This window comes from Bacillus sp. JJ675, from assembly GCF_036963165.1.
Taxonomy (GTDB): domain Bacteria; phylum Bacillota; class Bacilli; order Bacillales; family Bacillaceae; genus Bacillus; species Bacillus glycinifermentans.
In genome coordinates this window covers 1-57191 of sequence record NZ_JBALMR010000096.1, presented here as the reverse complement: position 1 = coordinate 57191, position 57191 = coordinate 1, and the positions used below count along the sequence as shown (strand labels likewise).

Below are 57191 nucleotides of genomic sequence, written 5' to 3'. Positions count from 1 at the left end.
TTTTGATCGCGGCGGCCGTTTTAATCGCCTTGCTTATTGTTTTTGAAAAAGGGTTTCCGGCGCTTACGAAAAAAGACGTGTTTGTGCTAGTGATGCAGTCGTTTACCGGCGTTTTTCTGTTCAGCGTCTGCATGCTTTACGGCGTCAAGCTGACGACGGGGAGGGAGAGCGGGATGATTACGAGCACGACGCCGATGGCTGCCGGGATTTTGGCTTTTTTTCTATTGAAAGAACGAATCGAAAAGCGGATGGCGATTGGAATCGTGCTCGCTGTCATGGGCGTGATGACGATCAATCTGTTTGGAGCTGACGCGGCAGGAAGCCCGCACGCTTTGATCGGGAATCTATTAATCGCAGCTGCTGTGGTTGGCGAGGCGATGTTTACGCTTTTGGCAAAACTGTTGTCCCCGCATATTTCGGCTTTGGCGATTGCACGTTTGTGTCGCTGTTCGGGTTTTTGTTTTTTCTTCCTTTTGCCGTCATCGAAGCGCTGTCTTTCGATTTCACAGCACCGGGTTTTCTTGATTGGTCATACGTGCTTTATTATGCGCTGATCGTCACGGTGCTTGCCTTTTACTTGTGGTACAGCGGTGTGGCGAAGGTTTCCGCCGGCATTTCCGGGATTTTCACGTCGGTATTGCCCGTTTCCGCCGTCGTCTTATCCGGCATCGTTCTGAAGGAGCAATTTACCATGATCCACCTGATCGGAATCACGCTTGTGATCGCCGGGATATTTGTCACCGTGGTTGTGAAAGAGGACGGCCAAAATCTCGCATCCTAGCAGATTTCCAAAAAAATGTCGCAAATTTAATGCATCAATTTGATGAAATCGCCAAGCCCTGCGGTATAATAGATTTTGTGAATGAAATGGAAAGAGAGTGGTTACATTATGGGCCGTAAATGGAACAATATAAAAGAAAAGAAAGCGTCTAAGGATGCGAATACGAGCCGGATATACGCCAAATTCGGACGTGAAATATATGTGGCGGCAAAGCAGGGCGAACCGGATCCCGAATTAAACCAGGCGCTGAAGTTCGTGCTTGAGCGCGCCAAAACATACAATGTCCCGAAAGCGATTATTGAGCGGGCGATCGAAAAAGCGAAGGGCGGCTCTGAGGAAAATTACGACGAGCTGCGCTATGAAGGCTTCGGTCCGAACGGAGCGATGGTGATCGTTGACGCGTTGACAAACAACGTCAACCGCACGGCTGCTGATGTGCGCTCCACATTTGGCAAAAATGGCGGAAACATGGGTGTGAGCGGATCTGTCGCATACATGTTTGACCCGACGGCTGTCATCGGCTTTGAAGGCAAAACGGCGGATGAAACGCTTGAATTGTTGATGGAAGCCGACATCGATGTCCGCGACATCATCGAAGAAGACGACGCCGTGATCGTCTACGCCGAGCCTGATCAATTCCACGCCGTGCAGGAAGCGCTGCAAAACGCCGGAATCTCCGAGTTCACGGTCGCAGAGCTGACAATGCTCGCGCAAAACGAAGTAACGCTTCCCGAGGATGCTCAGGCTCAATTTGAAAAGCTGATCGATGCTCTGGAAGATTTGGAGGATGTTCAGCAAGTTTATCATAATGTCGATTTAGGAGAGTAATCCTCATCACCACCCGTGATTGAAATCATGGGTGGTTTTTTGCAAAAAAGCCCCATTGTACATAACTGCTGAATGGGGAATATACTATTCTACGTCTTTTAATAATGCTTCAATTTTATCAAGACGCTGCTTGATCTCCTTTATTTCCTCGCTTTCAAGTTTGAATTTCTCTTCAGCCAGTTTACCGTTCCTTAAATACCTTTTGACAACCTTGGTTAAGGCAACGATACCCACGATGACAAGCGCAGCCATTACTGCATAATATATAGGTATTAAAATTGTGATGATATCAACGGCTCCCATCTTTATTCTCCTTACATTCTGTAGATTTTTGTTTTGCTAATTTCTCAATCAAATCATTATCAATCGTAAAGGAAAATTCCTTTAGATAATAATACTTTAGAGCTTTACCATCTGATGAAACTTTCATTTCACTAAATATAACTCCTGCCTCCTCAAGTTTGGTTAAATGTAAATAAAGTAATGTCCTATTGATTCCTAACTTGCGTGCAAGCTCGCTAACATAGCAACCTCCTTTTAATAAGATGGTTAAAATCTGTAAACGAAATGGATTTCCAAGGGCCTTTGCAATTAAGATTAATTGGTTTGGTTCATTTATTTTATTCATATGTAACAATAATTTAACACATGTGCATCTAAAAAAAAGGTGTTTTTTCAAAAAAATGATTTGTTTGTTAAATTGTGTGAATTTTGAGAGAGATTATATATGATAATATTAACATTAGTTGAATAGACTTCCAGTTAAATACACCCAATAAATTTACTTTATTTGGAGAGTGATTGGAATGAAGAGATCTTTAGCCTTATTATTTTCCTTTTTGTTAGTATTCCCTACTGCCTTAGGGACTGCTAGTGCAAAGGAAAAAACACAAGATTTAAGTTTGGAAGAAAAAATTTTTGAAATTGATGAAAGCGATTTATCAACTCAAGTTAAAAAACAAGAGTTTATCCAAGCTTTAGAGGATGCAACTCATGCGGAGAAGACTGAATATCTTGAAAAAGTAGGGAAACGAGTACAAAATACTTTAAATGAAGTTGATGTTGAATTAGGTGAAAATCAAGAAATAGATTTAGGCATGGGAACGACTATTGAATTAGAATCTTCTGATGTTGTTGAGGCACCTGAAGATGAATTCGTAAAGACTTCTGGATACGATTTTTCAAAGGGAAACATACTCCAAAAAAAATACGGTGCTAGAAGATTTACATGCAGGGTTAGTGTGAAATCACTTGGTATCACATTAGGATCTCTCGTGCTGCGAAATCACTATACGGTAGGGAGTTTTGGGTTGAAAATGAGGTATGCATCCGATAATGGTACATCTGGAACAGATCCTTTAATGATTATCACTAGTTCTTCTACATCGGTTCCTGATGGTAAAGCTGTAAAAGTAGGGCATGATATGAATGCAAGAGGTTCGTATAAATGGAAACTGGGGATTTCAGGTATATATAAATCTTTCACATCAGAAATATACAGTACAATCAAGTTAAGTAAGCTAAATAAGAAAAAGAAATTTGCTGTCGTTTATCAAAATTACAAATTTACTGAGTGATAGCCCTGTAAAAAAATATAATTTGTTCGTTAGATTAAATTTCGACAGCTTAAACGCTGTCATTTTTCGTTTGAAGTAAAAAGAGTCATTTCCTATTTTTTTTCTTTCTTGCTACATCTCAGCCTTTGTTGTTTTTCGAAGATGTTAGTTAGTTATATTTTATTCATTAAGATTGCTTACGGCACTCTGTATTTATTTTTAGAGTGCCCCGACAATTTTAAGACATTTGATTATACCCCTGTTTAAATGAATGATCGCACTTGGATTTGAACCTTAGGAGGTGTGAATCAGCTATGTGTAGCTTCGAGAAATAACTTGTCTTTGTACAAAAAGCTAGGACAGGGGGGGATTCTGCAAAAAGCAGACCGCACAAAAAATCGGTCTGCTTTAATCTTTATACAAACTGCAGCAACTGCATCAAAATCGGCACAACAAACATAAACAAAATCGTACTTGTCGCAACGGTGTTTGTCGCAAAGTCGACATCGCCGCCTGCTTCTGCGGCGAGCATCGGGGTGACGGTCGGCGTCGCTGTAGCCGATTGGACGATTAATGTTTGCTTCAGCAGCGATGACAGCGGGATCGGCAGAAGCAGCAAAAACAGCACGAGCGGCGAAATGATGAAGCGCCCGAGTAAAACGCCGATTGTATCTTTGTCAAAGCGGATGCTTTTCAGCCCGGATTTGTTAAGGACGATCCCGATAAAAATCAATGACAGCGGCGTGACCAGGTTGCCGACGTATGTCAGCGCAGAATTCGCGAACTCAGGCACCGGAATTTGGAACCATAGAAACACAATTGAAATCAGAAAGCCCAGGAGCGGAGGCGGCAAAAGCTTCGAAATCAGCTTTTTGAACGTTATTTTTTGCGTGCTGTGCGCTTCGTCTTTGCTGTCTTTGGCGATTAAAAAGGCTCCCAGCGACCAGAGCGAAATCGTATTAATAATATAGTAGACAAGGAAATAAGGAAGGCTTTTTTCGCCGAACAACGCGATGTTCAGCGGCAAACCGATGAAAATCGCATTCGCGTTGACAAAAGAAGCTCTGAACGTTCCGATTCTGCCTTTTCTCGTCCGCAATGCTTTTGATAGTAAAAAGGCAATGATATAGGAAATGATGACCCCGCACAGAGGCCAGATTAAGCTGGAGGATAAATCGATCAGTTTTTCTTTCGTGAAAAACTTTAAGACGGATACAAAGATAGAGCAGGGCAGCGCTATTTTTGTAATCAGGTTTGAAATGCTTTTGTTGAATCCTTCCACAAACCAGCCCTTCTCATTCAAAATATACCCTAATGCAATTAATAACAAAATGATAATGACGCTTGAAATCGATGTCCAAATGTTCATGTGCATTCCTTCTTTTCTTTATTTATGGAAATGAAATATTCCCTGCGTAAAATAATAGTTCAGCCGGGAGAACACTCACAAATACGGTTTATTTATAGGCCGATAAGAAAGATTTATCAGTACGCCGTATAGCCTGACGGGGCGGGCCGTATTAGTTTTATTTATTATCGTATAAAAATTATATAGGGGTTTTTGGCCGGGCGCCGGGTCTACAATAGCAGCGTACCGAAAATGGAATAAGGAGTTGATGGTTGTGGCTGAGGGAAGCGGTCCTGAAAGAAAAGCCCGGCAGCTGGCGTTTAAGCCGATTCCGTTTCTCATTTCTATCATTGTTGGAACGGTGCTTTGGTTTTTACACTATCCGCAAGGCATTTCTCTTCAGGGCGGCCATGTGCTGGCATTGTTCCTCGCAACGATTCTTGGCTGCATATTGAATGCGGCTCCGCTCGGACTTTATGCATTTATTGATTTGATCATTTTAACAGTGACGCATACGGTGAGCGGTGAAGTTGCTTTTTCAGGCTATAGTGACAGCACGATTTGGTTGATTGTGGCGGCATATTGTGCGGCCGTCGGATTTACGAAGACAGGACTCGGATTAAGGATTGCTTATCTGTTCGTCAAACTGTTCGGCAAACGGACATTGACGTTAGGATATGCCCTTGTGTTATGCGAATTGGTGATATCGCCCGCCATTCCTAGTAATACGGCGCGGGGGGCGGGAATCATTTTTCCGATTATCCAGCAGCTGGCGAAATCGTACGGTTCTGATCCGAAGCTCGGCACATCGCGAAAGATTGGCTCTTTCCTTGTGATTTTAGGATTCCACGCTAATCTGCTGACATCGGCTATATTTCTGACGGCGATTTCGACGAGCCCGATCGCGGTGTCATTGGCGGACAAACTCGGTGTCCACATTTCGTGGGGGCAATGGGCGTTGGCCGGGTTGTTGCCGGCGGTTGTCTCATTAGTCGTGATCCCGCTGTTCATCTATCTGGTCTATAAACCGGAAATTACGAAAATGCCCGAAGCACCGGCGATGGCGCAAAAGGAACTGGAGAAAATGGGTCCGGTCAAACGCTCGGAAATCTACATGCTGATTTCTTTTCTCGTCATGATTTTATTGTGGATTTTCGGAAATGCGCTCGGCGTCTCCACAACGATTGCGGCCTTTATCGGGGTCACGATGCTCGTCTTCTTTGGCGTTATTAAATGGTCTGATATTCCGGAACAGAAGAGCGCCTGGAACCTGCTCGTCTGGCTCGGACCGCTGTTGATGATGGGAGCTCAGCTCAATCGCTTCGGCGTTATCAAATGGTTCAGCAACGCTGTAGGCGCGGAGGTCCATGGTTTGTCATGGGGCGTCGCTTTCGTTGTGTTAGGTTTGATCTACTATTACAGTCATTATTTCTTTACGAGCCTGATCATTCACGTCAATGCGTTCTATACGCCGTTTTTGGCGATTTTGATCGGCATGGGCGCTCCGCCTGTCGCATCCGCATTGTATTTGGCTTTCCTGACGGCGCTGTGCGCGCAGCCGACCAATTACGGAACGCTGGCAGGACCGCTTTATTTCAGTTCTGAGTATGTTTCCTCAAAAGCGTGGTTCAGCCTCGGCTTCGCCGTATCCGCTTTGACGTTTGCGATTTGGACAGGCCTTGGCATGCTTTGGTGGCACATGATCGGAATCATGTAAATATAAAAAAGAGAGAAGGAAATAGTATGTCAAATATTGGTATTTTAACGAACCCATTATTGAATAAAGGAACCGTATTTAAACAAGAAGAACGTGATGCATTAGGGCTGAACGGTTTGATTCCGCCCGTCGTTCAAACGATTGACGAACAGGAGCGGCAAGTTTACAGCCAATATCAAAAAAAGGGAACTCGTCTTGAGCAAAGAATCTTTTTAATGGATATTTACAAAACAAACCGGACGCTTTTTTACTATACGATGGAAAAGCACCTTGTCGAATTTATGCCGGTCGTCTATGATCCTGTCGTAGCTGAGGCGATTGAGGAATACAGCGATCGTTTTGTTTCCCCGGATGCCGTCTATTTGTCAATCCATGATCAGGACAATATGAAAGCGGCGCTTGAAAGCTTTGCCGGCGGACGGGATATTCGGTTAATCGTTGTGACAGACAGCGAAGGGATTTTAGGGATGGGCGACTGCGGCATCAACGGAGTTGAAATCGCAACCGGGAAATTAGCCGTCTACACGGCGGCTGCGGGCATTAATCCGAACCAGGTTCTCCCCGTAGTCCTTGATGTCGGGACGAATAACAAAGAGCTGTTGGACAATCCTCATTACCTGGGAAATAAACACGAACGGGTGAGAGGCGAGGCTTATGACCAATTTATCGACAAATTTGTGAAAGAAGTCACAAATTCATTCCCGAAAGCATTGCTTCACTGGGAAGATTTCGGCCGTGCGAACGCAGCCAAGATTCTCGAAACATATCAATCAGACATCTGCACGATCAACGACGATATTCAGGGAACGGGGATCGTCATTTTAGCGGTTCTCTTAGGTTCGATGAAAGTGTCAAACATCCCGTTAAATAAACAAAAGGTGCTGATTTTCGGGGCAGGGACGGCTGGTGTCGGAATCGCCAATCAAATTCTGGAAGAGATGCTGCGGACGGAGGACATCACTGTAGAAGAAGCGAAAAAACGGTTTTATTTAGTCGATAAACAAGGATTATTGACGGATGACATGCCGGATCTCACGAACGGCCAACAAAAATTCGCACGTCCTCATGGCGAAATGAACGGCAAGCAGTATAAAGATTTACAAGACATTATCGCCTTCGTGAAACCGACTGTTTTGGTCGGGACATCAACTACGCCGGGGGCATTTACTGAAGGTGCGATCAAAGAAATGGCGAAACACGTCGAGCGTCCGGCGATCTTCCCGATCTCAAATCTGACGAAGCTGATCGAGGCACAAGCAGCCGACGTTATCAAATGGACGGACGGCAAAGCCCTGGTATGTACTGGAATTCCGTCTGATGATGTCGAATACAATGGCGTCACCTATCAGATCGGGCAAGGCAACAATGCGCTGATGTATCCTGGACTTGGCCTCGGAATCATCGCCGCCGAAGCGAAAATCGTCACGCAAAACATGCTGTCAGCCGCGGCGCGGGCCGTCGGCGATTTGGTCAATCCGCAAGTTGAAGGAGCGGCCATTTTGCCTCCGGTCGCCGAGATGAGAAAAGTCTCAAAAATCGTCGCTGAAGCCGTTGTGAATCAGGCGGTTGAAGACGGAGTCAATCAAAAAGAAATCACACATGCCGAAGAAGAAGTCAGCCGTTTAATATGGGAGCCGGGATATTAACAAAACTGTCACTTGTAAGCATTCCGGAAGAGAGGCTATCATTTACAAATGATAGCCTTTTAACAAAGGAGACACCTGTGATATGAACTTAAAAGATTTAGAGTATTTTCAGACGCTTTGCTATACGAGAAGTTTTACAAAGACCGCAGAAGCCCTCTATGTGTCACAGCCATCCGTGACCTTTGCGATTCACCGCCTCGAAGATGAGCTCGGCGTGAAGCTGTTCGAGATCAATAAGTCGCACCGCTCCGTCGAATTGACGATTGCCGGCCAATTTTTGCAGAAAAAAGCCGGGCATATTTTAACAGAAGTCGAAAACACCGTCAGGGAAATCAGAGAGTTTAACCACCCGACGATACGCCTCGGGCTGCCGCCGATCATCGGAGGCTACTACGCCGCTGATATCATGAAGCAGATCGATGATAAAGGGCTTTTGCCTTTCATTAATTTGGTAATGCACCTCCAGGCAGCATAGATTCAGCGGCCGCAGCAACATTAACTTTCAGGAAGTAGAGCATGAAAAGATGCTCTTGCTCGGCCAATCGTTCGTACACCGCACGGCCTTTCAGTACTTTTCAAAAAAATACCGGATCAAGCCGAAGGTCGTTTATCAAACGGATAAAATCCAGACGCTGAAAGCTTTGATCGCCGTCGACTGCGGGATCAGCCTGTTAAGCAGAATGGTCGTTTCAGACGCGGAAGACATCGCGATGGTTCCTCTTGATGAAGAGGTCATCCCTTATTTTTACGTATCGATTTGCTTTAATAAAAACCATACGCTGAGCGAAGAAGAAAAATCAATTATCGAACTGTTTCAAGCCCACGAAAAAGAGGCGTGCGAAGCGCACAAGGATTTTACCGAAATCGCCCGGTAAAATCTTTTTTATGTCAAAAAAACGGCGGGTACCTGAATTTTCTTGAAAGTCAGCCGATACATATGATGTAGTCTAACTTTTCCCAAAACTGTTTGATAGGAGATGGCCTAACAATGTTTCAAATTACCGATCTCAACCGCCAATACATCGGAGGGGAGTGGAGAGACGGCCAAAGCGAGAGCGTCTTGGCAGATCTGAACCCCTATACACAAAAAACGATCGCCTCTTTTCACAAAGCGACGCCGGATGACATCGATCAGGCCTATAAGGCGGCAGTGAAAGCGAAAAAAGAATGGGACCGCGTCGGCCCATATGAGAAACGGGCGATTTTGGAAAAAGCGGCCGCCTATATTGAGGAACATAAAGAAGCGATTGTGTTTCTCATTATGGAAGAGCTGGGCGGGACAAGGCTGAAAGCGGCTTTTGAAATCGATCTTGTCATCAATATGATCAAAGAAGCGGCCGGTTTTCCGCTCAAGATGGAAGGAAGAATTCTGCCTTCCCCTGTCGATGGAAAAGAAAATCGCCTGTACCGGATTCCGGCTGGCGTCGTCGGGGTGATCAGCCCTTTCAATTTTCCGTTCTTTTTATCTGTCAAATCGGTTGCTCCGGCGCTAGGCGCGGGAAACGGCGTAGTGCTGAAGCCGCATGAGGAAACGCCGATCTGCGGCGGAACCTTGATTGCAAAAATATTTGAAGAAGCAGGGCTTCCGAAGGGGCTTTTAAACGTTGTTGTTACGGACATCGAAGAGATCGGAGACAGCTTTGTTGAACACCCGATCCCAAGGATCATCTCGTTTACGGGTTCGACAAAGGTGGGAAGCTACATCGGCCAGCTTGCGGTCAAGCACTTTAAAAAACCGCTGCTTGAGCTTGGCGGCAACAGCGCGCTGATCGTTCTGGAGGATGCCGATTTGGAATATGCGGTCAATGCCGCGGCATTCAGCCGCTTCACCCATCAGGGGCAAATCTGCATGTCGGCCAACCGGATTCTCGTTCAAAAAGAGGTGTATCCGGCCTTTTTGAAATTATTTTATCAAAAGGTGTCAGCTCTTAAGACGGGAGATCCGATGGACCCGGATACGATTATCGGCCCTGTCATTAATGAACGCCAGGCGGAAAGTCTGCGCAAGGCCGTAGAAAAAGGAATCGAAGAAGGCGCGGTTGCGCTGATCAAAGGCGAAATTAAAGGCAATCTCGTCGAACCGACGATTTTAACAGATGTAAAGCCGGGCATGGCGATTGCGCGGGAAGAGCTGTTCGGGCCGGTCGTCTGTGTCATGCCGTTTCAAACGGAAGAGGAAGCCATCAGAATTGCGAATGACACACCGTTCGGGTTAAGCGGAGCTGTTCATACGGGGAATGTGGAACGCGGCGTGGAGCTCGCCAAACAGATCGAAACGGGAATGATCCATGTCAATGACACCACGATCAACGACGAGCCGCACATCGCTTTCGGCGGAGAAAAACAGTCAGGCCTCGGAAGGCTGAACGGAGAATGGAGCCTTGATGAGTTTACGACATTGAAGTGGATCTCTGTCCAGCATCAAAAAAGGGTTTTTCCATATTAAAAGGAGGTTTACAACATGAACGAAGCAGTACAGACAGAAATCCATCCTCTTTTGGACGCATTTGTAAAGGTCGCCCCTTTCCTGAATGCGCTCATTCAGGATGATGTGACAATCGGGATTTATGATACGGAAAAACTGATCATCAACATTCCCGGGAAAACTTTTTCCCTGAATGTGAAGCCCGGTGATCCCTTGCAGGAAGGGGACATTATTACAGACGCGATCCGTCAGAATCAAATGAAATCGAGCCTTGTGCCGAAGGAGCTGTTCGGTTTTCCGCTTATGGCAAGGGCGATTCCGCTCCATGACGAAAGAGGCCGGGTCATCGGCGGCGTCGGACTCGGCACGAGCCTTGAAAAATCGGATCAGCTTCACCGCGTTGCCGAAAACCTGTCGGTCATTGTTGAGCAGACCGCTACAGCCATTCAGGACATCGCCGAATCTGTCAGCGGATTTTCCGAGCAAATGTCCGACATCTCCAAGCAGGCAAAGCAAGTCAGCGAAAGCGCCGGAGAAATCGAGAAAATTTCCGTCACCGTAAAAGGCATATCAGACCAAAGCAATCTCCTCGGGCTGAACGCGGCGATCGAGGCTGCAAGAGCGGGCGAATCGGGCAAAGGATTCTCGGTTGTGGCCGACGAAATCAGAAAGCTTGCAACGCATTCGAAAGAAAACGTCGGACAGATCGACGAAATCACGAAAAAGATTCATGCATTATTGAAAGGGCTCGAACAGTCGATCGAAGTCATCAACGAGCATACAAGCGGACAGGCTGCCGGTGTTGAACAAATTTCGGCAACCATGCAGGAAATCAGCAGCAACGCGCAAAACCTCGCAAAGATGGCGGAATATCATGTGGGAGACTAAAAAATAGATTGAACAGCGGAAGCTGCCGGATGAGCCGGCGGCTTTTTTAGCGGGTGGCTGGAGGATGCATGATGTTACTTCTATGAAGCACAATGTGACGTGTTTTGGTACCTGCTGAGCAAACTTGTATGCCCGTCAGGACAGTTTCTCTCAACAAGCGAATAGGAAGCGATGACATAAACCTCAAATGATAGCTTTATACTATAATTTGAAAATAATGCCTATAAGAGAATAGATAATGACAGATGAAAAAAGAATTGTCATATGAAACAAAGAGTAAATAAACATATATGTTGCCCATTTTTCCGGATCCATTCTTTTGTAACCGTATACACTAAGACCAAACCATATCAAACTTAAAAGAAGGGCAACGAGCATAAGTCCAAGGCTTAAAGAATAAAAAAGGACACTTGTTCCAATGAGGATGATTAAATAAATATTGGTTTGTATATATGTTCTTTTAACTCCTTTGACAACTGGGAGCATTGGGACTTTCGCAGCCTTATACTCATCATTCTTTCGAATAGCTATAGCATAAAAATGAGGCATTTGCCATATAACAGAGATAACAAAAAGACCGAGAATAGCAGGATGCGTAACATCCGGATAAATAGCTGCCCATCCAATGAGAGGCGGCATAGCTCCAGCGATGCTTCCAACCTCTGTATTGTAAACTGTTCTTCTTTTACTCCACATGGTATACGGGACAATATAAAAAAACAATCCTAGAAATCCTAGGAGTGCTGCCAGAGAAGTTGTCAACGCAAGAATGGCGATTCCGAAAAGCGCCATAAAGGTACCAAGCCATAAAACTGTTTTAGTCTTAATTTCTCCTGTTACAGTCGGTCTGTTTTTGGTTCTCTCCATGATGGAATCTATATCTCGGTCAAATAAGTTATTAAAAGCTCCTGCCGCCCCCATTACCAAAATTGAACCAACCAAAGCGAAAATTATTTCTGGCAATTTTTCAAAAAGGCTGATTTTATAAGTATATAAAGCTAATGTTAATCCGGCAAACATCGGAATAAGGTTAGATTTAATAATTCCTGTTTTAATGGTTTGTGCCAATTTTGTTGAGGCAGTCTCTTTATCCGTTATTATTTTGTTTTCAATTTGCATTTGTTCTTCTCCTTTATTTGATTATCTTAAAATCTGGCTAGAGAAGTGTTGTGATGAATGGGATAAATTTAGATACCAATTAGTATTTAGATACTAATTGGTATGTTAATTCTTTATGGTATGATTGTCAAGAGAAGGAGGAAGAAGAATGCTTAGGAGAAGGTTAAACCAAAAAGAGCGGAAAGAGGAAACGAGGCAAATGCTTTTACATTCGGCTGTTGAGATCTTTTCAGAGCTTGGCTTTCATGGAGCTTCCGTTGAAAAAATTGCTGAACATGCCGGATTTAGTAAGGGTGCAGTTTATTCTAATTTTAAATCCAAGGAAGAACTCTTTCTTGCATTATTGGAACAGCAAATGAATTTACATGTGAATAACATCGATAAAATAATAGACCAGCAGGATTCACTTGCACATTTTATTGAAGCAATGAATGAGCATTTTATTTCAGTGACGAATGAAAATCAAAAGTGGATTATTTTAAATACGGAGTTTCTTCTTCATGCAATGCGTAATGAGCCGGTTCGCTCTAAATGGTCTTGCATGATTATGGAGTCCGTGGATCAGATCTCTAAGTCTGTTGCAAAATTAATGTCGAAAGAGAATCATAATAGTGCTCTATCTCCGGAAGAAATCGCATGGACCATTTTTTCATTAGAAAATGGTCTTGCTATATTTAATTTTATTAATGAAGAAAAGGTCCCGGCTAATTTATATGGAAAAGCACTAAAAGATATGCTCCTAACCCCTGAAAATCCTACTGACGGCCATAGAAATGATTCAGTTTAAATTTACTGCAAAAGGCCGAGGCTGTTTAAAGGAAGGAGCCCGCCCACAAGATCGGCGGCTTATTTATTTTCTGGAGCACAATCATTAAAATTTTATTTTAAATTCTCAAAAGGAATTTCCCTTCCAAAATCGAAAGTGGTATAGGAAATCGCTTTCACAAGGGGGAAGGGTATGAAGGTATACACGAAAACAAAGCTGACCGGATTATGGTTGGGGCCGATCGGTTTTTTGCTGATTTTCGGCCTGATTCCCGAGGCGGAGCTGGCCCATGCGCCGCGGGTGGTCCTGGCTGTGACGGCTTGGACGGCCGTCTGGTGGATCACGGAGGCCGTGCCGATTCCGGCGGCGTCTTTATTGCCTGTCATTCTGCTGCCGACGTTAGGCGGTTTAGATATTGACACGGCGGCTAAAGCATACGGCGATCCGATCGTTTTCATGTATATGGGCGGATTTATCATTGCGATCGCCATTGAGAAGTGGAATCTTCATCAGCGGATGGCTTTGCATATTTTGAAGCGGATCGGTGCGGAAAGCTACCGGATTGTGCTGGGCGTGATGGTGGCGACGGCGTTTTTGTCGATGTGGATTTCAAATGCCGCGACCGCTTTGATGATGCTTCCTGTTGCGCTGGCCGTCATTAAAGAAGTGCGGGAAAAAGGGATTTTAAAAGGGGATTCGCTTCAGAAGTTCAGCAAGAGCATTCTGTTGTCCGTAGCGTATGCCGCATCAATCGGCGGTCTTGCCACATTGATCGGATCTGTCCCGAATGCGGTGTTTGCGGCAATGTCCAAACAGATGCTGAATCGGGAGATTATGTTTTTTGAATGGTTCTTATTCGGTTTTCCGGTTACCGTTCTTTTTTTAGTTATTTTATATTTTTATTTGACGAAGGTGCAGTTTAAAGTCGGCCGCTTTGAAGGGGAAAAGCCTGATTTCATCGATCATGACCTGCATGCGCTCGGACCGATGACGCGGGAGGAGAAGACGGTGTTCGCCGTGTTTTTGATGACGGCTCTGTTATGGATGTTTAAATTCGTGCTTCCGTTTGACATATCCGATACATCGATTGCGATCCTCGGGGCGCTTCTGCTTTTTTTAATCCCGAGCACAAAGGACGAACGGATTTTGGAATGGAAGGATATGCAGTCGCTGCCTTGGGGGATGCTCCTTTTGTTCGGAGGCGGGTTGTCGCTGGCTGCCGGTTTTTCCGAGACGGATGTAACGGGATGGATCGCCGGAAAGCTGAAGCTTTTGGAAGGGCATCCTTATTTATTCGTTTTAATCGTGTTAACGGGAGCGATTTTATTCATGACGGAGATTATGTCGAATACGGCTGTCGCCAATATGGTGATTCCGATGACGGTGGGACTCGGCGCTGCGATTCATGTTGAGCCGTACGGGCTGATGGCGGCGGCCGCGCTCGCATCCTCGTGCGCATTTATGCTGCCGATTTCGACTCCGCCGAATGCTGCCGTTTTCAGCGCAAATGTGCTGAGTATGAAGGATATGATCAAAGCGGGGTTTTGGCTGAATGTCGCGGGCATTTTGATCATCGTTACAGGCGTATATTTTCTGCTCCCCGCCGTTTTGCAGTAAAATGCCCATAAACCTCTCACTAGTTTTCTTTCATTAACTGATTTAAAATATAGCTATGACATTAGGTGAGGATTGGTAGACACATGAGCATTTTAAAAGCGGAAGGTTTATATAAAACGTACGGAGATAAAACACTGTTTGACCATATATCGTTTCATATCGAAGAAAACGAGCGGATCGGCTTGATCGGACCGAACGGAACAGGGAAAAGCACACTGCTCAAGGTGATTGCCGGCGATGAATCGACGGAAAAAGGAGAGATTACGAGAGCCGGCAGCCTCCATACCGAGTATTTGCATCAAGATCCGGACTTGGACGGCAGCCATACGGTGCTTGAACATATTTATTCGGGCGATTCCGTGATGATGCGGACGATGAGGGCGTATGAAAAAGCGCTGCAGGAGCTGAACGCCTCTCCCGAAGACCCGAAGAAACAGGAAAACCTGCTGGCCGCTCAAGGGAAAATGGATGAGCACGGCGCCTGGGACGCGAACACGGCGGCGAAAACGATCCTGACGAAGCTCGGCGTTACGGACGTGACGAAAGAAGTCAGAGCCCTTTCCGGAGGCCAAAAAAAGCGGGTGGCGATCGCCAAAACGTTGATACAGCCTGCAGATCTTCTCATTTTGGATGAGCCGACAAACCATCTCGACAATGAAACGATCGAATGGCTTGAAGGTTATTTGAGCGGCTATCCAGGCTCGGTCGTCCTCGTAACCCATGACCGCTACTTCCTTAACCGGGTGACGAACCGGATCTACGAACTTGATCGAGGCAGCCTTTATACGTATAAAGGAAACTACGAAGTGTTTTTAGAGAAGCGGGCTGAACGGGAGGCGCTCGCCGAACAAAACGAGACGAAGCGGCAAAACCTGCTCAGAAGGGAGCTCGCCTGGCTGAGGAGGGGGGCAAAGGCCCGTTCGACAAAGCAGAAAGCGAGAATTCAGCGCGTCGAGGAACTGAAGGAGCAGGAAGCGCCTGAAGCCGCTTCATCCCTTGATTTTGCGATCGGCTCCCACCGTCTCGGGAAACAGGTGATCGAAGCTGAAGGAGTGGAGATCAGCCGCGGCGGAAGAAAGCTTGTCACCGCATTTCAAGAGCTCATCGCCCCCGGCGACCGCGTCGGCATCATCGGGCCGAACGGCATCGGCAAGACGACGCTGTTAAACGCCCTGGCCGGACGCCTCGAGCCTGAAGCGGGCTCCATCACGATCGGCCAAACCGTCAGAATCGGCTATTATACGCAGGATCACAGCGAGATGGACGATTCGCTGCAAGTGATCGAATATATTAAAGAGACGGCCGAGGTCGTCAAAACGGCCGACGGTGAGGTGATCACCGCCGAACAGATGCTGGAAAGGTTCCTCTTTCCGCGACGTGTGCAGCGCACCTACATCCGCAAGCTGTCAGGCGGCGAGAAGCGGCGCCTCTATCTGCTGAAAGTGCTGATGGAGGAGCCGAATGTCCTGTTTCTCGATGAGCCGACAAATGATCTGGATACTGAGACGCTCGGCGTGCTCGAAGACTATTTGGATCAGTTCCCGGGCGTCGTCATTACGGTATCCCATGACCGCTATTTCCTTGACCGGGTCGTCGACCGTCTGCTCGTGTTTGAAGGAAACGGCATCATTTCGCGCTTTCAGGGATCGTACAGCGATTATATGGACAAGCAGAAGGAACAAAGCCGCCAGAAACCGGCTGCTGAAGAAAGCGCGCCTGCAAAACCTGAGAAAAAGAAAAGGAAAAAGCTATCTTATAAAGATCAGCTCGAATGGGAAGGCATTGAAGATAAAATCGCGCTTTTGGAAGAAAAGCATAAACAATTGGACGAGGAAATCGCCGCAGCGGGCAGCGATTTTGCAAAAATCCAGACCTTGATGGAAGACCAAAAGAAAACGGCTGAAGAGCTTGAGGCGGCAATGGAGCGCTGGACCGAGCTTTCGCTGATGATCGAGGAGCTTGAACAATCATAACTGCCGGGAGAACCCCGGCAGTTTTTTCATGCTACAACGGTTCAGATGCGTTCAAAACGGCTTGAAGCAACCCGGGGAAGCGGCTGTTTAAGTCTTCTTCGCGAATCGAAATAAAACGCTGTGTCCCGTCTATTCTTGTATGAATCACTCCCGATTCCCTGAGCACTTTAAAATGGTGGGAAAGGGTTGATTTAGGGATGGGAATATTGACTGCGCTGCACGACTGTTCTCCGGCTTCAGCGAGATTTTTAATGATTTGCAGCCTGTATTGATCACTTAGTGCGTAAAGGACAGCGGATAATGTGATGTCATCCCGGTTTGGGTGGTAAAGCGTCCTCAATGTGATTCACCTGCCTTACATATACTTATGATTTGAATTGTAGCATAAGTGGTGCTATTATTCTATTGTTCGAATATATTCGAACAATAGAATAAACCGAAAGGGTGACAATATTTGAAAAAGGTGCTTCCGCTTTTCTTTTGGATCATGTTTATGATTGGGACAGATACGTTTTTAGCGTCTCCCTTATTGCCGACTTTAAGGGAGCTGTACAACGTCCCTGTAGAAATGTCCGGCTGGATCGTGAGTGCATATGCGCTCGGCTACGCTTTATTCGCTTTAATCGCCGGTCCGGTGTCTGACGGGCTGAATCGAAAAACGGTGATGACCTGGGGGATGGCCGCCTTCGGTGCGAGCACCTTGTTATGCGGTTTTGCCCCGAATTTCTGGACGATGATTTTGCTGCGGTTTGCAGCCGGATTGAGCGCTGCGTTTGTGACGCCGCAAGTGTGGGCTTCGATTCCAACGCTTGTTCCGAAAGAGCGGATGGTAAAAAGCATGGGGATCGCTGCTGCCGGTTTATCTTTTTCGCAGATGCTCGGCTTGCCGCTCGGCGGTTATTTGGCATCCATTCATTGGTCTGCTCCGTTTTTGATCCTTGTAGCATGCTCGTTTATCTTCGCAGGGCTCATTCATTTCGTTTTGCCCGATTTAAAGCCGCATCAGCAGGCAGCAGAAAAGGTTCCGCTTGCGGCCCGCTACAGGACGCTGTTGTCTGAAGCGAAGGTGTTGAAAACATTTTTCGCTTATTTTATCTTTCAAATGGGAAATTTTGCCGCTTTTTCTTTTCTGGGCACATGGCTGGCGGATGATTTTCGGTTCAATGTCGGTCAAGTGGGAACGGCAATGCTCATTTTAGGATTGGGGAACGTATTTGGAAGCACATTGGGCGTTCATTTGGTCGCAAAGCTGGGCAGGGCTTTTTCTTTGTATGCCGGGATTGCGATTTTGACCGTACTGTATGTCGTTCTTGCGCAAACGAAGCAGTTTTCATTTGCCGAGATTAACTTTTTTATTATGTTCTTTATTACGGGGATCGTATTTACATTGATGATGAGCCTTTTACAAAGCTTGTCGCCTCATTCGAGAGGGACGATCGCTTCATTGGCGAATTCCTGTATGTACATAGGGCAAACGGCGGGAGCATCGGCTGCCGGACTGTTATATTCCCGATTCGGCGGATTTTTTGCGGTTGCCATGTTCACAGCGGTATTATACATTCTCTCAATCTTATTGTTTAAAAACAGCAAAATACTGAAACAGACTTTGTAATCATCCGAGAGGCTGCCGTTTGTGACGGCAGCCTCTCAATTTATATTTTCGAGTACGACAGCCGCGCGGCGGCATCGTGCAGGTGAATCGATTCCTCATTGCGGCTTTCGATTTCAAAAGCGGAGATCCAGTCCATTTCGTATAAGTCAGCAGCTGTTAAGCGGATGACGTCTTCTACAAATCTCGGATTCTCGTAAGCCTGTTCTGTTACTTTCTTTTCGTCGGGTCTTTTTAAGACGGGGTAAAGCTTCGCGCTTGCATTGGTTTCGGCTGCGGCGAGAAGCTCCGTTTTGAAATCTTCCGGCATGGCGGCCCTGTCATTGATGTGCGCTGTGATCTTGATGACGCCGCGCTGATTGTGGGCGCCGTACTCGCTGATTTCTTTTGAGCAGGGGCAAAGTGTCGCAGCTTTGGCCGTGATGCCAACTGTCCCAGTCCAGCCCTCTTTTTCATGATACGAAACATTCATATGTATATCGGCGTGCATCAGCCCGGGAACTTTGAGTTCTGGGCTGAGCCGCTCAAAATACCATGGAAATGAGAGAGACACTGCTGCCCCTTGCTGCTCCATGTTGACCGCCAGTTCCTTCGTAAAGTCTTTCAGTGAATCAAGCCCGACGATCCAGTTTTCTGCATGGTATCGCTGTAATTGTTCAGTCAGCCGGCTCATGTTGATGCCTTTCCTGCTGCGCGCAAGATGAGTCGTTAACGAAAATGAACCGATCGTCGTCTGGGAAAACGGCTTGACTGCCGATGTGATGCGGATCGGGTGGGAAATGTTTGTAACGCCGACCTGATCAATGTCAAATAAATAATCGTTCGGCGTATTTTGTATATCTTTCATTTGTTCTTTAACGGTTGGCTTCGTTCCTTTTACCGCCTCGACAGATCCGAAGAGGCGGTGACGTTCCGGTTTTGCCGGTAATTGAAGGGGATGTTCCATTGAAAAAGCTCCTTTCATTGAAATAAATCGTAATAATTCCTATTTATTTTGAAGGAACGCTGTGATAAAATCAAGTAGTCTGATTAATAAAACGTAATAATTACGATTTGAAAAGGAGAATCAGCATGAACAATAAAATTCCTGTAACGGTTTTAAGCGGATACCTCGGGGCGGGCAAAACGACTTTGCTGAATTACATACTGCAAAACCGCCGGGGCCTGAAGGTTGCCGTCATCGTCAATGACATGAGTGAAGTGAACATCGACGCCGGACTGGTCAAGCAGGGCGGAGGCCTTTCAAGGACGGATGAAAAGCTGGTCGAAATGTCGAACGGCTGCATCTGCTGCACGCTGAGAGAAGATTTGTTGGTGGAGGTCGAAAAGCTCGCTAAACAGGGGAATATCGATTATATCGTGATCGAGTCGACCGGAATCAGCGAGCCGATTCCGGTCGCGCAAACCTTTTCCTACATCGATGAAGAACTGGGCATCGATTTAACCCGGTTTTGCCGGTTGGATACGATGGTCACGGTTGTCGACGCCAATCGTTTTTGGCACGACTTTCAGTCAGGGGACAGCCTGCTGGACAGGAAAGAAGCCGTCGGCGAAGAGGATGAGCGTGATATTGCCGATCTCCTCATTGACCAGATCGAATTTTGCGATGTACTGATTTTGAATAAATGCGATCTTGTTTCTCAAGAAGAGCTGGCAAAGCTGGAGAAAGTGCTGAGAACGTTGCAGCCTGGTGCGAAAATCATCCGGGCGGTCAAGGGGGAAGTGGATCCGGGAGAGATTTTGAATACACGATTGTTTGATTTTGAGAAGGCAAGCAGTTCGGCGGGGTGGTTAAGGGAATTAAATCAGGGGCATGAGCAGCATACGCCTGAGACTGAGGAATACGGGATTTCTTCCTTCGTGTATGAAGCGCGCCGTCCTTTTCACACAGAGCGGTTTTATAACTGGATCCAAACGCTTTCGGAAAACGTTGTCAGAGCGAAAGGAATTGCCTGGTGCGCGACGAGGAACGACCTTGCCCTATTAATGTCTCAGGCCGGTCCGTCCGCCAGTCTTGAGCCGGTCTCGTACTGGGTGGCAGCATTGCCGAAGCAGGAGCGGGAACGAATCTTAAAGGAAGAGCCAGAGGTTTTACAAGATTGGGATGCCGAATTCGGCGACCGCCACACAAAGCTCGTCTTTATCGGAATCGACCTTTCGCCTGAAGAGATTTCAGCCGAAGCGGACCGATGCCTGCTGACAGATTCCGAGATGGCGGATGATTGGTCATTACTGCCTGATCCGTTTGATTGGGTGATTCAAAAAGCATAAACAAAGAAGCCAAAAGGCAAAAGAGGAACATCCCGTCCTCTTTTGCCTTTTTTTCTGCTTGCATTGACATATGAGGAAAGGAATACTAATATTCTATCTATAATGTTAACTTAAATTCGAATAAAGTTAACATATAAGGGGTGAAAGAATGCAAGGGGAAACGTATTACAGCGTGAGAATGAGGGCTTCCCAAAACGGCTCCCATGAAGTAGGGGGCAAGCACATATCAGGAGGAGAGAGGCTCTCGACTTTCAGCGGTTTGAAGGATGCGGTCAATGCTTTATTGGATAAAGGCTTGTCTCATTCAAGAGGAAAACCGGACTTTATGCAAATTCAGTTTGAATGTGTTAACGAACCGATAAGAGCGATTCATCCTTTGAAAATTGAAACAAACGAAGCGAATTCAGCAGAAAACGGAAAAGCGCTTGCCGCGGAGCTTCTGCAGCAAGCAGGCATTCCGGTAAATGTCATTGAAAAAGCGTTTCAGCGCATCGACGAATTCTCAGAAGTAAGAGGCGCTGTATTGCTTGACGTCCGCTCCGGAAAGCGGGTTGACGAAAGAAAGGAAAAAGGCGTACGTGTTTCGCGGATGGATTGGCCTGACGCCGATTTTAGAGAATGGGCGGCCTGTTGCAGAGTCCCGCTGAATTCACGAATAAAAGAAGCGCTCGCACTGGCGACAAAGGTATGCGGGCACCCGGCCGTCATCGCCGAATTGTGCTGGTCGGATGACCCTGATTACATAGCCGGCTACGTCGCCGGCGAAAAGCTCGGCTACCAGCGGATTACAAAGATGAAAGAGTATGGAGACGAAAGCGGCTGCCGCGTTTTTTTCGTCGATGGATCGGCCGATTTGAACGATTGCATCAGCTATTTGGAAAAAAAGCCTTTGTTTATTCAAGCAGGAGGGGAAGCATGGAACTGTCATTAATCGAAAAAAGCATAATGTATCTTTGGCTGCCTTTTACACAGATGAAAGACTATGATGAAAACCCGCTCATCATCGAAAGCGGAAACGGCATCATGCTAAAAGATATAAACGGCAAGGAATACTATGACGGATTTTCTTCAGTCTGGCTCAATGTACACGGACACCGCAAAAAGGAATTGGATGAGGCGGTTAAAAAACAGCTCGACAAAATCGCCCATTCTACATTGCTTGGGATGACGAATGTTCCGGCGACAGAGCTTGCCGAAACTTTAATCAAGATAAGCCCTGAAAAGCTTACTCGCGTTTTTTATTCCGACAGCGGCGCTGAAGCGATGGAAATCGCCTTGAAAATGGCGTTTCAATATTGGAAAAATATAGGAAAACCCGAAAAGCAAAAGTTCATCTCGATGCGAAACGGGTATCACGGAGATACGATCGGCGCCGTCAGCGTCGGTTCGATCGAGCTTTTTCATCATGTCTACGGACCGCTCATGTTTGAAAGCTTCAAGGCGCGGGTTCCTTATGTATACCGTTCCGAAAGCCCAGGCCCTGACGAGTGCCGCGATGAATGCCTGAACGAACTCAAAGAGCTGCTGAAAGAGCATCACGAGGAGATAGCGGCACTGTCGATCGAATCGATGGTTCAAGGAGCGTCCGGCATGATCGTGATGCCTGAAGGGTTTTTGGCCGGCGTTCGCGAGCTCTGCACGGCGTATGACGTGTTAATGATTGTCGATGAAGTGGCAACGGGGTTTGGCCGCACCGGAAAAATGTTTGCCTGTGAGCATGAAGGCGTTCAGCCTGACCTCATGGCAGCAGGGAAAGGGATTACCGGAGGCTACTTGCCGATAGCCGTTACATTCGCAACAGAAGAAATTTATAGAGCATTCTACGACGACTATGAAACGCTAAAAACGTTTTTCCACGGCCACTCCTATACGGGGAATCAGCTTGGCTGCGCGGTTGCGATCGAAAATTTGCGCTTGTTTGAATCTGAACAAATCGTTGAACAAGTCGCCGAAAAATCGGAAGCCCTTCGCGGATTCCTCCGTACCTTGGAGGCGCTCCCCCATGTCGGCGATATCCGGCAGCTCGGCTTTATGTGCGGGATAGAGCTTGTCCAGTCAAAGGAAACAAAGCGGCCTTACCCTCCCGAAAAGCGGGTCGGGTATCAGGTTTCGTTGAAAATGAGGGAGCTTGGCATGCTGACACGGCCGCTCGGGGATGTTGTCGCATTTCTGCCGCCGCTTGCGAGCACAACCGAGCAGCTTGAAGCGATGGTGTCCATCATGAAAGAAGCGATCGATGAGGTTACAAGCGGTGAACTTTGATGAGTGGTTAACCCGGCGGCTGGACAAAACAAAATCAGCAGGGCTTTACCGCACGCTGCGGCCGGAGGGTTGCGGCGAGAAGAATTGGGCATCCAATGATTACTTAGGTCTGGCCAATGACAGCCGGCTGATATCGGCCGCAAAGACGGCGCTTCATCAGGGAACAGGCAGCGGCGGATCGCGGTTAACGGCAGGCAACACGACTTGGCACGAAAAACTGGAGCGGAAAATTGCCGGCTTTAAACAGACGGAAGCGGCCCTCTTGTTTTCAAGCGGATATTTGGCGAACATCGGCGTGCTTTCTTCATTGCCTGAAAAAGGGGACGTCATATTGAGCGACCGGCACAACCATGCGAGCATCATCGACGGGTGCCGCCTCTCAAAAGCCGACACGGTCGTTTATCAGCACATCGATATAAGCGATCTTGAAAAAAAGCTGGCAGCGGCGCAGAGGTACAACAGGCGTTTTATCGTAACAGACGGCGTATTCAGCATGGACGGAACGATCGCGCCTCTCGACCGGATCATCCCGCTCGCAAAGCGCTATCAGGCTTTCGTTATTGTCGATGATGCACACGCAACGGGCGTGCTTGGGGAAAACGGAAGGGGAACGTGCGAATATTTCGGCGCGAGCCCTGATGTCGAGATCGGCACGCTAAGTAAAGCCGCCGGTGCAGAAGGCGGGTTTGCCGCTGGTTCGAACGTACTTGTTGATTTTTTGCTCAATCATGCCAGGACGTTTATCTTTCAGACAGCCGTCCCGCCGTCGAGCTGTGCAGCTGCGTATACGGCGTTGGAGCTCATCGAAGACAGCCGCGATAAACGGCGGAGGTTAAGGTCGTCTGCAAAAACAATAAGAACGGGTCTGGAGAATATGGGGTTTACGGTAAAAGGAGCGGATACGCCGATTATCCCCGTCATCATCGGAGATGCCCAAAAAGCCGTTTTATTTGCGAAACTCCTTGAGGAAAAGGGGATTTTTGCGCCGGCGATCCGCCCGCCGACGGTTCCGGAAGGCGAAAGCCGGATCAGGCTGACGGTCACTGCAAACCGCAGCCAAAGCGAAATAGCCGATTTGCTGAAATGGTTTTATTTTATCGGAAAAGGGATGAAAATCGTAAAATGAAGGGTTTTTTTGTAACGGGAACTGACACGGGTGTAGGGAAAACGATCATATCTTGCGGAATTGCCGCCGCATTAAAAAAGCAAAAGTTCGATGTCGGGGTGTTTAAGCCGTTTTTGAGCGGGATATCGCGCACCCATCCGGAAAGCGATACAGCCATGTTGAAGCGGGCGTCGCAAACATCTCTCACATACGAAGACATCACGCCTTTTGAATATAAAGAGCCGCTTGCTCCGTACGCCGCCGCAAAGCTGGAAGGAAAGACCGCCGGCATCGAAGAGCTCATCAATCATTGGAAAGCGATAAAAGATCATCACGACTATTTCATCGTCGAAGGAGCAGGCGGCATCGCGGTGCCGCTCGGAAAGGATTTTTTGGTCAGCGATGCGATCAAAGCGCTGAATCTGCCGGTTGTCATTGTGGCAAGGCCTGATCTTGGGACGATAAACCATACGTTCTTAACCGTTCAATATGCGAAAAGCACGGGGCTTCACGTAATCGGCATCGTCATCAACGGAATCAGCAGCCGACCGGGTCTTGATGAACAAACCAATCCGGAGATGATCGAAGCATTATGCGGCGTGCCGATTTTAGGCGTAACACCAAGGCTTGCAGATGCAGCGGCAGAGAACATTGAAAAAATGGCAGAGGGCCATATTGATATTCCTTTTATGATGAATCAAATACAAACGGGGGCGAAAAGATGAATCAGTGGATGGATCTTGCTGAAAGAGTGTTGGACGGAGAGGAATTGACAGACAATGAGGCACTTCAGATCTTGGAATGTCCTGATGAAGACATTCTGTTATTGATGCATGCCGCTTTTCACATTCGAAAACGTTATTACGGAAAAAAAGTGAAGCTCAATATGATCATGAATGCAAAATCCGGCCTTTGTCCGGAAAACTGCGGCTACTGTTCACAGTCTGCGATCTCAAAAGCGTCGATCGAGTCTTACCGGATGGTCGACAAAAGCACATTGCTTGAAGGCGCAAAGCGGGCTCACGATTTAAATATAGGAACGTACTGTATCGTCGCCAGCGGCAGAGGCCCGTCAAACCGGGAAATCGATCAAGTCGCTGCAGCCGTCAAAGACATTAAAGAAACATACGGTTTAAAAGTGTGCGCATGTCTTGGCATCTTAAAGCCGGAGCAGGCACAGCGCCTCAAAGAAGCCGGCGTTGACAGGTACAACCACAATATCAACACGTCGAAACGCAATCATTCAAACATCACGACCTCGCATACATACGATGATCGGGTCAGTACGGTAGAGACGGCCAAACAGTCGGGCATGTCTCCGTGTTCGGGTGTCATTGTCGGCATGAAGGAGACGAAGCAGGATGTGGTCGACATGGCGAAAAGCTTAAAAGCGCTCGATGCCGATTCGATCCCGGTCAATTTTTTGCACGCCATTGACGGTACCCCGCTGGAAGGTGTGAACGAACTTCATCCGCTTTATTGTTTGAAAGTTTTGGCATTGTTCCGTTTCATCAATCCGACAAAGGAAATCCGCATTTCCGGAGGCAGGGAAGTCAACCTCCGTTCGCTTCAGCCATTGGGGCTGTATGCCGCCAATTCGATTTTCGTCGGCGATTATTTAACGACGGCGGGTCAGGAGGAAACAGAAGATCAAAAGATGCTGAGGGATGCAGGATTTGAAATCGAATCGGTGGAAGAAATGAAAGCCGGTTTGCAGACGGCGTCAGGCAAGGAGGCATGACATGACAACAGAGCTGGATTCCGTCTTAGGTATTGATCGGGATTTTTGGAGAGAGCCCTATCCTTTTTACGATAAGCTGCGGTCCATTGATCCCGTTTATAAAGGAACGGTATTGAAGCAGCCGGGCTGGTATGTTACAGGACACAATGAAGCGATGACGATTTTTAAAGACGCCAGATTTAAAAACCGCATCCCCCTTCCGGAAACGTCAACAAAATACGAAGCTCTAAAAAATGTACAGCAAAATATGCTCCTATTCAAAAACGACTCAGACCATAAGCGGATGCGAACGCTTGTCGGCAAAGAGTTTACGCCGAAGGCGGCAGATGTTTTGCGCCCTTTTATAAAAGAAGCCGCTGATGAGCTGCTTGATCAGCTGCAAACCGGGACAACCGCGGATATCGTCTCACAATTCGCGTTTCCGTTGGCAAGCCTCGTCATCGCCCGCATCCTCGGAGTGCCGAAAGAGGAGAGGCATCAATTTAGACAATGGACGGCGAATTTAATTGAGACCATTGATTTTACACGCTCCCGACAGACGCTTGTCAAAGGAAGCGATACCGCATCCAGGCTGACGGCATATGTCAGGGACTTGATCAGCAAACGAAAAGCCGTTCCGCAGGATGACTTGATCACAACATTCATCAGCGCCGGGAAGCTGACTGAGGAGGAAGTGCTTGCGACGTGTGTATTGCTCGTCATCGCCGGACACGAGACAACGGTAAACCTCATCAGCAATGGACTGCTTTCATTAATGAAGCATCCCGCACAGCTCGGTGCACTGAAGGAAAATCCGGAGCTGATCACATCTGCAGTCGAGGAGTTTTTGCGCTATGAAAGCCCGACCCAGCTGACGGCCCGAACCGCTTCAGAAGACTGCGGCATCAATGGACACGTCATCAGAAAAGGAGAGCAGGTCTATATTCTATTAGGCGCGGCAAACCGCGACCCGAACGTCTTCGATCATCCCCATGTACTCGATATTGAAAGACATCCGAATCCGCATCTTGCCTTTGGGTACGGAGCTCATGTTTGTCCGGGCTCTTCATTGGCGCGGCTTGAAGCGCAAATTGCGATTCAAGCGCTTTTAGAGCGGGCACCCGGGCTTCGGCTAGCAGGCTCCGCCGTTCAATACCGCAGGCTATTGGGATTTAGAGCGCTCGCCAGTTTGCCGGTTATCCTGAATTAGAAGGGGCATAGCCCCCTTTTTTTACATATAAAACTTAACGTTTACGTAAAAGTCTGAAAGGTGTATAATAAGAAAGGAAAAGAGGCAACGGGGGGATATTGACGTGAATTGGATGAAAATCGACCAAATGGCAAAGCGCAGCGGTTTGACGAAAAGAACGATCCGTTTTTACGAAGAAATCGGCCTTCTCTCTTCGCCGAAGCGGACGGAAGGCGGTGTCCGCCTTTATTCCGAAGACGACCTGGAAGAGCTCGAACGGGTAATCAGCGCCAAGGAAGTATTGGGATTTTCCCTGCAAGAGCTGCAGCAGTTCATGGAAACGAGCAAGCACCTGGAAATGCATAAAGAAGGCTATCTTTTGTCATTGGATAAGAAGGAAAGGAAAGAAAAGCTCGAAGACATCCAGCATATGCTGGACGAACAAATGCGAATGATTGACGAAAAGATCGAAAAATTTCAATCGTTCAAGGAGCGCTTGGAGGGCATGCGAAAAAAAGCCCGTCATGCGCTGGAACACATTGATTAAACCAAACGGAAAACGCTATATACATAGCGTTTGTTTTTATGGAAAGAAAGGTATGATTCATTGATGGAGAAACAACAGAATTCAGGTTTTTTTAAACAGCCGAAAGCGGTTTGGGCCGTAGCGTTTGCCTGCGTTATTTCGTTTATGGGCATCGGGCTGGTCGATCCGATTCTTCCGGCGATTGCAGCGCAGCTGCACGCGTCTCCCAGCCAGGTTTCGCTTTTATTTACAAGCTATCTGCTTGTGACAGGCTTTGCGATGATTTTGTCCGGAGCGATTTCGAGCCGGATCGGTGCAAAGCAGACATTGATATCAGGTCTCATTTTGATTATTATTTTTGCCGCGTTGGGCGGATTTTCCCATTCGATTGCTCAGCTTGTCGGCTTCCGGGGCGGATGGGGCCTCGGCAACGCCTTGTTCATTTCAACCGCTCTTGCCGTTATCGTCAGTGTGGCGACAGGGGGAAGCGCAAAAGCGATCATCCTGTATGAAGCGGCTCTCGGCTTGGGGATTTCTGTAGGTCCCCTTGCCGGCGGAGAGCTTGGAACGATTTCATGGAGGGCGCCGTTTTTCGGAGTATCCATTTTAATGACAGTCGCATTGCTTGCGATTCTTATTCTACTGCCGGCCATCCCGAAGCCGCAAAAGAAAATTTCCATCGGCGCTCCGATACGGGCGCTGCGTTACAAGGGGCTATTTACGCTTTCGAGCGCCGCCTTTTTATATAACTTCGGCTTTTTTACGCTGCTTGCGTATTCTCCGTTTGTTCTTGATTTAAATGAGAGGGGCCTCGGATACGTCTTTTTCGGCTGGGGACTGTTTCTCGCGATCACGTCCGTGTTTACCGCACCGGCGGTAGAGCGTGCTTTGGGAACCGTCCGCTCCCTCATCCTGCTGTTCGTCTTGTTTGCGGCAGATCTGCTGGCGCTTGCCATCTGGACGGATTACATGGCTCTAGTCATCGCGTTCATCGTGATCGGCGGCGGTATTTTAGGAATGGTCAATACGATCCTGACGACCGCTGTGATGGGAGCAGCGCCTGTCGAACGGTCAGTCGCTTCATCTGCGTACAGTTCAATCCGTTTTATCGGCGGGGCGATCGCGCCGTGGCTTGCAGGTGTGCTGGCCGACCATTATAATGCACATGCGCCTTATGTTGCCGGCTGTATCGCGGTGCTGATCGGCATGGCGGTCTTAATCGGCGGCCGCCGCCATTTGGCAAACATCAAAGCCGGACATTAAGGAAAAAGCTTGTTTCCTTTAAAAGGAGACAAGCTTTTTTTGCTTTACAGCACTTTCGTCGTCCATGATTCACAGTTCCACGTATCTGTCGCAATCTCCGTATAAAATTCGGGTTCGTGGGAGATAAGAAGGATCGAGCCTTTGTATTCCTTGAGAGCTCTTTTTAATTCTTCCTTCGCTTCAACATCCAGGTGATTCGTCGGTTCGTCGAGAACGAGAAGGTTTGTTTCCGCATTGATGAGTTTGCACAGTCTGACCTTCGCTTTTTCTCCTCCGCTTAAAACGGAGACCCGGCTTTCGATATGCTTTGTCGTCAAGCCGCATTTTGCCAGAGCAGCCCTGACTTCGTATTGCGTAAAGGAAGGGAATTCGTTCCACACCTCATCGATGCAGGTGTTGTGGCCTTCATCTTTTACTTCCTGTTCAAAATAGCCGATATGAAGGTATTCGCCCCGTTCGACTTCTCCTGACAAAGGGCGGATTTCGCCGAGCAGGCTTTTCAGCAAAGTCGTTTTTCCGATGCCGTTCGCACCGTACAGGGCGATTTTTTGGCCGCGCTCCATTTTCAGATTGAGCGGGCGGGACAGCGGCTCATCATAGCCGATGACGAGGTCTTTCGTTTCAAAGATCAACTTGCCGGACGTTCTAGCCTGTTTAAAGCGGAACTCAGGCTTCGGTTTTTCCGACGGCAGTTCGATCATGTCCATCTTATCGAGTTTTTTCTGCCGTGACATCGCCATATTGCGCGTGCTGACCCGCGCTTTGTTGCGGGCGACGAAATCTTTAAGCTCTGAAATTTCCTGCTGCTGCTTTTTATAGGCCGCTTCAAGCTGCTGTTTTTTCGCTTCATACACTTCGCGGAATTGGTTGTAGTCGCCGACATAGCGGGTCAGCTGCTGGTTTTCGACATGATAGATAAGATTGATGACGCTGTTGAGAAACGGAATATCGTGCGAAATCAAAATAAACGCGTTTTCGTAATCCTGCAAATAGCGTTTCAGCCACTCGATATGCTGTTCATCCAGGTAGTTCGTCGGCTCGTCCAATAGGAGAATGTCGGGTTTTTCAAGCAGCAGCTTGGCAAGCAGCACTTTCGTCCGCTGGCCTCCGCTTAAATCGGTGACATCCCGGTCAAGCCCAAGGTCATGGAGCCCGAGGCCGCGGGCAATCTCTTCGACCTTTGCATCAATTGCGTAAAAATCGTTGTTCGTCAGGGCGTCCTGGATCGTCCCGACTTCTTCAAGCAGCTTCTCAAGCTCGTCGGGATCAGCCTCTCCCATTTTGCCGTAAATGGCGTTCATTTCTTCTTCCATTGCAAATAAATAATGAAAAGCGTTTCTCAGCACATCGCGGATCGTCTGTCCGCGCTCGAGAACGGTATGCTGGTCAAGGTAGCCGACGCGGACTTTTTTTGACCATTCCACTTTACCTTCATCAGGTTCGAGCTTGCCCGTGATGATGTTCATAAACGTCGATTTGCCCTCGCCGTTAGCGCCGATGAGGCCGACGTGTTCGCCTTTCAGCAGGCGAAAGGATATATCTTGAAAGATCGCCCGGTCGCCAAAACCGTGGCTTAGCTTTGTTACCGATAATAAACTCATGTTTTGCACCTCGGAATATATGATAAAACCGTTCTTTACGATTATACCGGACTGCCGGGGGCAAGGTAAAAGAAAAATTGCGAAGCCGCTTCCGTTTTGAGATACTAGGAACAGGATCAACCTGAGAATAAAGGAGAAAAACATGACAGAAAAATGGCCATTTTTAAATAAAGCAAAACCGTTTATTAAGGAAAATTGGGAGGCGTCGGGCTTCCGTGAACCGACCGATGTTCAAAAAAGCACGGCCGGGCTTATTTTGGACGGGCGCGACGTGATCGCCGAATCGCCGACCGGAACGGGAAAAACGCTCGCTTACATACTGCCTGTATTGGAAAAACTGGACGCCGGTCAAAAAAACGTCCAGGCTGTAATCCTTGCCCCTTCCCGCGAGCTCGTCATGCAGATTTTTGACGTCATCGTTGAGTGGAAAAAGGGGTCTGACATCAGAGCCGCTTCATTCATCGGAGGAGCCAATATAAAGAAGCAGCAGGAAAAGCTGAAAAAACATCCGCACATTATTGCCGGCACGCCGGGGCGGGTGCTCGAGCTGATCAAGATGAAAAAGCTGAAGATGCATGAAGTAAAAACGATCGTCCTTGATGAGACGGACCATCTTCTTACACTTGAGCACCGCGGCACGATTCAAAGCATCATCAAATCGACGCTGCGCGACAGGCAGCTTGTCTGCTTTTCAGCGACGTTAAAAGAGGATGCCGAACGCGAGCTCCGCGGGATGACGAAAGACGCTGAACTGATCAGGGTGAAAAGAAAGAGTGAAGAAGCGGCAAAAATCAAGCACCAATTTCTCGTCTGCGACCAGCGCGATAAAATCAAAATTCTGCAAAAGTTTTCAAGGCTCAAGGGAATGCAGGCTCTCGTGTTCGTGAAAGACATCGGCAATTTAAGCGTGTACGCCGAAAAATTGGCTTATCACCATGTCGATGTCGGAGTCCTGCACAGTGAAGCGAAAAAGCTCGAACGGGCGAACATTCTCAAGGCGTTTGAAGCAGGCGAGTTTAACCTGCTTTTGGCAACCGACATCGCGGCGCGCGGCATCGACATTCAGCAGCTGCCATATGTCATTCATGCCGATTTGCCGAATGAAGAAGGCTATATCCACCGCTCGGGAAGAACGGGTAGAGCCGGAAGCGAAGGAACGGTCATCAGCCTTGTGACCCGCGGCGAAGCAGAGCGGCTGAAAAAGCTAGCGAAAAAGCTCGGAATCCGCCTTCAGAAAATTGTATATGAGAGAGGACAAATCATCGAAAAATAGGGGGCCTAAAAAGCCCCTCTTTTTTATGTTTTCAGGCATGGCCGCTTTTTACGGATTCAGCGTCTGAGGAGGACCGATTCAGGGAGGAAAAGGTGATATACGTCTGCATCCCTTGTATTTAAGAGGTATTGATTGGCGTTTTCCTTGGAGTCGTTAAGCATGTCCTTTGTGACAAAAGGAAGCAGGGTGAACAGATATGAAGCCAGGATGTCTTCCGTGCTGCCGGCCGTTCGCTCTTCGGGATCGCCGATGTTCATGATGATCGAAAAGATAAAATCAACATTGATGCCGAACCGTTGGGCCGCAAAGGTTTCAAAAAGGTGGGTATCCGAGTCTTCATGACCTTCCAATAGGAAAATTTGTTTGAGCAAATCGCTGATGATCCATGCGTTGTATTGCTGTTCCGGCGAAAAATAATTCAAGCGGAATCACCCCATTTTCGATTGATCTTCTTTTACTGTACCTAAACGAATCCGATAACAAACATATTTTCTGAAAATCTATAACAAATGTAATATTGATACAAGAATGTCACGCAGCGCATTTCGTTGTTTAACCGGGTGCCGATGGGGTAAGTCATAACTACAACATGCAACAAAGGAGGAGATTTTAGATGAAACCAGTTGTAAGGGAATATACAAATGATGAAAAGCTGATGAAGGATATCAACGAACTCAAGGAGATCGGCGTCGCCAGAGAGGACATATACGTTCTTTCACATGATGACGACAGGACGGAAAGAATTGCGGAAAACGCGGACGCCAATACGATCGGTGCAGAGGAGACAGGCATCAAACATGCGGTGGGGAATTTCTTCAATAAAAAGGGAGATGAACTTCGCAATAAAATTCATGAAATCGGCTTTTCAAAACAGGAAGCGGAACAGTTCGAAAAGCACCTTGATGAAGGAAAAGTGCTCCTGTTTGTAACCGATCATGATAAAGTGAAATCCTGGGTTTAAGACAGGCTGCCGACTGTGTCGGCAGCTTATTTTTTTTCATGAACCGGTGAGAAAAGGGCAAAGTAAAAAGAAATACAGATCTATAGGAGGAAATATGTCGTGACAAAAGAAAAAGATCCGGAAAAGAAACCGGAAGTTCGCTTCATTCCGTTGATCATCACGATTGCAGCCGGAATCATCATCTGGTTCATACCGGTGCCCGCCGGACTGCACCCGAAAGCGTGGCATTTATTCGCGATATTTGTGGCGACGATTATCGGCTTCATATCCAAGCCTTTGCCGATGGGATCGATCGCTATATTCGCCCTGGCGGTCACGGCTCTCACCGGAACGCTGTCAATTGAAGAGACGCTGAGCGGATTTGGAAATAAAACGATTTGGCTGATCGTCATTGCGTTTTTCATTTCCCGCGGTTTTATTAAAACAGGCCTTGGAGCGAGAATCGCCTATATGTTTGTCAGGGTGTTCGGCAAAAAAACACTCGGGCTCTCGTATTCGCTGCTTTTCAGCGATTTGATTCTCGCACCCGCCATCCCCAGCAATACTGCTAGAGCGGGAGGCATCATTTTTCCGATTATCCATTCTTTGTCGGAAACGTTCGGTTCAACGCCGGACAACGGCACAGAGCGGAAAATTGGGGCCTTTTTGCTGAAAGTCGGCTTTCAAGGAAATCTGATTACGTCTGCGATGTTCTTGACGGCGATGGCGGCGAATCCATTAGTCGCAAAACTCGCACATGATGTGGCGGGAGTGAATATGACCTGGACAAGCTGGGCGCTTGCTTCGATCGTTCCCGGAATCGTGAGCCTGATCGTTACGCCGCTTGTCATTTATAAATTGTACCCGCCCGAAATTAAAGAAACACCGGACGCTGCGGGCATTGCGACAAACAAGCTGAAGGAAATGGGACCTTTTAAACGATCAGAATTGTTCATGGTCATCGTCTTCTTCCTCGTCCTTTTTCTGTGGATATTCGGAAGCCGCGCCAATATAGACGCCACGACGACGGCTTTGATCGGTTTGTCAGTCTTATTTTTGACACAGGTGCTGACATGGGACGATATTAAAAAGGAGCAGGGTGCATGGGATACGCTTATATGGTTTGCGACTCTCCTCATGCTTGCGTCCTTTTTGAATACGCTCGGAATGGTCGGCTGGTTCAGCGATATGATGAAGTCTTTTGTTTCAGGTTTCCCATGGATGACAGCCTTCCTCGTGTTAATTCTCGTCTACTTTTATTCGCACTATTTCTTTGCCAGCGCAACCGCCCATATCAGCGCGATGTATTCGGCGTTTTTCGCCGTTACCGTAGCCGCCGGCGCGCCGCCGCTTTTATCGGCCTTCGCCCTCGCGTTTTTCAGCAACCTGTTCGGCTGTACGACACACTATGGCGCAGGAGCGGCACCCGTCTTTTTCGGTGCCGGCTATATCCCGGAAGGAAAATGGTGGTTTATCGGTTTCATCCTGTCGCTAGTTCATCTTGTGGTATGGCTCGTTGTCGGCGGCCTGTGGTGGAAGGTGCTGGGGATGTGGTGAAAAGAAGGGCAGGAGCTTGTCCTTCTTTTTATGTTCATATTGACACAGTTGATTTGAAATACACAATTTATGGTCTAGAGACGCATTTAAATTAAAAGCTTTGGAATTAGGGCCTCTATCATAAAACCCGTTTTTTATGAGTTTTTCTTTGAAACAAATGAAGGATAATAAAAATCCAATTTTTGTATTTACTTATATTGATTTACATATTAACCTAATATATGACAGATCTGTTTTTTTTTAAGTTGGCCAATAAAAGAAGAAAATTAAAAAATGGGAAGAGGGGATTATTATGAAAAAATTTTTAAGGAGAAAGAAAATATTAGTCACTTTCTCTATTATTGCTTTGGTCTTTATTTTCGGCTTTAGTACGGCGAGTTTAGCTTATAATGAACCGTATTCTTTCAATATCCGAACTGCAGTAACTGGAGCCTATAAGCATAAGCTAAGCAATAAATCTACCACCATAACTGCTAATGCAAAAACTATCAAGGCTGAGACTGGTGAAACTCTACCACAAACCCATAAATATACTGTAACAATTAGCAAGGGGATATTTACTAGTTACAATACCGGCAGATTAACCACAGGAAAAAGTTATAGCAAAAATGTAGGGAAAGTAGCTTCGGGAACGTACAGAGTTAATGTTACGAAGCATACATATTCAGATTATGGAATTAATATAAAAGGTGGAGGAAGGATTAAACAATAGAAAGATTATGAGACAAGATAATAGAATTATAATATCGACAAATCAAGTAACAAAATCATATGGGGAGGGTGCTTCATTATTTTATGCGTTGCACCCTACTACTCTTTCTATAAGCAAGGGTTCAATCAATGTAATATTGGGAAAAAGCGGATCAGGGAAAACAACTTTGCTGAGTCTCCTTGGTGGCATGGAGGATCCTACCAACGGCCATGTATGGTTTAAACAGCAAAATTTTTATAAATTAAATGATGCTGAACAAGCTAATATTAGAGGCAATAATTTTGGTTTCATTTTTCAAAATTATCATTTAATACCTGAGATTTCAGTGTTTGATAATATTATTCTCCCTCTAATGATTAATAAAAAGAAAAAAGACATTTCGGATATTAAAAAACTGACAAATATTTTGGGAATTGGAAACAAGTTAAAATCCTTTCCTTTCCAACTATCAGGTGGTCAGCAACAAAGAGTCGCTATTGCAAGAGCAATGGCCAATGATCCAGAAATCATTTTTGCGGACGAGCCTACTGGTAATTTAGATCGAAAAAATGCGAAAAAAGTTATTGAACTTTTAGTTTCTCTATGTGAACAATTTGATAAAACATTAGTGATTGTTACACACGAAGAAAACTTGATAGAAAGGCCAGATCAGCTTTTTTTTATTGAAGATGGACGAGTTAAAACTTTATAAAGGTGTTGAAATATGTTTTGGGTTAAATTAGCTTTCAAGTCATTGTTCCATAGAAAAAAATATCTTATTTAATGGTTTTTGTTATCTTTATATCTATGGTCTTTCTTATTATGGTGAACAGTGCGACAGAAGAAATTCTGAAATACACAAAAGAAAAGGCCTATGAAAAATATGGTGAACATCATGCTATAATTAACAATCTTAATGAAAAGGAGTTCAAAGAATTAAAAGGAATACATAGTATAAAAAAAGGAGGAGGAATTTTTTTAGTTGGTTATACGGAAGATTTTAATGATTCTGCAATCGGAGCATCTATTGGATGGTTTGACAAAAATGCTTTAGAATTAGGGCATATCCATATTTTACATGGGAGGATGCCTGTACACAAAAATGAGATTGCTATTGAATCATTTTTAACTGAATCTTTTAAAACAGATGACGTTATTGGAGAGAATGTTAAACTAAAAATAGGTGCTATTGAGGAAGATTACCAAGTAGTAGGTGTTGTGAATAACTATTCATCTAATTGGTCTACTCCAATAAATATAGAAAAAGGAAAGAATACATATCCGAATATCTTTGTAAGTCCGACAATACTTAATGCAAAAAAGCACATTGATATACAAAATAGTCTTATTTTTTCTCTTCAAAATGAAGATGTAGATAGGATCGAACAAGAAATAAATGAAAATTTCGAAAAGCATTTGTCAAGTGTTGAACAATTATATGAAAACGAGAATCTTTTTAATGAAGGATATAAAAACTATAATACCATTTTTCACATCTGTTTGTTTTTTTCAATTATTCTAATATTCGGTTCGTTATGCTGCTGTTTTCGAATATTTGAGGTTTTCTATAAGAATTACCGAAAAAAAATTGCGATACTGAGATCTTATGGAGCAAAAAAACATCATATAAGGCTTCTTGTTTTTTTTCAGATTACCATCATTGTTTTAGTGAGTTTCTTAATATCTTTTCCAGTTGGGACATACTTGAAAAAGATATTAAATCATCAAACATATGTTACTGATAGCTATAGTTCTTCACCTCTGCTGGAATCTACTCTGTTCGTCACGATTTGGCTCATCGTATTATTTTTTTCATTATGCATAACAGCATTAATTTTAACGGAAAAAATAAGCAAAGAAACAATTCAAACGAATTTAAAAGGGAATCCTCTTATAGTAAAGGGATACCGTGTTTATCAATTTATCGAAAAATTTCCTTTTAAATTGAAGTCTTTAGTGATTCAACTTGCGTTTCGATGGAAATCTTCCATATTATTTATTGTGATACTGTCTTTCTCGATCATGATTTTTTTCTTTACCCAGTTAATTTCCGAAGAAATAATTGATAAACCCGAAGAAACAACACCGGATTTTATACTTTCATCTAAGCAATTGACTGCTGAAGAACATGTAAATGGCTATGCAATAGAAACCAATCAATCTGTTTCTTTTGATTATAAAAGTGTGGAAGATCTTCAACGCATGCCAGGAATTATTTATATTGATAAAGTTCCAAACTCACTAGGGAGTACCTTACTTTTAACTAAACAACAGCTTTCACCATACATTAAATCTTGGATGAGTAACTATAAACTGGAAAATATAAATGTTGAGATATCTGAGGATACAATTGATAATTTAATACCAAATAATCTTATACCAATTCCTAATGTGGATATTGTATTAGTGAATGACAGTGAACTTAAACAACTTAAATACATGTATAATTTCGAAGAAAGTTCCATTGGGAAATTAAAAAAATCCAGGTCAGCCTTTATTTTCTTTCTGAAATAAATCAAAAAGGAATGAATAATAAAATTATAAATGGAGACGAAGTGAAAATTGGTAGGATTGCTTTTACCTCTAATGAAAAAAAACTAGCTTTTGAAAATTGGGATTTTAAGATAGAACAAATCATCTTGTCTCCTTACATGATGCAAAAAAATCAAATTTCTCAAGAGCGTGAAGGAATTACAGTTTTAATTTATGAAGAAGTAGCTAAAAAATTTTGGGTTTTTGATGGCTATAAAGAATTGAAAATATATACTGATCATTCTATTTCTAATCAAAAAAAGAAGGGGATTATTAATAAAACGAAACAAATGGTGGCCTCAATTCCTGGAAGTCTTTATTATTCGGAAACAGAAGATAATAAGAGGATTGAATCAATTTCAAATTATCTTTCAATATTAGGAACTATATTATTTACGGTTACTGCATTTTATTCTGTTTTAACATTAGCTGCAACAATCTATTCTAGAATCATTCAAAGACAAGCTGAAATTGCAATTAATCGAGCCTTTGGAAAAAGTGTCACAGCAGTTTTTAAAGAACTAATAATTGAAATGACTACCTATTTAATTTTAGCGTTTCTTTTAAGCGGAACAATAATTCTTTTTCTTACATTTTCAATGCCTGAAAACCATAATATTTATAATTATCTTAAATATTATTTTTACTCAGTTGCTTTTACAGGCACTTTATCCTTGATTTCACTATCTATTTTATTTTTCGTATTGAAAAAAATAAGTATTTCTGACGCTTTAAAAGCTAAAGAAGAATAGTTTGGTAAGTAGTGTTTATGAGCTATGGTGAAAATCAACAAAACTTGATAGTATAGTGACAAAAAATAAGGGTGTGGATTTTAATGTTCTGGTCAGTTGATTTAATGCTGCTCGGTTTCATGTTTGCAATCGTCTACTTTTTGTATGACATTGTCAAAAACCGAAAAAAGACAAGTTTTTTTAGGAAAATGGCGTTTGCCAGTTTTATTGTTTATTTGAGCTTTGTTTATCACTATACGTTAGGCGGGATCAACATTCCGCCGCAGCCGGCATACGCTCAAATGAACATTCAGCTCATTCCATTTTATTTTGTCGCTGAATGGATGCAAATGTATCAGCAGAGCGGATTTGACTGGTTTTTTTGGAATTCCGTCAAGCTTACATTTTTTAATATTTTATTGCTCATTCCTTTAGGTGTGTATCTTTCCGTTCTATGGAGAAAAACTTCGCTTAAAAAAGCGGCAGTGTTTGTTTTTTTGACAAGCTTTTTGATTGAGAGTCTCCAACTTGTGCTATCTGTGACAGGATTAATAATGGCGAGAACTTTTAATGTCGACGATTTAATTCTAAATACGGCCGGCGGCGTAATTGGTTTTTGTCTGACATCTTTAATGTTTGGAGCAAAAGGATCAGGTTCCCGCAGGAAAGGTCTGCATTTTTGAATAAAGCGCGAAAGATGATTCTCGCAAGGCAATCATCTTTGTTACTTAAAACCGAAAACTCAGGTTTTTAAATCGATGAATGCCGGTGCCATGCTTGACCAGCCCGTGTTTCTTCAAGTGCCATGCCGCATACCAGGCTTCCTGTAAAATGACGGGATCAAGCCCCAGCTGATGGTGCCCGCCGAAAACCTTCCCCCCACGCCTGATGGCCGAAATTTTTTCAAGCAACTCAACCAAGCTGGCCGGATCTGTCGTCGGGTAAAAAGCGTAGATGGGAGCTCCGGTATACAGAAGGTCTCCGGTGAACAGATAACCGTTTGCGGCGTCAAAGATGCAGATATGGCCCGGGGAATGTCCTGGTGTATGGTAAATGACGAGCGGCCTTGAACCGATCTCGATGATGTCGCCGTCTGCCATAACACCCGTCGGTTCACCTGTGTACGGCGTATAGCTTTCAGGATCGAACGTGTCAGGGACGGGTTTTGTAATATCGCGTGACACGTCTTTTCGTATTTGTTCGATTGGAAGACCTTTTATTCCGCCGGCGAGCCAATCTTTCTCAGCTTCGTGTACATAAATGCGCTCATATTTCCCGTGGCATCCGATATGATCCCAATGCACATGGGTGGTAATGACGGTAACCGGCATGCTCGTCAGCTTGTCGGTTATTCTTTTGATATTGTCAATCCCGAGTCCTGTGTCAATCAAAGCGGCTTCTTTTGTTCCGAGCAGCAAATAGGAGTGAACATTTTCCCAATGTCCGTATTCACTGATCGCAAATGTCTTCTCATCAAGCTTTGTCACGGTAAACCAGCGATCCTCCATCACTTTCCCGCCTCCCAGCTCTTTTAAAAAAACTGTACCATGCCACCCGCCGGCCGGGAAGCCGCCCCTTCGATGCAAAAATACTCATAAACACACCGGAGTAAGCACACACTAACGCTGAAAAATTTTGTAAAGCGACGGTGATACAAGTGAGCGATTCTTATATGCCCCTGACCTCCGTGAATAGCGGGGTCTGCAAGGAATATGCAAAAGGAATTTACGGATTAACGGTTCAGATTGTCAATGTGTTTTTTATCCTCGCGCCTTCAGGTGATGCGGTGCTGATCGACTGCGGAATGCCGAAATCGGCATCTTTCATTATCAAAGAGGCGGAGAAGCTGCTTGAAAACGATCGTCAGCTGAAGGCGATCATTTTGACGCATGGGCATTTCGATCATGTCGGGGCGCTGGAGGAGCTGTTGGATAGATGGCAAGTTCCCGTTTATGTCCATCCGGAAGAAATGCCGTATGTAACGGGAAAGGCCGATTACCCACCGGCAAAGCCTGAGGCGAAAAGCGGGCTGGTCGCAAAGCTGTCCCCTCTCTTTCCGCGGCATTCGATCGATGTTTCGTCAAGGGCAAATCCGCTTAAGGAAGACGGCTCAGTTCCGTTTTTAGAAGACTGGAGATGGATTGCTACCCCGGGCCATATCTCGCTTTTTCGCGAATCGGACAAAACGCTGGTTGCGGGTGACGCCGTCACGACGGTTGAACAGGAATCCCTTTTTGAAGTTGCGATTCAAAAACAAGAGCTGAACGGGCCGCCGGCGTATTTCACGATGGACTGGTTAAAAGCGGGGGAGTCGATTCGAAAGCTGGCTGAGCTGAAGCCCGCCTCATTATTGACCGGACACGGCGTGCCGATGAAGGGAACGGACTTTTCGCAAGAGCTTTCGAGCCTGGCGGACAGCCTTCCCGCTTCACAGGGATGGTAAGAAAAAATTACCATAACAACACGTGTTTTTATGCATCAAATGATTAATTTTCTGACTTTTTTGACAAAAGGAGCGGTTGTTTCATTTATAATGCAGATATGCTGTGAAAGGAGCTGAGGAAAGATGAACATTCAAAAAAGGGTACAGGCTTTGTTTGGAATTTCTCTTTTGTTGGGCGGACTGATGCTGTCCGGTGTGGTCCATGCTGCTGACACCCCTTATTATGGAAAGTTATATACTCAGCCAGAACAACTGTCTTCATTATATCCGGAGCCTCGGGCAGCGTTTCAAACTCCGGCATTCGTAAAGGATGATGAGGCATTCACGACACAGGAAGAAATGATGAGGTTTATCACAAGACTGACAAAAAAGAGTCCGAATGTCAAAATGAAAAATATCGGTTTTTCAATTGAGAAAAGAGCGATTCCGGTTCTGTACTTTACAAAAGACGACCGCATCCTCTCCGTATCCAATAAACCGACGATATGGCTGGAGGCGCAGATTCACGGCAATGAACCGGCCTCAGGCGAATCGGCTCTGGCCATCGCTGAAAAGCTGGCCGGACCTTACGGCGACAAGGTGCTTCAAAAAGTCAATGTGATCATCGTTCCGAGAATCAATCCTGACGGATCGTATCAGTTCACTAGAAAGCTTGCGAGCGGCATTGACGCAAACCGGGATCATGTGAAGCTTGAGTCGCCCGAGCTGCGTGCGCTTCATAGAGAATTCAATAAATATTCTCCGGAGGTCGTCATCGACGCACACGAATACGGCGTCGGCCAAAATGAATTTCAGAATATCGGAGAAAAAGGCGCTTTAAAATACCACGATCTTTTAATTTTATCAGGGAAAAATTTAAATATACCGGAAGGAATCAGAAGCGCATCTGACAGCCTTTTTGTAAACGGCGTCAGAGAAAAGCTCAGTGAAAAAGGGTTTTCAAACGATTTCTACTATACGACAGGGAAAACGGAAGACGGAAAAATAGAGATCTATGAAGGAGGACCGGAAGCGAGAATCGGACGCAACGCCTTTGCTCTTCAGCCGGCTCTTTCATTTCTTGTCGAGAGCAGGGGAATCGACATCGGCCGCGAAAACTTTAAACGTAGGGTGGCCGCCCAAGTGACGACGCATAAAACGATCATAGATACGACAGTCAAGCATGCGGCGGAAATCAAACATCTTGTCGCCTCTGAAAAATGGAAGCTGAACCAAAAAGGAGCGAAAGCCGATGACAAGGACCAGGTGGTCATCAAAAGCGATTTTGCCGGACCGTTTAAAGACACGCTGAAAATGGCTGACATCGCTTCAGGGCAGGCGATTGACGTCCCTGTTCAATATTACAACTCAAGCCAAGCTGTTCCCGTCCTTTCGCGAACGCGGCCGGTCGCCTATCTCGTCCTCCCCGGACACGAGGACATCGATAGAAAACTGAAAGACCAAGGTTTAAAAAGCGCGGCATTGCGGTTTAAGCAGAAACTTTCAGCAGAAGCCTATCAGGTCACCTCAAAAGAAACGGCCGGAGAATCAGAAGGCCGTCCTGTGGTTCAAGTTGAAACGGCGCTCAAACACGTGAAAAAAGAATTTCCGAAAGGCACAAAAGTGTATGTTACGGCACAGCCGCAAACGAATCTGCTGTCGATCGCGCTTGAGCCTGAATCGGTTGACAGCTTTGTAAGCACAGGCTACATCTCCTCTGAAAAAGGAAAAGAGCTGCCTGTCTATCGCTTTATGCTTGATCAAAAAGCGCTTCATTTACAAAAATAAACGAAAAGCATCCGTCTTGACGGCGGATGCTTTTTAACATTTATTTCAGAAAGAAAGGTTTTAAACCTCAACGAAAACCGATAAAATAAGAATCAATTGGGAGCAGGAAGGGGAGGAGTCATTTGGAAAATCGTGAAGCGCTTTGGATGGAAGCAAAGAACTTCATTGAACAATGCTATAAAGAATTGTCTAAATCAGCCGAAGAAATGAAGGAACGTTTACATACAATCCGGGAGGACATCATCAGAACGGGGAGCTATTCGCATCAGGCAGAAGAGCTGGAACACGGAGCAAGGATGGCCTGGAGAAACAGCAGCCGCTGCATCGGAAGGCTGTTCTGGAACTCTCTTTCCGTCATTGACAGGCGCGATGCGGAAACGGAAGAGGAGGTTCGGGACGCGCTTTATCATCATATCAAATCGGCGACGAACGACGGGAAAATCAAACCGTTCATCACGATTTTTCCTCCTGAGGAAAACGGCAAAAAAAAGGTGACGATTTGGAATCACCAGCTGATCAGGTATGCGGGATATGAGACGGAAAACGGCATCATCGGGGATCCGGCTTCAATCGATTTGACTAGGGCATGCGAGGAGCTTGGCTGGAGAGGCGAAAGAACGCATTTTGACGTGCTTCCGCTTATTTTTCAAATCGATGGCAAGCCTCCCGTCTGGTATGAGCTGCCCCGGTCGATCGTCAAAGAGGTGCCGCTTACACACCCTGACATTGAAGCGTTTAAAGACCTGGGACTGAAATGGTATGCTGTGCCGATCATTGCGGATATGAAGCTTGAAATCGGGGGAATTCATTATAACGCGGCTCCGTTTAACGGCTGGTACATGGGCACGGAGATCGGCGCGCGCAATTTAGCCGATGAAGACCGCTACAATATGCTCGGGAAAGTGGCGAACATCATGGGCCTTGATACTGAGCGAAATGCTTCATTGTGGAAAGACCGGGCGCTCGTTGAATTGAACACGGCCGTGCTTCATTCATACAAACAGGCAGGCGTCAGCATCGTCGATCACCACACGGCGGCAAGCCAGTTTAAACGCTTTGAGGAGCAGGAGGCAGAAGAGGGGCGCGAGCTGACGGCAAGCTGGACGTGGCTGATCCCGCCGCTGTCGCCGGCATCGACCCATATTTTCCACAGCCATTATGAGAATAAAACCGTAAAACCGAATTATTTTTATCAGGATAAGCCTTATATCGAACAGTAAAAGGAGACTGCAGCAATGAAAAAACACCTTTGGCTTGGCGCCGCTCTGGCTGTTATGTTGTCCGTTTTGACTTATACGGGAGCGGAAGCAAAAGGGGCAAAAATCGTACTTGGTTATACGACGGGGGAGACGGCATCATACCGTTCGCTGACGAGTTATCACAGCTATCTGAACGCGATAGCGCCTGATACGTATGCGTTTGACCAAAAAGGAAACATCATCGGAGAGACGCCGAAAAACCAGCTGTCGTATGCAAAAAAGAAAAAAATAAAAACGTGGGCGGTCATCTCCAATTATAATGAATCGATTCAAGACTTTGACGGGAACCTGGCGTCGCGCGTCATGACAAACAAAACTGTGCGCAAACATTTTGCCGCCCGGCTCGTCAAGCTTGCCAAAAAAGAATCGTTTACCGGAATCAACATCGACTTTGAAGCGGTAAAACCGGGCGACAGGGCCAAGTATTCGAGCCTCATTCAATACGTGGCAGGCGTACTGAAAAAGAACAAGATCAAAACGATGGTATCGGTTCCTGCCAAAAGCGCGGATAATCGAAATGATGACTGGAGCTGGCCGTACGACTACGCAAAAATCGGCAAATATGCCGACTATGTGCAAGTCATGACATACGACGAACACGGCGTTTGGGGCAGTCTGGGATCAGTCGCCGGAACGAACTGGATCAAGGGAACGTTACAATATGCGGTAAAGACGATCAAAGCGAATAAAGTGATCATGGGCATTCCGTCTTACGGGAACGACTGGGATCTGAAGGATCATTCGAACAGCAAATTAAAACAGTGGAATGAGCTTGCGGCGCTCAAAAAAAAGCTGAAGGCAAAGCCTGTTTACAACAAAAAATCGGGCTCCATGATGTTTTCTTATAAGGACGCAAACAAACATAAGCATGTCGTCTGGTATGAAGACGAAAAAACGATTGCAGCGAAGAGCCGCCTGGCCAGGCAGTATAAAATCGCAGGTGTATCCGTTTATTCTTTAGGACACGAATCAGCGTCGTTCTGGAAGGCGGTTCAAAAAGGAATGAAATAAACGTTGAAAACGGCTGTCCGAAAAAAACGGGCAGCCTGATTTATGCCCGAAGGAGCTGTTTTATGAAACACGATATTGACTTATTTATGGAACGGAATTTTATGGGAATGCACTTAAAACCGCCGTTATTCTACAGATGGCCGTACGGGATTCGTTTTGAAATCGCAAAGCCTTGGGCAGATCATGAAGAACCGGACAACCTTCGGCAGATGAAAGAAAGAAGCCTTGCGATATTCAACCGGGTGTTTTCAGCCGCCGATAACATGCTGATTGCCGCGGATATCACCTTTGGGCAAAAAAAGCGGATGAACCTTTTTAAAAAATGCGTGAAGCAAAAAACGATTTTAAAGAGGCTGCAGCATCGGGGGGACAGCCGTTTTTATCTTCGCTGCACGAAGGGCGATATCCGCTTCGGCAACTGCTGTCCGTCATATGCGCCAAAGATTTTTCGAATCCGGGATACGATTTTGACATCTATTTTTTGAATGCCTCGCGGAAGATGGTTTTCCATTTGTATGATGACCGGGGTTGCGATGTGATCGCCGCTCGGAAAGAAGACCTTGAGCCGCTGTACAGCCGGTTGAACGAATGGATTTTAGACGTTGACAGGGACCGGATTGATCGATTATTTGCAAATAAATAAGACCGGTTAAAACCGGCCTTATCTGTTCATGCCGTTTTCTTTTCGGAATAGCATGTACGAGTAGATATACGGCGCAAAAACGGTAATCAAAATAATCGGCAGAATCACACCTGGACCGATGGCAAACAAGCCGTCAGCTATGATGAAGATGCCTGCGACGGTAAACACCTTCGCCCCGAATCTGTGGGTTTTTTTCCAAATCTCATCACTGCTCAATGTCCAAGGGTTTTTAATGCCCATAAAGAAATTGGGACGGACCCGCGGAAGGTAATTGCCGATTACGATCAGAAGAGCCCCAACAAGGACCGGGGCGATGCTCCGGGTCGGCAGATCGTATCCGAGTCCGGACAGCACCATCAATAGATTGATCAAAGAAAAGATCACCATCATCGCATTGACGAGAATATCATACGTTTTTGAAAACAGGCGGTAGTTTTTCTTGCGGGGGTCGATTTTTGGCGTGACGGCCATCAAGCCGTACACAACGACAAGCAGTCCCATCGCAGTCAGCATCGCTTCCATTTTTGGGGCATAGCGGTCGACTTCGCCTGAGGACGACCAATGGATCGGGACCTGGTCGGCCATGTGCGGGTACGCGAATACCCAAACCAACAGATTGATGATCATTATAGATAGCGGAAATATGTGCTTCTTCATTTTGCATCTCCTTCGTCTTTTCCATTTTGTTCAGTAAAGCTGAAAGCCCAGCTGATAATATCTTGAAACATCGTCGTATTCAGCGAGTAAATGATGAATTGCCCTTTTTTTTCATCCTGAATTAATTCGGCCTGTTTTAAGATTTTTAGATGCTGGGAGATACTCGGCTTTGACATTTGAAAATGGCCGGCGATTTCACCGGCAGTCATGTCCCGTTCTTTCAGCAGATTCAATATTTTTCTCCTAGTCGGATCGGCCAATGCTTTAAAGGTTTGATTCATGTTTAACATCCTTGATATTTAGGTATTTAGTTATTTAACTAAATGCTAAAGTATTTCCCTGAAGAAGTCAAGAGACACGAAAAAATAATATGAGATGTTAAACTTCTGGTATCCGTCAAGCTGTTTCGTTTCCTCGACTGTGACGTCTGTGACGCGTGAAAACGGGCTTCCTTTTTGGACGGCTTTCAGAAACTGTTTCAGGCTTTCTTCAGGCCCTTCGGCACGGATCTCCACAGTGCCGTTATCGCGGTTTTTGACCCAACCGGTCAGTTTCTGTTTATCCGCCTCCATTTGTACGAAGTAGCGGAAGCCGACGCCTTGGACGCGTCCGTCAACAATGATCCGATATTGAAGCACCCTAGAACACCCCTTTTCTTCTATGCTATCATATTTCCCGTTTTTCGATCACGGGATGGACATGAAGAATGCGAATCGCTACAATATGAAAATATAGGAAGGGCGTGATGATTTGGATCAAAAAGAGTATGAGATTTCGTCAATTTATGTAGGATCGCCGGAGGTATGCGAATTTGAAGGGAAGAAAGTGGAGACGGCGATTTTTAAACGTCCCGCCGGCTCTCCCGTATTTTTGAGCAGGACGAATTTTGACGGCGACAAGCAGGCCGATCTCGTCCATCACGGGGGCGCGGATAAGGCCGTGTGCGTCTATCCGGCTGACCATTATCCGTATTGGGAGAACGCGCTTGGCGAAAAGCTTCCTCAGGCTGCATTCGGCGAAAATCTGTCTGTCAAAGGATTAACCGAACAAGATGTATGCATTGGTGACATTTTCAAGCTCGGTGAAGCGCTGGTGCAGGTGAGCCAGCCGCGGCAGCCTTGTTTTAAGCTCGCCAAAAAGCTGAATGTCAAAGATATGGTGCTGAAAGTAAGGGACACCGGCTACAGCGGCTTTTATTTCAGGGTGCTGGAAGAAGGGATCGTTGCACCTGATTCGCGGCTGCGCTTCGTCTCCCGTGACGCGCACGAAATCACTGTCGCATATGCAAACCGTTTGATGTACCATGACCGGAATAATCAGCCAGCCATTCGGAAGATCCTTGAGGTCGAGGCTTTGTCAGAAAGCTGGAGGGCGGCATTTATAAAGCAGCTGGGCGCATAAAAAAAGCCGCACCGGAAAAACGGTGCGGCGTCATGATTATTTTTTTACAGTGTCAAGCAGATTCGCTAAAAAGTGCGTTTTGTAGCTTTGAAGCTTTCTTCCTTCATACGTCGTCATCCCCAGTTTTTTCAATTCTTGAACATACCAGCCTTTGCTTCCGTAATGCATGTCAGAAAACTCCTTTCCATCATGGATTAATTGGCATTCTAACATCCATCCAAAAGCGTTGAAAAGGGGCATAACGAAATTTTCAAAAACTGATTCTTTCGAATCAGTCTAAAGGTATGAATCGAAAGGTTAACGATAGATCAGACTGGTGATGACCATCGCAAGAATCAACATGCTGAGAACGATTCCGATGTATTTCAAAAAACCGTTCTTTTTTTTATGGGCATATACGGTTAATATCACGCTTTCGATGAAAAAAATCAGTCCGATGATGGCAAACAACATAAATAAAAGAGCTCCTTTCAGCCATGCTGTTTTTTATTGTAACATAAAAAACCCGGACTTTGACGGCAGTCCGGGTTTGCGCTTATCGATTAATCCAGCTTCGTTAAAATGACCGGTTCGCCTTTCGTGATCACGATCGTATGCTCGATCTGCGCCACCAGGCTTCCGTCAGGCGTTTTGAACGTCCAGCCGTCTCCTGTTTCTACAACATGTTCGGCTTTGGTCGAAACAAACGGCTCCAGTGCGATGACGGTTCCGTTTTTGAAGAGCGCGCTGTCAAACGGATCATAGTAGTTTAGAATGTGATTCGGCGCTTCGTGAAGCTTTTTTCCGATCCCGTGGCCGGTCAGGTTTTTAATGACGGTAAATCCGTTTGCCTTCGCTTCGTTGTATACGGCTCTGCCGATTTGGTTTTGTTTTTTTCCGGCCCGCGCCTGCTCGAGCCCTTTTTGAAAAGCGCTTTCTGCGCATTGGCACAGCTTGTGCAGCGTTTCATCGCCATTGCCCAATACGAATGAAATTCCGGTGTCTGAATAGTAGCCGCCGAATTCAGCCGAAATGTCGATATTGATCAAATCTCCTTCTTTTAAAATCGTAGAAGTGCTCGGAATGCCGTGGGCCACTTCATCATTGACGCTGATGCACGTCGTTCCCGGGAAATCGTATTCTTTCTCCGGAGCTGATGCGGCTCCGTGGGCTTCAAGCACCTGCTTTCCGATCAGATCGAGCTCTTTTGTACTCATGCCGGGCTCGGCTTTTGCCTTCATTTCTTCCCTCGCCAAAGCGACGATTCTGCCGATTTTTTTGAGCCCTTCAAGCTCTTGGTCATTCGTTACAATCACAGTTCATTCCCGCTTTCTTTTTTTATATTCTACATCAAGCTTACCATATCTGTTCCCGAAAAAGGAACAGCGCGGCCTGGCGGCGAAAAAACACCTGCCTTCCGTCTAAGAAAGCAGGTGTTTTTGATCATTGTCCGGACTCCGATGTCGTTGCTTTAGATGCGTCGGATTCGGAGCTTTTCGGATTATGATTGGTGTAGTCGTAGTCGTTCGGATCGATTGCCTTGAATCCTTTCGGTTTATAGAACCGCAGCAAATCTCCGTCGACGATTTTATCCGACATTTCAAGCTCTTTTTTCACCGATTCATCGATGTTCGGATCGACGTCTTTTTCGCTGAGGAGCTTGCCTGTCTTCGTATCGTAGTAGTTTCCGTTCGTTTTCGTGTACTTCGGCGAAATGAAGTCGCCGTTTCTGAACGGAATCACTTCGCGGTGTTCAGGAGACAGAAGGTCGGAACCGCTCATCAAGTAATCTTTCGTATCCACGCCCATCAAGTGAAGCAGGGTAGGTTCCACATCGACTTCGCCGCCGTATTTGTGGGATTTTACCCCTTTGACACCCGGTGCGTGGATGAACAGCGGAACCCGCTGTAATTGAGCATTCTCATACGGTGTAATATCTTTGCCCAATACTTTGGACATCGCTTTATTATGGTTTTCAGAAATGCCGTAGTGGTCGCCGTACATGACCACAATCGTATTATCATACAATCCTGATTTTTTCAGATCGTTGAAAAACTGTTCGAGCGCCTGATCCATGTAATGAGCCGATTGGAAATACTGGTCAACGACGCTGTCGCCCGTGTTTCCGGCCGGGAAGTCTGTATCGCCTTCATCCATTTCAAACGGGAAATGGTTTGACAGCGTGATGAACTTCGTATAGAACGGCTGCTTCAGGCTATTTAACAGCGGCATGGATTCTTTGAAGAACGGTATATCCTTCATGCCGTAGTTTTTCGTATTCTCTTCGCTCATATCGTAGTACGTCGCGTCGAAAAATTTGTCATATCCGATGGCTTTGTACATTTCATTGCGGTTCCAGAACGTTTTGTAGTTGCCGTGGAAAACCGCGGATGTATAGCCTTGGGATTTCAAAATCGCCGGTGCCGACTGAAGCGTGTTTTGCGCTTTATTGATGAATACCGAACCTTGTGATAAAGGATACAGCGAGTTGTCCATCATAAATTCGGCGTCTGATGTTTTACCTTGTCCAGTTTGGTGGAAAAAGTTATCGAAATAGAACGTTTCATTGTCGTGTGCCAGCGAGTTTAAAAACGGCGTAACTTCTTTGCCGTCAACCTTATAGTCGATGATAAAATTCTGCAGCGATTCCATCGAAATATAGACGACGTTCATGCCTTTCGCTTTTCCGAAATACTTAGGATCCGGCTTATCATAATTGGCTTTGATATAGTTTTCGACGTCTGTAACATCGCTTGATTTTGCAAAGGCGCGCTGGCTGTTTGACCTGATGTTTTGAACCGCGTCGTAGATTGTGAAGTTGTATGTGCCCAAATACTTCACAAGGTAGTTCCGGTCAAATGAGCGGGTGAGAAGCTCCGGACGGTCCATCTCCGCAACTGCAAGATTGGCGAGAAAGACCAGGATGCTTGCACCCATTACGATTTTAAACGGACGCTTTGTCGTTTTTTCAGACGGTCTGTTATAAAAAACGGCCAATGCGATCAATATGATCGTATCGATAAAATAAAAGACATCGAGAGGATGCATTAATGAGAAAATACTGTCCCCGAGCTGTCCGCCGTTTGTTCTTGCCTGCATGATCGTAGGCAGCGTGATAAAGTCACTGAAAAATCTGTAGTATACGATGTTTGCGTAAAGCAAAAAAGACATTAAAAAATGAATCACTATTATGGCTGTCTGCTGTAATTTTTTCTTGAACAGAAGTCCAAATCCAAGAAAGAACAAGCTTGAGCTAATCGGATTCACAAAAAGCAAAATCTTTTGTACTATGTTGGTTATTCCTAAATTAAATTCAATTACATAAGCAGCATACGTTTTTAGCCATAGCAATACAACGGCTATCAGAAAAAAGGCAAGCCCTCTTTCCTTTATAAATCTTTTCATTGTTACACTCCTTTTTCCGGATCAGCATAAAACCATCGGAACGAAAGAAAAAACGAATGTATAAAATATACCATGAAATGCCGATTTAGAAAAGCGTTAACTGAGCCGGCCGAAGAAACGGCAAAACCCCCGGCGGAAAACGGTTTTTTGAGGATTTTTCAGCGATCTGGAAATATTTTGCGCAGACTAGTATTGGCTCTGTTATTGTTTTATGGCAGACTGATTTATAATATGAATGAAAAAGGCTGGTGAGAACATGGATTTCTCATATCTAATCTCTGAGGACAGAATTAAGCGGGCGATTGAGGACGGGGAGTTTGACAGGCTGCCGGGAATGGGCAAGCCGCTTAAAAAAGATGAAGCAGCCCATGTTCCAGAAGATCTCCGGATGGCTTACAGGGTGCTGAAAAACGCCGGAATGGCCGGTGATGAAGGGGCTTTGAAAAAAGAGCTGATGACCATTGAAGAATTGATCGCCAAATGTACGGACGAAAGCGAACGCGAGCGGTTGATGGAAAGAAAAACGGAAAACAGGCTCAAGCTTGACAGGCTTGCAGACAAAAAAGGCCTGTTCGACAAACCTGCGTCCGCTTTTTATAAAGATAAGGTGTATCGCCGGTTCGGCCGTTAGCAGAAATAGAGGCAGACCTTAAAGGTCTGTTTTTTTATTTTTTTGAAAGCGCTGTAAAAAATCTGTTGACTACTTGTATATACAGATATACAATAAAAGCATAACATGTATATACAAGTATAGAACGGAGGGGTTGGCATGGGGGAACTGAACAGATCTGCACGGCAAATTGCCGATGCTATCGGCGGTGCGGAAAATATAGCAGCGGCCACTCACTGTGTGACTCGTTTGCGATTTGCATTAATAGATGAAAGCAAGGTTGATCAAGAGGCGCTTGATCAAATTGACGTCGTGAAGGGATCGTTTTCGGCGAACGGCCAGTTTCAGGTGGTGATCGGCCAGGGGACGGTCAACAGCGTATACGCCGAGTTCGTGAAGGAAACAGGAATCGGCGAAGCCACGAAGGATGATGTGAAGAAAGCTGCTGAGAAAAAGATGAATCCTTTGCAGCGTGCCGTGAAAACGCTTGCAGATATTTTTATTCCGATTTTGCCGGCAATTGTTACAGCTGGATTGCTGATGGGGATCAACAATATTTTAACGGCACAGGACATTTTCTTCAGCGGGAAGTCGATCGTTCAAGTTTATCCGCAGTGGGCTGATCTGGCCAATATGATCAATTTGATTGCGGGAACGGCATTCGCCTTTCTGCCTGCCTTAATCGGCTGGTCGGCCGTGAAGCGTTTCGGCGGCAATCCGCTTCTTGGGATCGTGCTCGGCGTCATGCTGGTGCATCCGGATCTCTTAAACGCCTGGGGATACGGTGCTGCGGAGCAAAGCGGAAAAATCCCCGTTTGGAACCTTTTCGGCCTTGAGGTGCAGAAGGTCGGGTACCAGGGGCAGGTGCTGCCGATATTGATCGCTTCCTATTTGCTTGCGAAAATTGAGCTGTTTTTAACGAAGCGGACTCCCGAAAGCATTCAGCTGCTCGTCGTTGCTCCGATCACGCTGCTTGTGACAGGCTTTGCGTCGTTTATCATCATCGGGCCGGTTACATTTGCAATTGGAAACGCTTTAACTTCCGGGTTTATTGCGGTATTCGGCACATTCGCAGCTCTTGGGGGCCTCTTGTACGGCGGGTTGTACTCGGCCCTCGTCATAACCGGAATGCATCACACGTTCCTTGCGGTTGACCTGCAGCTCATCGGCTCTAAGCTCGGCGGGACATTTTTATGGCCGATGCTCGCGCTCTCCAATATCGCTCAAGGGTCGGCGGCGCTTGCGATGATGTTCATTGTAAAAGATGAAAAACAAAAAGGGCTTTCTTTAACATCAGGTATTTCCGCTTATCTCGGCATTACAGAACCGGCGATATTCGGGGTGAACCTGCGGTACAGGTTTCCGTTTATCATCGCGATGATCAGCTCCGGGCTTGCCGGAATGTATATTTCCTCACAAGGCGTTTTGGCGAGCTCTGTCGGAGTCGGCGGCGTCCCGGGCATTTTCTCAATCATGAGCCAGTATTGGGGCGCGTTTGCGATCGGAATGGCTATTGTGCTGGTGGCGCCGTTTGCCGGAACATACGTCTATGCAAGAATGAAACAAAAATCCTAAACGGGAAGAGACGCATGTTGCGGTCTCTTTTCCCTTTTCAATAGAAAGAAAGTGGTGGTGCTGATAATGGAAACGAAACAACAGCCATGGTGGAAAACAGCCGTGGTCTATCAAATCTATCCGAAAAGCTTCAACGACACGACAGGAAGCGGTGTCGGCGATATTCAGGGCATCATCGAAAAGCTTGATTACATAAAAGAGCTTTCCTGTGATGTCATTTGGCTGACGCCGATCTACGAATCTCCTCAACGTGACAACGGCTATGACATCAGCGACTATTACCGGATTCATGAAGATTACGGAACAATGGAGGACTTTGAGCGGTTGTTGGAGGAAGCCCACAAACGCGGCTTAAAGGTGATCATGGATCTTGTCGTCAACCATACGTCGACAGAGCACAGATGGTTTAAAGAAGCATCATCGGCGAAAGACAATCCTTACCGGAATTTTTATATTTGGAAGGATGGGAAGCCGGACGGATCAGAGCCGACGAACTGGGAGTCGAAATTCGGCGGCTCCGCATGGGCATTTGATGAAAAGACGGGTCAATATTATCTCCATCTTTACGATGTGACGCAGGCTGATTTGAATTGGGAGAATGAAGAGGTCAGAAAAAAAGTATATGAGATGATGCATTTCTGGTTCGAAAAAGGGATTGACGGCTTCAGGCTCGACGTCATCAATGTCATTTCCAAAGACCAGCGCTTTCCGGATGACGACCAAGGAGACGGACGGAGGTTTTATACAGACGGTCCGCGCGTTCACGAATTTTTGCATGAAATGAACAGGGAAGTCTTTTCACAATATGACAGCATGACAGTCGGAGAAATGTCATCGACATCAATTGCCGATTGCATCAAATACACGAACCCTGACAGTCAAGAGCTGAATATGGTGTTTAACTTCCATCATTTAAAGGTCGACTATCCAAACGGGGAAAAGTGGAGCTTAAGCGAATTTGATTTCTTGAAATTAAAGAAGATTCTTTCTGAATGGCAGACGGAGATGAATAAAGGAGGCGGCTGGAATGCGCTGTTCTGGTGCAACCACGATCAGCCGCGGATCGTCTCGCGCTACGGGGACGACGGGAAGCACCGCAAAAAATCGGCGAAAATGCTGGCGACGGCGATCCATATGCTGCAAGGCACCCCTTACATTTATCAAGGTGAAGAAATCGGAATGACCAATCCGAAATTTGATGATATTTCGCAGTATCGGGATGTGGAATCTATAAATATGTATTGCTTAATGAAAGAAGAAGGAAAGCCCGAACAAGAGATCATCGGCATCTTAAAAGCGAAATCGCGCGATAATTCGCGGACACCGATGCAATGGAACGGCGGGGAAAACGCAGGGTTTACGACGGGAACGCCTTGGATTCCGATTCCCGCAAACTACAAAGACATCAATGCCGAGGAAGCGCTGCAAGATCCCGATTCGGTTTTTTACCATTATAAAAAGCTGAATGAGCTGCGGAAAGAATACGAGATTATCACAACAGGCGATTTTCAGCTCATTCTTGAAGGCGATCCGCAGCTTTTCGCATATATAAGAAACGGAAAAAACGAAAAGCTCCTCGTCATCAATAATTTCTACGGCAAGGAAACCGAGTTCCGCCTGCCTGAAACTATCGATTGCGAAGGGTATTCTGCCGAGGTTCTGATCACAAACGATCCGGAGATTCCGGAACAATTCGGCCGTTTTACGGTAAAGCCTTATCAATCGATAGTTTATCATCTTGCCAAACCATGCTAAACTAAGCTGGGTGGTAAAAAATGAAAGTCAACAAATATGTCATGATTTATAAAGAAATCGCCGAACAAATCGATCAGGGCATCCTGAACGCCGGCGATATCCTGCCGTCGGAACACGATCTGACAGACCGGCACGACACGTCGAGGGAAACCGTTCGAAAAGCGCTGAATATGCTTGCTCAAAACGGCTACATTCAAAAAATCAGGGGAAAAGGATCAGTCGTCCTCAACAGGGAAAAAATGCAGTTCCCGGTTTCCGGACTGGTCAGTTTTAAAGAGCTTTCCGAAACGCTTGGAAGAGAGACGAGCACGACCGTACATGAATTCGGCTTGACCCATCCGGGTGTATATATCCAAAAACAGCTTCGGATCAAAGAAGACGAAGAGGTATGGCGAGTCGTCAGGTCCCGGACAATCAACGGAGAGCGCGTCATCCTTGATAAGGATTATTTTATCCGTAAAAGCGTCCCGCTTTTAACGAAAGAGATATGCGAGGATTCCATTTATCAATATATTGAGGAGGAGCTTGGACTCGCGATCAGCTATGCCCACAAGGAAATCGTCGTTGAGCCGTGTACGGAAACGGATCAAACATATTTGGATTTAAACGGATATGAGCACATCGTCGTCGTGAAAAACTATGTGTTCCTCGATGACACGACACTGTTTCAATATACGGAAAGCAGACACCGGCTTGATAAATTCCGGTTTGTCGATTTTGCAAGACGGGAAAAGTAGCACGGTTCGCCTGACGGCGGCCGTGTTTTTTTGTGTGGAGCCGTTTCTCATCGCGTCCAATCTGAATATGATGCCAAAGGCAAGGCATGAGAAATGGAGGCTATGCGAATGATTCATGAGACCGTTAAGGTTGGAAAGAACGTGGTATTGGGAGAAGGTGCCGTCATTGAAGAAAACGTGGCGATCGGGGATGACGTGACGATCGGCCACCATGCGATCATCAAGAAGGATACACAGCTCGGAAGCGGAGTGATGATCGGCGATTTGGCCGTACTCGGCAAAGAGACTTCTTCAAATAAAAAAATGGCGCGCCAGCCGAAAAAAGCAGGCGGACCTTTGGTGATTGAAGATGGATCCGTCATCGGTTCAAACGTTGTCATCTACAGAGACGTCCGCTTGGGAAAGGGCGTGTTTGTGGGCGATATGGCAAGCATCCGCGAAAATGTAACAGTCGGAGAAGAAAGCATCATCGGCCGAAGCGCCATGGTTGAGAACAATACAAAGATCGGGTGCAGGGTTACCGTCCAAACGGGATGCTATATCACCGCCGATATGGAAATCGAAGATCAAGTATTCATCGGTCCGTGCTGTTCAACATCAAATGATAAATATATGGGAACGGGAAATTATCAATATAAAGGTCCAACGATTAAAAGGGGAGCAAAAATCGGCAACAATGCGACATTGCTGCCATCTGTCGTTATCGGAGAACACGCCGTAATCGGCGCCGGAGCCGTCATCACAAGAGATATTCCCGCCGGAAAAACCGCTTACGGCAACCCGGGCAGGGTGATGAAATAACCGTCTTCTATAGAAAGACGGTTTTTGGTTTTGAAGGAATAAATGTTAAATAACGAAGGAGCGACAGGCCCAACGGGACCAGCCAGCTCTCAAACAGCGCTTTTCTTTACAAATATCTCAGGTTCTATTTCAGCCTATAATCCGCCGACTGTTCCGTTAAATACTGAAGTAACTGTATGCAGCGGTTAAAATGTTAAAATCGATTATGCTCTGGCAGTAGAGGATGTAAATACAGCAAAATTAGTATTGAATCACACTGAGACGGAACTCTGCTTCAAACTAGAATATTTAATAGAAATCTTACGGCAGCTGGAACACAAAAATTCCCGTTAGCTAGCACTTTTGTTGATACTGTACCTGACGCTGCAAACTGTTACCTATACAGTTAGAAAAGCCGTAACAACAGCTGCAAACGTAGCTTCTGCAGCAGCTTTCAATAGAGATTTAAATATAATTCGATTCCCTTAGAGAAGAGGGAGATGTTCTTTTAGAGCATCTCTCTTTATTTTTAAATAAGTTTTAAGAGAATTCATTTTTTAACAATATAGTAGACGCTCAAACTTTAGCTATAAATGTGTTTTAATCGTATGGAAAACAACGTGACCGAGTGATATATGAATTCATAGTATATGCTAGCTTCAATCTTTAAATTAACTATTGAAGCAAATCTAAGAAAAGGAGGTAAAATCCTATATGTCGATTCAAAATGTAGTTGTTAATGGGGGTTTCGAGACAGGGACACTCCCACCTTGGGTTGGCCAAAATGCAACGGTCACTACTCAGTTTTCTCATTCGGGTTTTTGGTCGACAACATTGCTGGGTGGAAATGTAGTATCATTTATAGCTCAATTTGCCCCAGTTAACCCTGGAGAGGGTTTAGAATTTCTAGTGTCTTTGGCCAAATCGGGATTTTTACCGTCTCCTCAAGTGCAGATACAGGTTTCGTTTTTTGATAGTTCATTTAACTTCCTTGGACAGGGGCTATTTGTTAATATTCCATTTAATAGATTACCGGTTGTAGAAAATAACACATGGATTGAAATCTATCAAACGACAGATCCTGCTCCTGTGGGTTCTACTATGGCGTTTATTTTGATTAATACTCTTCCGCAATTTGGAACTGCTAATGTCATAGTAGACGATGTAGCACTTTTACAGACTGATGGAGCGGCAGGTCCGACAGGTCCAACAGGAGCAACAGGTCCGACGGGAGC

The 57191-nt window shown here is 45.9% G+C and carries 56 protein-coding genes and 2 pseudogenes; 42 read left to right on the top strand and 16 right to left on the bottom strand.

The window, feature by feature from the left end:
* Window positions 1-781 (top strand): annotated as a pseudogene (locus V7126_RS21960) (DMT family transporter); the annotation flags it as partial.
* Window positions 782-889: 108 nt separating this feature from the next.
* Window positions 890-1609: a YebC/PmpR family DNA-binding transcriptional regulator gene (locus V7126_RS21955; protein WP_046130410.1), complete on the top strand. Its 720-nt coding sequence runs from the start codon at window positions 890-892 to the stop codon at window positions 1607-1609.
* A gap of 84 nt (window positions 1610-1693) precedes the next feature.
* On the opposite strand, the gene V7126_RS21950 is transcribed toward V7126_RS21955, so the two are convergent.
* The gene (locus V7126_RS21950) at window positions 1694-1912 is read right to left on the bottom strand and encodes a hypothetical protein (RefSeq protein ID WP_046130409.1); all 219 of its coding nucleotides are present in this window, start codon (window positions 1910-1912) and stop codon (window positions 1694-1696) included.
* Window positions 1899-2237 carry an ArsR/SmtB family transcription factor gene (locus tag V7126_RS21945; protein WP_046130486.1) on the bottom strand — a complete coding sequence of 113 codons (339 nt, stop codon included), beginning with the start codon at window positions 2235-2237 and terminating at the stop codon, window positions 1899-1901. The genes V7126_RS21950 and V7126_RS21945 overlap by 14 nt, the downstream gene beginning before the upstream one ends.
* A 178-nt stretch (window positions 2238-2415) precedes the next feature.
* Here V7126_RS21945 and V7126_RS21940 point away from each other — a divergent pair, with 178 nt between their 5' ends.
* On the top strand, window positions 2416-3186 hold the full coding sequence (locus tag V7126_RS21940) for a hypothetical protein (protein WP_046130408.1): 771 nt from the start codon (window positions 2416-2418) through the stop codon (window positions 3184-3186).
* A 394-nt stretch (window positions 3187-3580) separates the two neighbouring features.
* On the opposite strand, the gene V7126_RS21935 is transcribed toward V7126_RS21940, so the two are convergent.
* On the bottom strand, window positions 3581-4534 hold the full coding sequence (locus V7126_RS21935; protein ID WP_175075889.1) for an AEC family transporter: 954 nt from the start codon (window positions 4532-4534) through the stop codon (window positions 3581-3583).
* A gap of 253 nt (window positions 4535-4787) precedes the next feature.
* Here V7126_RS21935 and V7126_RS21930 point away from each other — a divergent pair, with 253 nt between their 5' ends.
* The 6 genes from V7126_RS21930 to V7126_RS21905 all read left to right on the top strand — a co-directional run bounded on the left by V7126_RS21930 (window position 4788) and on the right by V7126_RS21905 (window position 11189).
* Complete coding sequence (locus V7126_RS21930; protein WP_175075890.1) at window positions 4788-6230, top strand: DASS family sodium-coupled anion symporter; 1443 nt, start codon at window positions 4788-4790, stop codon at window positions 6228-6230.
* Window positions 6231-6256: 26 nt separating this feature from the next.
* A complete protein-coding gene (gene maeA / locus V7126_RS21925; protein ID WP_175075891.1) occupies window positions 6257-7876 on the top strand; it encodes an NAD-dependent malic enzyme in 1620 nt (539 codons plus the stop codon).
* 82 nt (window positions 7877-7958) lie between these two features.
* Window positions 7959-8351 carry a LysR family transcriptional regulator gene (locus V7126_RS21920; protein WP_175075892.1) on the top strand — a complete coding sequence of 131 codons (393 nt, stop codon included), beginning with the start codon at window positions 7959-7961 and terminating at the stop codon, window positions 8349-8351.
* 19 nt (window positions 8352-8370) lie between these two features.
* The gene (locus tag V7126_RS21915; protein ID WP_175075911.1) at window positions 8371-8751 is read left to right on the top strand and encodes a LysR substrate-binding domain-containing protein; all 381 of its coding nucleotides are present in this window, start codon (window positions 8371-8373) and stop codon (window positions 8749-8751) included.
* A 113-nt stretch (window positions 8752-8864) separates the two neighbouring features.
* Entirely contained in the window at window positions 8865-10322 is a 1458-nt protein-coding gene (locus V7126_RS21910; protein ID WP_046130404.1) for an aldehyde dehydrogenase family protein, read from the top strand.
* A gap of 15 nt (window positions 10323-10337) precedes the next feature.
* Window positions 10338-11189, top strand: a complete 852-nt coding sequence (locus V7126_RS21905; RefSeq protein WP_175075893.1) for a methyl-accepting chemotaxis protein — start codon at window positions 10338-10340, stop codon at window positions 11187-11189.
* Window positions 11190-11390: 201 nt separating this feature from the next.
* On the opposite strand, the gene cyoE is transcribed toward V7126_RS21905, so the two are convergent.
* Window positions 11391-12308, bottom strand: a complete 918-nt coding sequence (gene cyoE / locus V7126_RS21900; RefSeq protein WP_175075894.1) for a heme o synthase — start codon at window positions 12306-12308, stop codon at window positions 11391-11393.
* A 148-nt stretch (window positions 12309-12456) separates the two neighbouring features.
* On the opposite strand from cyoE, the gene V7126_RS21895 reads away from it, so the two are divergent.
* The 3 genes from V7126_RS21895 (at window position 12457) to V7126_RS21885 (ending at window position 16664) form a co-directional block, all read left to right on the top strand.
* On the top strand, window positions 12457-13095 hold the full coding sequence (locus V7126_RS21895) for a TetR/AcrR family transcriptional regulator (RefSeq protein WP_046130401.1): 639 nt from the start codon (window positions 12457-12459) through the stop codon (window positions 13093-13095).
* A gap of 171 nt (window positions 13096-13266) precedes the next feature.
* Entirely contained in the window at window positions 13267-14691 is a 1425-nt protein-coding gene (locus V7126_RS21890) for an SLC13 family permease (protein WP_175075895.1), read from the top strand.
* Window positions 14692-14774: 83 nt separating this feature from the next.
* A complete protein-coding gene (locus V7126_RS21885; protein ID WP_046130399.1) occupies window positions 14775-16664 on the top strand; it encodes an ABC-F family ATP-binding cassette domain-containing protein in 1890 nt (629 codons plus the stop codon).
* A 31-nt stretch (window positions 16665-16695) separates the two neighbouring features.
* On the opposite strand, the gene V7126_RS21880 is transcribed toward V7126_RS21885, so the two are convergent.
* Window positions 16696-17004, bottom strand: coding sequence for an ArsR/SmtB family transcription factor (locus V7126_RS21880; protein WP_046130398.1), 309 nt, complete (start codon window positions 17002-17004; stop codon window positions 16696-16698).
* 114 nt (window positions 17005-17118) lie between these two features.
* Here V7126_RS21880 and V7126_RS21875 point away from each other — a divergent pair, with 114 nt between their 5' ends.
* A complete protein-coding gene (locus V7126_RS21875; RefSeq protein WP_046130397.1) occupies window positions 17119-18276 on the top strand; it encodes an MFS transporter in 1158 nt (385 codons plus the stop codon).
* 40 nt (window positions 18277-18316) lie between these two features.
* Here the strand turns inward: V7126_RS21875 and folE2 are convergent, their stop codons facing one another.
* Window positions 18317-19219, bottom strand: a complete 903-nt coding sequence (gene folE2, locus V7126_RS21870) for a GTP cyclohydrolase FolE2 (protein ID WP_046130396.1) — start codon at window positions 19217-19219, stop codon at window positions 18317-18319.
* Between the two features lie 125 nt (window positions 19220-19344).
* Here folE2 and V7126_RS21865 point away from each other — a divergent pair, with 125 nt between their 5' ends.
* The 9 genes from V7126_RS21865 to V7126_RS21825 all read left to right on the top strand — a co-directional run bounded on the left by V7126_RS21865 (window position 19345) and on the right by V7126_RS21825 (window position 28609).
* Window positions 19345-20544 carry a GTP-binding protein gene (locus V7126_RS21865; RefSeq protein WP_065894192.1) on the top strand — a complete coding sequence of 400 codons (1200 nt, stop codon included), beginning with the start codon at window positions 19345-19347 and terminating at the stop codon, window positions 20542-20544.
* 148 nt (window positions 20545-20692) lie between these two features.
* Entirely contained in the window at window positions 20693-21475 is a 783-nt protein-coding gene (gene bioW, locus V7126_RS21860) for a 6-carboxyhexanoate--CoA ligase (RefSeq protein WP_046130394.1), read from the top strand.
* The gene (gene bioA / locus V7126_RS21855) at window positions 21460-22806 is read left to right on the top strand and encodes an adenosylmethionine--8-amino-7-oxononanoate transaminase (protein ID WP_335499095.1); all 1347 of its coding nucleotides are present in this window, start codon (window positions 21460-21462) and stop codon (window positions 22804-22806) included. The genes bioW and bioA overlap by 16 nt, the downstream gene beginning before the upstream one ends.
* Window positions 22796-23932: an 8-amino-7-oxononanoate synthase gene (bioF, locus tag V7126_RS21850; protein ID WP_099047021.1), complete on the top strand. Its 1137-nt coding sequence runs from the start codon at window positions 22796-22798 to the stop codon at window positions 23930-23932. Before bioA ends, bioF begins: the two co-directional genes overlap by 11 nt.
* A complete protein-coding gene (gene bioD / locus V7126_RS21845) occupies window positions 23929-24636 on the top strand; it encodes a dethiobiotin synthase (protein WP_046130391.1) in 708 nt (235 codons plus the stop codon). Before bioF ends, bioD begins: the two co-directional genes overlap by 4 nt.
* The gene (bioB, locus tag V7126_RS21840) at window positions 24633-25652 is read left to right on the top strand and encodes a biotin synthase BioB (protein ID WP_046130390.1); all 1020 of its coding nucleotides are present in this window, start codon (window positions 24633-24635) and stop codon (window positions 25650-25652) included. Before bioD ends, bioB begins: the two co-directional genes overlap by 4 nt.
* A gap of 1 nt (window position 25653) precedes the next feature.
* A complete protein-coding gene (locus tag V7126_RS21835; RefSeq protein ID WP_046130389.1) occupies window positions 25654-26841 on the top strand; it encodes a cytochrome P450 in 1188 nt (395 codons plus the stop codon).
* 103 nt (window positions 26842-26944) lie between these two features.
* Entirely contained in the window at window positions 26945-27367 is a 423-nt protein-coding gene (locus tag V7126_RS21830) for a MerR family transcriptional regulator (RefSeq protein ID WP_046130388.1), read from the top strand.
* A gap of 63 nt (window positions 27368-27430) precedes the next feature.
* Complete coding sequence (locus tag V7126_RS21825) at window positions 27431-28609, top strand: MFS transporter (RefSeq protein ID WP_046130387.1); 1179 nt, start codon at window positions 27431-27433, stop codon at window positions 28607-28609.
* Window positions 28610-28653: 44 nt separating this feature from the next.
* On the opposite strand, the gene V7126_RS21820 is transcribed toward V7126_RS21825, so the two are convergent.
* Window positions 28654-30210 (bottom strand): ABC-F family ATP-binding cassette domain-containing protein, encoded by a 1557-nt coding sequence (locus tag V7126_RS21820; protein WP_046130386.1) that lies wholly within the window; start codon window positions 30208-30210, stop codon window positions 28654-28656.
* Window positions 30211-30352: 142 nt separating this feature from the next.
* Here V7126_RS21820 and V7126_RS21815 point away from each other — a divergent pair, with 142 nt between their 5' ends.
* Complete coding sequence (locus tag V7126_RS21815) at window positions 30353-31483, top strand: DEAD/DEAH box helicase (protein WP_175075896.1); 1131 nt, start codon at window positions 30353-30355, stop codon at window positions 31481-31483.
* A gap of 56 nt (window positions 31484-31539) precedes the next feature.
* Here V7126_RS21815 and V7126_RS21810 read toward each other — a convergent pair whose 3' ends face one another.
* Window positions 31540-31905, bottom strand: coding sequence for a DUF3212 family protein (locus V7126_RS21810; protein ID WP_175075897.1), 366 nt, complete (start codon window positions 31903-31905; stop codon window positions 31540-31542).
* 191 nt (window positions 31906-32096) lie between these two features.
* Here V7126_RS21810 and V7126_RS21805 point away from each other — a divergent pair, with 191 nt between their 5' ends.
* From V7126_RS21805 to V7126_RS21775, 7 genes are all read left to right on the top strand, one after another.
* Entirely contained in the window at window positions 32097-32444 is a 348-nt protein-coding gene (locus tag V7126_RS21805) for a general stress protein (protein ID WP_046130383.1), read from the top strand.
* A gap of 99 nt (window positions 32445-32543) precedes the next feature.
* Window positions 32544-33980 (top strand): anion permease, encoded by a 1437-nt coding sequence (locus V7126_RS21800; RefSeq protein WP_175075898.1) that lies wholly within the window; start codon window positions 32544-32546, stop codon window positions 33978-33980.
* A 292-nt stretch (window positions 33981-34272) separates the two neighbouring features.
* Complete coding sequence (locus tag V7126_RS21795) at window positions 34273-34692, top strand: hypothetical protein (protein WP_046130381.1); 420 nt, start codon at window positions 34273-34275, stop codon at window positions 34690-34692.
* A complete protein-coding gene (locus V7126_RS21790; protein WP_231947425.1) occupies window positions 34670-35383 on the top strand; it encodes an ABC transporter ATP-binding protein in 714 nt (237 codons plus the stop codon). The genes V7126_RS21795 and V7126_RS21790 overlap by 23 nt, the downstream gene beginning before the upstream one ends.
* A 110-nt stretch (window positions 35384-35493) precedes the next feature.
* On the top strand, window positions 35494-37185 hold the full coding sequence (locus V7126_RS21785; protein WP_175075899.1) for an FtsX-like permease family protein: 1692 nt from the start codon (window positions 35494-35496) through the stop codon (window positions 37183-37185).
* A gap of 41 nt (window positions 37186-37226) precedes the next feature.
* A complete protein-coding gene (locus V7126_RS21780; RefSeq protein ID WP_175075900.1) occupies window positions 37227-37955 on the top strand; it encodes an FtsX-like permease family protein in 729 nt (242 codons plus the stop codon).
* 83 nt (window positions 37956-38038) lie between these two features.
* A complete protein-coding gene (locus V7126_RS21775) occupies window positions 38039-38617 on the top strand; it encodes a VanZ family protein (RefSeq protein WP_046130378.1) in 579 nt (192 codons plus the stop codon).
* 45 nt (window positions 38618-38662) lie between these two features.
* Here V7126_RS21775 and V7126_RS21770 read toward each other — a convergent pair whose 3' ends face one another.
* Window positions 38663-39442, bottom strand: coding sequence for an MBL fold metallo-hydrolase (locus V7126_RS21770; protein WP_254416515.1), 780 nt, complete (start codon window positions 39440-39442; stop codon window positions 38663-38665).
* A 149-nt stretch (window positions 39443-39591) separates the two neighbouring features.
* On the opposite strand from V7126_RS21770, the gene V7126_RS21765 reads away from it, so the two are divergent.
* From V7126_RS21765 to V7126_RS21745, 5 genes and pseudogenes are all read left to right on the top strand, one after another.
* Window positions 39592-40377, top strand: a complete 786-nt coding sequence (locus V7126_RS21765; protein ID WP_216899059.1) for an MBL fold metallo-hydrolase — start codon at window positions 39592-39594, stop codon at window positions 40375-40377.
* 123 nt (window positions 40378-40500) lie between these two features.
* Window positions 40501-42144, top strand: a complete 1644-nt coding sequence (locus V7126_RS21760) for a M14 family metallopeptidase (protein WP_175075903.1) — start codon at window positions 40501-40503, stop codon at window positions 42142-42144.
* Window positions 42145-42266: 122 nt separating this feature from the next.
* A complete protein-coding gene (locus V7126_RS21755) occupies window positions 42267-43364 on the top strand; it encodes a nitric oxide synthase oxygenase (protein ID WP_046130375.1) in 1098 nt (365 codons plus the stop codon).
* A 15-nt stretch (window positions 43365-43379) separates the two neighbouring features.
* Entirely contained in the window at window positions 43380-44414 is a 1035-nt protein-coding gene (locus V7126_RS21750; RefSeq protein ID WP_175075904.1) for a glycosyl hydrolase family 18 protein, read from the top strand.
* A gap of 62 nt (window positions 44415-44476) precedes the next feature.
* Window positions 44477-45057 (top strand): annotated as a pseudogene (locus V7126_RS21745) (DUF3885 domain-containing protein).
* An 18-nt stretch (window positions 45058-45075) separates the two neighbouring features.
* Here the strand turns inward: V7126_RS21745 and V7126_RS21735 are convergent.
* Genes V7126_RS21735 through V7126_RS21725 form a run of 3 tightly spaced genes read right to left on the bottom strand, consistent with a single transcriptional unit; the run spans window position 45076 to window position 46352 of the window.
* The gene (locus tag V7126_RS21735) at window positions 45076-45714 is read right to left on the bottom strand and encodes an SdpI family protein (protein ID WP_046130373.1); all 639 of its coding nucleotides are present in this window, start codon (window positions 45712-45714) and stop codon (window positions 45076-45078) included.
* On the bottom strand, window positions 45711-45995 hold the full coding sequence (locus V7126_RS21730) for an autorepressor SdpR family transcription factor (RefSeq protein ID WP_046130372.1): 285 nt from the start codon (window positions 45993-45995) through the stop codon (window positions 45711-45713). The genes V7126_RS21735 and V7126_RS21730 overlap by 4 nt, the downstream gene beginning before the upstream one ends.
* Before the next feature lie 45 nt (window positions 45996-46040).
* Window positions 46041-46352: an acylphosphatase gene (locus V7126_RS21725; protein WP_046130371.1), complete on the bottom strand. Its 312-nt coding sequence runs from the start codon at window positions 46350-46352 to the stop codon at window positions 46041-46043.
* Between the two features lie 112 nt (window positions 46353-46464).
* On the opposite strand from V7126_RS21725, the gene V7126_RS21720 reads away from it, so the two are divergent.
* The gene (locus V7126_RS21720; RefSeq protein ID WP_175075905.1) at window positions 46465-47115 is read left to right on the top strand and encodes an MOSC domain-containing protein; all 651 of its coding nucleotides are present in this window, start codon (window positions 46465-46467) and stop codon (window positions 47113-47115) included.
* A gap of 36 nt (window positions 47116-47151) precedes the next feature.
* Here the strand turns inward: V7126_RS21720 and V7126_RS21715 are convergent, their stop codons facing one another.
* The 4 genes from V7126_RS21715 to V7126_RS21700 form a co-directional block, all read right to left on the bottom strand.
* The gene (locus V7126_RS21715) at window positions 47152-47283 is read right to left on the bottom strand and encodes a YflJ family protein (protein ID WP_065894194.1); all 132 of its coding nucleotides are present in this window, start codon (window positions 47281-47283) and stop codon (window positions 47152-47154) included.
* Window positions 47284-47412: 129 nt separating this feature from the next.
* The gene (locus tag V7126_RS21710; RefSeq protein WP_099047022.1) at window positions 47413-47568 is read right to left on the bottom strand and encodes a hypothetical protein; all 156 of its coding nucleotides are present in this window, start codon (window positions 47566-47568) and stop codon (window positions 47413-47415) included.
* An 89-nt stretch (window positions 47569-47657) separates the two neighbouring features.
* On the bottom strand, window positions 47658-48410 hold the full coding sequence (gene map / locus V7126_RS21705) for a type I methionyl aminopeptidase (RefSeq protein ID WP_046130369.1): 753 nt from the start codon (window positions 48408-48410) through the stop codon (window positions 47658-47660).
* Window positions 48411-48537: 127 nt separating this feature from the next.
* Entirely contained in the window at window positions 48538-50499 is a 1962-nt protein-coding gene (locus V7126_RS21700) for an LTA synthase family protein (RefSeq protein ID WP_046130368.1), read from the bottom strand.
* Window positions 50500-50755: 256 nt separating this feature from the next.
* Between V7126_RS21700 and V7126_RS21695 the strand changes: the two genes are divergently transcribed.
* The 6 genes from V7126_RS21695 to V7126_RS21670 form a co-directional block, all read left to right on the top strand.
* Window positions 50756-51130 carry a DUF1992 domain-containing protein gene (locus V7126_RS21695; protein WP_046130366.1) on the top strand — a complete coding sequence of 125 codons (375 nt, stop codon included), beginning with the start codon at window positions 50756-50758 and terminating at the stop codon, window positions 51128-51130.
* A 138-nt stretch (window positions 51131-51268) separates the two neighbouring features.
* On the top strand, window positions 51269-52684 hold the full coding sequence (treP, locus tag V7126_RS21690) for a PTS system trehalose-specific EIIBC component (RefSeq protein ID WP_175075906.1): 1416 nt from the start codon (window positions 51269-51271) through the stop codon (window positions 52682-52684).
* A 66-nt stretch (window positions 52685-52750) separates the two neighbouring features.
* On the top strand, window positions 52751-54439 hold the full coding sequence (treC, locus tag V7126_RS21685) for an alpha,alpha-phosphotrehalase (protein ID WP_046130364.1): 1689 nt from the start codon (window positions 52751-52753) through the stop codon (window positions 54437-54439).
* Window positions 54440-54459: 20 nt separating this feature from the next.
* Window positions 54460-55176, top strand: a complete 717-nt coding sequence (gene treR, locus V7126_RS21680) for a trehalose operon repressor (RefSeq protein ID WP_046130363.1) — start codon at window positions 54460-54462, stop codon at window positions 55174-55176.
* Between the two features lie 108 nt (window positions 55177-55284).
* On the top strand, window positions 55285-55977 hold the full coding sequence (locus tag V7126_RS21675) for an N-acetyltransferase (protein ID WP_046130362.1): 693 nt from the start codon (window positions 55285-55287) through the stop codon (window positions 55975-55977).
* Window positions 55978-56670: 693 nt separating this feature from the next.
* The coding region (locus V7126_RS21670) for an NTTRR-F1 domain (protein ID WP_335499042.1) at window positions 56671-57191 on the top strand (521 nt) is incomplete at its 3' end.

Coding starts and splice junctions, on each gene's coding strand:
- V7126_RS21955 (WP_046130410.1), top strand. CDS start 890: ATGGGCCGTAAATGGAACAATATAAAAGAAAAGAAAGCGTCTAAGGAT.
- V7126_RS21950 (WP_046130409.1), bottom strand. CDS start 1,912: ATGGGAGCCGTTGATATCATCACAATTTTAATACCTATATATTATGCA.
- V7126_RS21945 (WP_046130486.1), bottom strand. CDS start 2,237: ATGAATAAAATAAATGAACCAAACCAATTAATCTTAATTGCAAAGGCC.
- V7126_RS21940 (WP_046130408.1), top strand. CDS start 2,416: ATGAAGAGATCTTTAGCCTTATTATTTTCCTTTTTGTTAGTATTCCCT.
- V7126_RS21935 (WP_175075889.1), bottom strand. CDS start 4,534: ATGAACATTTGGACATCGATTTCAAGCGTCATTATCATTTTGTTATTA.
- maeA (WP_175075891.1), top strand. CDS start 6,257: ATGTCAAATATTGGTATTTTAACGAACCCATTATTGAATAAAGGAACC.
- V7126_RS21920 (WP_175075892.1), top strand. CDS start 7,959: ATGAACTTAAAAGATTTAGAGTATTTTCAGACGCTTTGCTATACGAGA.
- V7126_RS21910 (WP_046130404.1), top strand. CDS start 8,865: ATGTTTCAAATTACCGATCTCAACCGCCAATACATCGGAGGGGAGTGG.
- V7126_RS21905 (WP_175075893.1), top strand. CDS start 10,338: ATGAACGAAGCAGTACAGACAGAAATCCATCCTCTTTTGGACGCATTT.
- cyoE (WP_175075894.1), bottom strand. CDS start 12,308: ATGCAAATTGAAAACAAAATAATAACGGATAAAGAGACTGCCTCAACA.
- V7126_RS21895 (WP_046130401.1), top strand. CDS start 12,457: ATGCTTAGGAGAAGGTTAAACCAAAAAGAGCGGAAAGAGGAAACGAGG.
- V7126_RS21890 (WP_175075895.1), top strand. CDS start 13,267: ATGAAGGTATACACGAAAACAAAGCTGACCGGATTATGGTTGGGGCCG.
- V7126_RS21885 (WP_046130399.1), top strand. CDS start 14,775: ATGAGCATTTTAAAAGCGGAAGGTTTATATAAAACGTACGGAGATAAA.
- folE2 (WP_046130396.1), bottom strand. CDS start 19,219: ATGGAACATCCCCTTCAATTACCGGCAAAACCGGAACGTCACCGCCTC.
- V7126_RS21865 (WP_065894192.1), top strand. CDS start 19,345: ATGAACAATAAAATTCCTGTAACGGTTTTAAGCGGATACCTCGGGGCG.
- bioW (WP_046130394.1), top strand. CDS start 20,693: ATGCAAGGGGAAACGTATTACAGCGTGAGAATGAGGGCTTCCCAAAAC.
- bioA (WP_335499095.1), top strand. CDS start 21,460: ATGGAACTGTCATTAATCGAAAAAAGCATAATGTATCTTTGGCTGCCT.
- bioD (WP_046130391.1), top strand. CDS start 23,929: ATGAAGGGTTTTTTTGTAACGGGAACTGACACGGGTGTAGGGAAAACG.
- bioB (WP_046130390.1), top strand. CDS start 24,633: ATGAATCAGTGGATGGATCTTGCTGAAAGAGTGTTGGACGGAGAGGAA.
- V7126_RS21835 (WP_046130389.1), top strand. CDS start 25,654: ATGACAACAGAGCTGGATTCCGTCTTAGGTATTGATCGGGATTTTTGG.
- V7126_RS21825 (WP_046130387.1), top strand. CDS start 27,431: ATGGAGAAACAACAGAATTCAGGTTTTTTTAAACAGCCGAAAGCGGTT.
- V7126_RS21820 (WP_046130386.1), bottom strand. CDS start 30,210: ATGAGTTTATTATCGGTAACAAAGCTAAGCCACGGTTTTGGCGACCGG.
- V7126_RS21815 (WP_175075896.1), top strand. CDS start 30,353: ATGACAGAAAAATGGCCATTTTTAAATAAAGCAAAACCGTTTATTAAG.
- V7126_RS21805 (WP_046130383.1), top strand. CDS start 32,097: ATGAAACCAGTTGTAAGGGAATATACAAATGATGAAAAGCTGATGAAG.
- V7126_RS21795 (WP_046130381.1), top strand. CDS start 34,273: ATGAAAAAATTTTTAAGGAGAAAGAAAATATTAGTCACTTTCTCTATT.
- V7126_RS21785 (WP_175075899.1), top strand. CDS start 35,494: ATGGTGAACAGTGCGACAGAAGAAATTCTGAAATACACAAAAGAAAAG.
- V7126_RS21775 (WP_046130378.1), top strand. CDS start 38,039: ATGTTCTGGTCAGTTGATTTAATGCTGCTCGGTTTCATGTTTGCAATC.
- V7126_RS21770 (WP_254416515.1), bottom strand. CDS start 39,442: ATGGAGGATCGCTGGTTTACCGTGACAAAGCTTGATGAGAAGACATTT.
- V7126_RS21760 (WP_175075903.1), top strand. CDS start 40,501: ATGAACATTCAAAAAAGGGTACAGGCTTTGTTTGGAATTTCTCTTTTG.
- V7126_RS21750 (WP_175075904.1), top strand. CDS start 43,380: ATGAAAAAACACCTTTGGCTTGGCGCCGCTCTGGCTGTTATGTTGTCC.
- V7126_RS21735 (WP_046130373.1), bottom strand. CDS start 45,714: ATGAAGAAGCACATATTTCCGCTATCTATAATGATCATCAATCTGTTG.
- V7126_RS21730 (WP_046130372.1), bottom strand. CDS start 45,995: ATGAATCAAACCTTTAAAGCATTGGCCGATCCGACTAGGAGAAAAATA.
- V7126_RS21715 (WP_065894194.1), bottom strand. CDS start 47,283: ATGCATTACGGAAGCAAAGGCTGGTATGTTCAAGAATTGAAAAAACTG.
- V7126_RS21710 (WP_099047022.1), bottom strand. CDS start 47,568: ATGTTGTTTGCCATCATCGGACTGATTTTTTTCATCGAAAGCGTGATA.
- V7126_RS21700 (WP_046130368.1), bottom strand. CDS start 50,499: ATGAAAAGATTTATAAAGGAAAGAGGGCTTGCCTTTTTTCTGATAGCC.
- V7126_RS21695 (WP_046130366.1), top strand. CDS start 50,756: ATGGATTTCTCATATCTAATCTCTGAGGACAGAATTAAGCGGGCGATT.
- treP (WP_175075906.1), top strand. CDS start 51,269: ATGGGGGAACTGAACAGATCTGCACGGCAAATTGCCGATGCTATCGGC.
- treC (WP_046130364.1), top strand. CDS start 52,751: ATGGAAACGAAACAACAGCCATGGTGGAAAACAGCCGTGGTCTATCAA.
- treR (WP_046130363.1), top strand. CDS start 54,460: ATGAAAGTCAACAAATATGTCATGATTTATAAAGAAATCGCCGAACAA.
- V7126_RS21675 (WP_046130362.1), top strand. CDS start 55,285: ATGATTCATGAGACCGTTAAGGTTGGAAAGAACGTGGTATTGGGAGAA.